50 protein-coding genes are annotated in these 57,671 nt (G+C 72.4%); 43 read left to right on the top strand and 7 right to left on the bottom strand.

Features of this window, described 5'->3' with window-relative positions; translation table 11 throughout:
• Positions 1 to 329: 329 nt before the first annotated feature.
• The 7 genes from nsdA to ftsH all read left to right on the top strand — a co-directional run bounded on the left by nsdA (position 330) and on the right by ftsH (position 10,963).
• Positions 330 to 1,784, top strand: a complete 1,455-nt coding sequence (gene nsdA, locus ACZ5OX_RS35975; RefSeq protein WP_449791306.1) for a transcriptional repressor NsdA — start codon at positions 330 to 332, stop codon at positions 1,782 to 1,784.
• A gap of 317 nt (positions 1,785 to 2,101) precedes the next feature.
• Positions 2,102 to 3,490: an ammonium transporter gene (locus ACZ5OX_RS35970; protein ID WP_465636060.1), complete on the top strand. Its 1,389-nt coding sequence runs from the start codon at positions 2,102 to 2,104 to the stop codon at positions 3,488 to 3,490.
• Positions 3,487 to 3,825, top strand: a complete 339-nt coding sequence (locus ACZ5OX_RS35965) for a P-II family nitrogen regulator (protein ID WP_392883814.1) — start codon at positions 3,487 to 3,489, stop codon at positions 3,823 to 3,825. Before ACZ5OX_RS35970 ends, ACZ5OX_RS35965 begins: the two co-directional genes overlap by 4 nt.
• Before the next feature lie 157 nt (positions 3,826 to 3,982).
• A complete protein-coding gene (locus ACZ5OX_RS35960; protein WP_465636058.1) occupies positions 3,983 to 6,454 on the top strand; it encodes a [protein-PII] uridylyltransferase in 2,472 nt (823 codons plus the stop codon).
• A gap of 189 nt (positions 6,455 to 6,643) precedes the next feature.
• A complete protein-coding gene (gene ffh / locus ACZ5OX_RS35955; RefSeq protein ID WP_449791343.1) occupies positions 6,644 to 8,209 on the top strand; it encodes a signal recognition particle protein in 1,566 nt (521 codons plus the stop codon).
• Positions 8,210 to 8,285: 76 nt separating this feature from the next.
• Positions 8,286 to 8,810, top strand: coding sequence for a GNAT family N-acetyltransferase (locus tag ACZ5OX_RS35950; protein WP_449791310.1), 525 nt, complete (start codon positions 8,286 to 8,288; stop codon positions 8,808 to 8,810).
• Between the two features lie 92 nt (positions 8,811 to 8,902).
• The gene (gene ftsH / locus ACZ5OX_RS35945; protein WP_465636056.1) at positions 8,903 to 10,963 is read left to right on the top strand and encodes an ATP-dependent zinc metalloprotease FtsH; all 2,061 of its coding nucleotides are present in this window, start codon (positions 8,903 to 8,905) and stop codon (positions 10,961 to 10,963) included.
• A 142-nt stretch (positions 10,964 to 11,105) separates the two neighbouring features.
• Here the strand turns inward: ftsH and ACZ5OX_RS35940 are convergent, their stop codons facing one another.
• Positions 11,106 to 11,930: a class I SAM-dependent methyltransferase gene (locus ACZ5OX_RS35940; RefSeq protein WP_465636054.1), complete on the bottom strand. Its 825-nt coding sequence runs from the start codon at positions 11,928 to 11,930 to the stop codon at positions 11,106 to 11,108.
• 189 nt (positions 11,931 to 12,119) lie between these two features.
• Here ACZ5OX_RS35940 and proS point away from each other — a divergent pair, with 189 nt between their 5' ends.
• The 18 genes from proS (at position 12,120) to ACZ5OX_RS35850 (ending at position 28,750) form a co-directional block, all read left to right on the top strand.
• A complete protein-coding gene (proS, locus tag ACZ5OX_RS35935) occupies positions 12,120 to 13,532 on the top strand; it encodes a proline--tRNA ligase (RefSeq protein WP_449791313.1) in 1,413 nt (470 codons plus the stop codon).
• A gap of 535 nt (positions 13,533 to 14,067) precedes the next feature.
• Entirely contained in the window at positions 14,068 to 14,646 is a 579-nt protein-coding gene (locus ACZ5OX_RS35930; RefSeq protein ID WP_359822362.1) for a hypothetical protein, read from the top strand.
• Between the two features lie 354 nt (positions 14,647 to 15,000).
• Positions 15,001 to 15,429 carry a 30S ribosomal protein S16 gene (gene rpsP / locus ACZ5OX_RS35925; protein ID WP_045700219.1) on the top strand — a complete coding sequence of 143 codons (429 nt, stop codon included), beginning with the start codon at positions 15,001 to 15,003 and terminating at the stop codon, positions 15,427 to 15,429.
• Positions 15,430 to 15,431: 2 nt separating this feature from the next.
• Positions 15,432 to 15,671 (top strand): RNA-binding protein, encoded by a 240-nt coding sequence (locus ACZ5OX_RS35920; RefSeq protein ID WP_030056773.1) that lies wholly within the window; start codon positions 15,432 to 15,434, stop codon positions 15,669 to 15,671.
• Positions 15,672 to 15,853: 182 nt separating this feature from the next.
• A complete protein-coding gene (rimM, locus tag ACZ5OX_RS35915; protein ID WP_465636051.1) occupies positions 15,854 to 16,453 on the top strand; it encodes a ribosome maturation factor RimM in 600 nt (199 codons plus the stop codon).
• Positions 16,454 to 16,557: 104 nt separating this feature from the next.
• On the top strand, positions 16,558 to 17,376 hold the full coding sequence (gene trmD / locus ACZ5OX_RS35910; protein ID WP_465636100.1) for a tRNA (guanosine(37)-N1)-methyltransferase TrmD: 819 nt from the start codon (positions 16,558 to 16,560) through the stop codon (positions 17,374 to 17,376).
• Positions 17,377 to 17,530: 154 nt separating this feature from the next.
• Positions 17,531 to 17,881: a 50S ribosomal protein L19 gene (gene rplS / locus ACZ5OX_RS35905; RefSeq protein ID WP_030306736.1), complete on the top strand. Its 351-nt coding sequence runs from the start codon at positions 17,531 to 17,533 to the stop codon at positions 17,879 to 17,881.
• A 78-nt stretch (positions 17,882 to 17,959) separates the two neighbouring features.
• Positions 17,960 to 18,943, top strand: coding sequence for a signal peptidase I (lepB, locus tag ACZ5OX_RS35900; RefSeq protein ID WP_465636049.1), 984 nt, complete (start codon positions 17,960 to 17,962; stop codon positions 18,941 to 18,943).
• 115 nt (positions 18,944 to 19,058) lie between these two features.
• Positions 19,059 to 19,916: a signal peptidase I gene (gene lepB / locus ACZ5OX_RS35895; protein WP_465636047.1), complete on the top strand. Its 858-nt coding sequence runs from the start codon at positions 19,059 to 19,061 to the stop codon at positions 19,914 to 19,916.
• Positions 19,917 to 20,159: 243 nt separating this feature from the next.
• Positions 20,160 to 21,158: a signal peptidase I gene (gene lepB / locus ACZ5OX_RS35890; protein ID WP_465636045.1), complete on the top strand. Its 999-nt coding sequence runs from the start codon at positions 20,160 to 20,162 to the stop codon at positions 21,156 to 21,158.
• Positions 21,159 to 21,318: 160 nt separating this feature from the next.
• Entirely contained in the window at positions 21,319 to 22,071 is a 753-nt protein-coding gene (lepB, locus tag ACZ5OX_RS35885) for a signal peptidase I (protein ID WP_465636043.1), read from the top strand.
• A 112-nt stretch (positions 22,072 to 22,183) separates the two neighbouring features.
• The gene (locus tag ACZ5OX_RS35880; RefSeq protein ID WP_449791320.1) at positions 22,184 to 22,657 is read left to right on the top strand and encodes an NUDIX hydrolase; all 474 of its coding nucleotides are present in this window, start codon (positions 22,184 to 22,186) and stop codon (positions 22,655 to 22,657) included.
• 55 nt (positions 22,658 to 22,712) lie between these two features.
• On the top strand, positions 22,713 to 23,039 hold the full coding sequence (locus tag ACZ5OX_RS35875) for a DUF2469 domain-containing protein (RefSeq protein WP_030056781.1): 327 nt from the start codon (positions 22,713 to 22,715) through the stop codon (positions 23,037 to 23,039).
• A gap of 168 nt (positions 23,040 to 23,207) precedes the next feature.
• Entirely contained in the window at positions 23,208 to 23,738 is a 531-nt protein-coding gene (locus ACZ5OX_RS35870; RefSeq protein WP_465636040.1) for a YraN family protein, read from the top strand.
• Between the two features lies 1 nt (position 23,739).
• A complete protein-coding gene (locus ACZ5OX_RS35865; RefSeq protein ID WP_465636038.1) occupies positions 23,740 to 25,455 on the top strand; it encodes a YifB family Mg chelatase-like AAA ATPase in 1,716 nt (571 codons plus the stop codon).
• A complete protein-coding gene (gene dprA / locus ACZ5OX_RS35860; protein WP_465636036.1) occupies positions 25,452 to 26,648 on the top strand; it encodes a DNA-processing protein DprA in 1,197 nt (398 codons plus the stop codon). The genes ACZ5OX_RS35865 and dprA overlap by 4 nt, the downstream gene beginning before the upstream one ends.
• 569 nt (positions 26,649 to 27,217) lie before the next feature.
• A complete protein-coding gene (gene whiG, locus ACZ5OX_RS35855) occupies positions 27,218 to 28,027 on the top strand; it encodes an RNA polymerase sigma factor WhiG (RefSeq protein WP_465636098.1) in 810 nt (269 codons plus the stop codon).
• 138 nt (positions 28,028 to 28,165) lie between these two features.
• Positions 28,166 to 28,750, top strand: a complete 585-nt coding sequence (locus ACZ5OX_RS35850; protein WP_392883867.1) for a TetR/AcrR family transcriptional regulator — start codon at positions 28,166 to 28,168, stop codon at positions 28,748 to 28,750.
• A gap of 133 nt (positions 28,751 to 28,883) precedes the next feature.
• Here the strand turns inward: ACZ5OX_RS35850 and ACZ5OX_RS35845 are convergent, their stop codons facing one another.
• On the bottom strand, positions 28,884 to 29,528 hold the full coding sequence (locus ACZ5OX_RS35845) for a murein hydrolase activator EnvC family protein (RefSeq protein ID WP_465636035.1): 645 nt from the start codon (positions 29,526 to 29,528) through the stop codon (positions 28,884 to 28,886).
• A 686-nt stretch (positions 29,529 to 30,214) separates the two neighbouring features.
• Here ACZ5OX_RS35845 and rpsB point away from each other — a divergent pair.
• The 6 genes from rpsB (at position 30,215) to rlmN (ending at position 36,419) form a co-directional block, all read left to right on the top strand.
• Positions 30,215 to 31,072 (top strand): 30S ribosomal protein S2, encoded by an 858-nt coding sequence (gene rpsB, locus ACZ5OX_RS35840; RefSeq protein WP_355254733.1) that lies wholly within the window; start codon positions 30,215 to 30,217, stop codon positions 31,070 to 31,072.
• A 129-nt stretch (positions 31,073 to 31,201) separates the two neighbouring features.
• Positions 31,202 to 32,041, top strand: a complete 840-nt coding sequence (gene tsf, locus ACZ5OX_RS35835) for a translation elongation factor Ts (RefSeq protein ID WP_449791326.1) — start codon at positions 31,202 to 31,204, stop codon at positions 32,039 to 32,041.
• A 261-nt stretch (positions 32,042 to 32,302) separates the two neighbouring features.
• Positions 32,303 to 33,067 carry a UMP kinase gene (pyrH, locus tag ACZ5OX_RS35830; RefSeq protein WP_329929692.1) on the top strand — a complete coding sequence of 255 codons (765 nt, stop codon included), beginning with the start codon at positions 32,303 to 32,305 and terminating at the stop codon, positions 33,065 to 33,067.
• A gap of 98 nt (positions 33,068 to 33,165) precedes the next feature.
• Positions 33,166 to 33,723 (top strand): ribosome recycling factor, encoded by a 558-nt coding sequence (frr, locus tag ACZ5OX_RS35825; RefSeq protein WP_360348875.1) that lies wholly within the window; start codon positions 33,166 to 33,168, stop codon positions 33,721 to 33,723.
• A gap of 281 nt (positions 33,724 to 34,004) precedes the next feature.
• Positions 34,005 to 35,228, top strand: coding sequence for a phosphatidate cytidylyltransferase (locus ACZ5OX_RS35820; protein ID WP_465636096.1), 1,224 nt, complete (start codon positions 34,005 to 34,007; stop codon positions 35,226 to 35,228).
• A gap of 90 nt (positions 35,229 to 35,318) precedes the next feature.
• Complete coding sequence (gene rlmN / locus ACZ5OX_RS35815) at positions 35,319 to 36,419, top strand: dual-specificity RNA methyltransferase RlmN (protein WP_392883789.1); 1,101 nt, start codon at positions 35,319 to 35,321, stop codon at positions 36,417 to 36,419.
• Positions 36,420 to 36,452: 33 nt separating this feature from the next.
• Here the strand turns inward: rlmN and ACZ5OX_RS35810 are convergent, their stop codons facing one another.
• From ACZ5OX_RS35810 to ACZ5OX_RS35795, 4 genes are all read right to left on the bottom strand, one after another.
• A complete protein-coding gene (locus ACZ5OX_RS35810) occupies positions 36,453 to 37,604 on the bottom strand; it encodes a hypothetical protein (protein ID WP_465636034.1) in 1,152 nt (383 codons plus the stop codon).
• A 69-nt stretch (positions 37,605 to 37,673) separates the two neighbouring features.
• Positions 37,674 to 38,429: an ABC transporter ATP-binding protein gene (locus ACZ5OX_RS35805; protein ID WP_449791328.1), complete on the bottom strand. Its 756-nt coding sequence runs from the start codon at positions 38,427 to 38,429 to the stop codon at positions 37,674 to 37,676.
• A 225-nt stretch (positions 38,430 to 38,654) separates the two neighbouring features.
• Complete coding sequence (locus ACZ5OX_RS35800; RefSeq protein ID WP_449791329.1) at positions 38,655 to 40,049, bottom strand: aspartate aminotransferase family protein; 1,395 nt, start codon at positions 40,047 to 40,049, stop codon at positions 38,655 to 38,657.
• Entirely contained in the window at positions 40,046 to 40,519 is a 474-nt protein-coding gene (locus ACZ5OX_RS35795; protein WP_030306695.1) for an Lrp/AsnC family transcriptional regulator, read from the bottom strand. Before ACZ5OX_RS35795 ends, ACZ5OX_RS35800 begins: the two co-directional genes overlap by 4 nt.
• A gap of 298 nt (positions 40,520 to 40,817) precedes the next feature.
• Here ACZ5OX_RS35795 and ACZ5OX_RS35790 point away from each other — a divergent pair, with 298 nt between their 5' ends.
• From ACZ5OX_RS35790 to ACZ5OX_RS35780, 3 genes are all read left to right on the top strand, one after another.
• The gene (locus tag ACZ5OX_RS35790; RefSeq protein ID WP_465636033.1) at positions 40,818 to 42,263 is read left to right on the top strand and encodes a gamma-aminobutyraldehyde dehydrogenase; all 1,446 of its coding nucleotides are present in this window, start codon (positions 40,818 to 40,820) and stop codon (positions 42,261 to 42,263) included.
• 135 nt (positions 42,264 to 42,398) lie between these two features.
• Positions 42,399 to 43,757 (top strand): aminotransferase class III-fold pyridoxal phosphate-dependent enzyme, encoded by a 1,359-nt coding sequence (locus ACZ5OX_RS35785; RefSeq protein ID WP_465636031.1) that lies wholly within the window; start codon positions 42,399 to 42,401, stop codon positions 43,755 to 43,757.
• Between the two features lie 77 nt (positions 43,758 to 43,834).
• Complete coding sequence (locus tag ACZ5OX_RS35780) at positions 43,835 to 45,037, top strand: polyamine ABC transporter substrate-binding protein (protein ID WP_465636030.1); 1,203 nt, start codon at positions 43,835 to 43,837, stop codon at positions 45,035 to 45,037.
• A 6-nt stretch (positions 45,038 to 45,043) separates the two neighbouring features.
• Here ACZ5OX_RS35780 and ACZ5OX_RS35775 read toward each other — a convergent pair whose 3' ends face one another.
• Positions 45,044 to 46,696 carry a PucR family transcriptional regulator gene (locus ACZ5OX_RS35775; protein ID WP_449791333.1) on the bottom strand — a complete coding sequence of 551 codons (1,653 nt, stop codon included), beginning with the start codon at positions 46,694 to 46,696 and terminating at the stop codon, positions 45,044 to 45,046.
• A 254-nt stretch (positions 46,697 to 46,950) separates the two neighbouring features.
• On the opposite strand from ACZ5OX_RS35775, the gene ACZ5OX_RS35770 reads away from it, so the two are divergent.
• From ACZ5OX_RS35770 to ACZ5OX_RS35730, 9 genes are all read left to right on the top strand, one after another.
• On the top strand, positions 46,951 to 48,462 hold the full coding sequence (locus tag ACZ5OX_RS35770) for a gamma-aminobutyraldehyde dehydrogenase (protein WP_465636029.1): 1,512 nt from the start codon (positions 46,951 to 46,953) through the stop codon (positions 48,460 to 48,462).
• A gap of 54 nt (positions 48,463 to 48,516) precedes the next feature.
• A complete protein-coding gene (locus tag ACZ5OX_RS35765) occupies positions 48,517 to 49,767 on the top strand; it encodes a polyamine ABC transporter substrate-binding protein (protein WP_449791335.1) in 1,251 nt (416 codons plus the stop codon).
• Between the two features lie 41 nt (positions 49,768 to 49,808).
• Complete coding sequence (locus tag ACZ5OX_RS35760) at positions 49,809 to 50,951, top strand: ABC transporter ATP-binding protein (protein ID WP_449791336.1); 1,143 nt, start codon at positions 49,809 to 49,811, stop codon at positions 50,949 to 50,951.
• Positions 50,948 to 51,892 (top strand): ABC transporter permease, encoded by a 945-nt coding sequence (locus ACZ5OX_RS35755; RefSeq protein WP_449791337.1) that lies wholly within the window; start codon positions 50,948 to 50,950, stop codon positions 51,890 to 51,892. Before ACZ5OX_RS35760 ends, ACZ5OX_RS35755 begins: the two co-directional genes overlap by 4 nt.
• Positions 51,892 to 52,695: an ABC transporter permease gene (locus ACZ5OX_RS35750; protein ID WP_224280157.1), complete on the top strand. Its 804-nt coding sequence runs from the start codon at positions 51,892 to 51,894 to the stop codon at positions 52,693 to 52,695. The genes ACZ5OX_RS35755 and ACZ5OX_RS35750 overlap by 1 nt, the downstream gene beginning before the upstream one ends.
• A 63-nt stretch (positions 52,696 to 52,758) precedes the next feature.
• The gene (locus ACZ5OX_RS35745; protein ID WP_449809676.1) at positions 52,759 to 54,153 is read left to right on the top strand and encodes an NAD(P)/FAD-dependent oxidoreductase; all 1,395 of its coding nucleotides are present in this window, start codon (positions 52,759 to 52,761) and stop codon (positions 54,151 to 54,153) included.
• A 133-nt stretch (positions 54,154 to 54,286) separates the two neighbouring features.
• On the top strand, positions 54,287 to 54,718 hold the full coding sequence (locus tag ACZ5OX_RS35740) for a bifunctional DNA primase/polymerase (protein WP_465636026.1): 432 nt from the start codon (positions 54,287 to 54,289) through the stop codon (positions 54,716 to 54,718).
• A gap of 114 nt (positions 54,719 to 54,832) precedes the next feature.
• The gene (locus ACZ5OX_RS35735; protein ID WP_465636024.1) at positions 54,833 to 55,606 is read left to right on the top strand and encodes a nucleotidyl transferase AbiEii/AbiGii toxin family protein; all 774 of its coding nucleotides are present in this window, start codon (positions 54,833 to 54,835) and stop codon (positions 55,604 to 55,606) included.
• A gap of 217 nt (positions 55,607 to 55,823) precedes the next feature.
• Complete coding sequence (locus ACZ5OX_RS35730; protein WP_449791342.1) at positions 55,824 to 57,347, top strand: CoA-acylating methylmalonate-semialdehyde dehydrogenase; 1,524 nt, start codon at positions 55,824 to 55,826, stop codon at positions 57,345 to 57,347.
• Positions 57,348 to 57,671 lie beyond the last annotated feature (324 nt).

Genomic DNA, 57,671 nt, shown 5'->3' with positions numbered 1-57,671 from the left:
AAGTGAAGCGTGTGCCCCCGGGCTTCGGTTCACTCCTGGGGGTGGCGAAAGGTGGCGTTTCGCCAGGGCCGCTCCCGCGGGCTCGTCGTGGGGCATTACGTTCGGCGTGCGGATGTCGTCGAGGAGTCCGTTCCGGGCCGCCGAGGCGCGGGAGTCGGGGATCTGACGGATCGTCCGCAACGCCGGCACACCAGTGCGAGGGCGTCGCGGTACGGCGGTGCGCGGCACGGCAGCACCTCAGGCACGGCACGTCTGGCAAGAGCCCGCAACCGTCGGGCGGTCACGATCGGGGGCCCCGCTAGGGGCCGGGCGGGATGGGGACGTTACCCATGGCAGAGAAGCAACCGAATGAGAAGTTGACCACGTGGTTCGCCCGCAGTGGCTGGTCCAAGGGCGAGTTGGCCCGCCAGGTCAACCGCCGGGCCCGGCAGATCGGCGCCCACCACGTGTCCACCGACACCTCGCGGGTGCGCCGCTGGCTCGACGGGGAGCAGCCCCGCGAGCCGATCCCCAAGATCATGTCGGAACTCTTCTCCGAGCGGTTCGGCTCGGTGGTCTCGATCGAGGACCTCGGCCTGCGCGCCGCGATCCCGGTCTCGACCGTGGGCGGCGGTGTCGACCTGCCGTGGAGCGGTCCGCAGACCGTCCAGCTGATCAGCGACTACTCCCGCAGCGACCTCATGCTCAACCGCCGGGGCTTCCTCGGCACCTCGCTGGCGCTGACCGCGGGCGCCGCGCTGATCGAGCCGATGCAGCGCTGGCTCACCCCCGGCCCGACCGGCGTCCCCACCCCGATCCTCACCGCGGCCAACGGCGGCGAGGCGTTCACCGGCCGGCTCTCCGAACCCGAGCTCGAACTGCTGGAGCAGACCACGGTCATGTTCCGGCAGTGGGACGCGCAGAACGGCGGCGGGCTGCGCCGCAAGGCCGTCGTCGGCCAGCTGCACGAGGTCACCGACCTGCTCCAGGAGACGTACAGCGAGGACACCACCAAGCGGCTGTTCCGGCTCACCGCCGAACTCGCCCACCTGGCCGGGTGGATGTCGTACGACGTCGGGATGCACCCGAGCGCGCAGAAGTACTACGTGCTCGCCCTGCACGCGGCCAAGGAGGCGGGCGACCGCCCGTTCGGCGCGCTGATCCTCACCGACATGAGCCGCCAGATGATCCACCTCAACCGGGGCGAGGACGCCCTGGAGCTCATCCACCTGGCCCAGTACGGCAGCCGCGACACCGCCACCGCGCGCCAGCAGTCCCTGCTGTACGCGATGGAGGCGCGCGCCTACGCCACCATCGGCGAGGTCAACCGCTGCGCCCGGGCGGTCCGGCTGGCCGAGGACACCTTCACCGACATCCGGGAGGGGGACCAGGAGCCGGACTGGCTGAAGTTCTTCTCGCCGGCCGAGCTGAACGCCGAGAACGCGCACTCCTTCCGCGACCTCGCGTACCACTCGGACAACGCCGAGCTCTACGCCTCGATGTCCGCGCCGGTGATGGAGACCGCGGTCGACCTGTTCCGCCAGGACGCCGACCACGTGCGCTCGTACGCCTTCAACCTGATCGGCATGGCCAGCGTCCACCTGCTGCAGAAGGAGGCCGAGCAGGCGGCGGTGATGGCCGAGCAGGCGGTGGACATCGCCACCAAGGTGCGCTCGGAGCGGCTGAACTCCCGGGTGCGCAAGACCACGGAGGCCGCGGCGGCCCGGTTCAAGGGCGTGGACGCGGTGAGCCGGCTCAAGGAGCGGGTGGTCCAGGACATCCCGGAGTTCGTCTCGGTGGTCTGACCGGTCCCGCCGAGGGCCTTCCGAGGGAAGCTCCACCGACCGTGGCGGCCGCCGCCGTCACGGTCGGTGGCATGTCCGGAGTCCGGCGGTGCGGCCGGCCGCGCGGTGGTGCGGGCCGGGCGGGCGGTGGTTCGGGCCGGGCGGGGCCGCGGTTCACGCAGCCGTAACCCGCGCGTCGCACGTGTCACGGCGGTGAAACAACCGGCCACACCGGCCGAAACCCGCCTTCGACACGCTCGTCCCAACGCCGACGCCCCGGGTGGCACCACGGGACGGATCCCCGGGTACGGATCGGCCTGGACGCAGAGGAGACGCCGATGCCGGACGGCTTCAGTGCGGGCGACACCGCCTTCGTACTCATCAGTGCCGCCCTGGTCATGCTGATGACCCCGGGGCTGGCCTTCTTCTACGGGGGGATGGTCAGGGCCAAGAGCACGCTGAACATGCTGGCGATGAGCTTCCTCTCGCTCGGCATCGTCAGCGTGCTGTGGGTCCTCTACGGCTACTCGCTCAGCTTCGGGTCCGACTCCTTCGCCGGACTGATCGGAAACCTGGACCACCTCGGGATGCGCGGCCTCGGCCTCGACCAGCTGGCCGGCTCCATCCCGGTCACCGCCTTCGCGCTCTTCCAGCTGATGTTCGCGGTCATCACCCCGGCGCTGATCAGCGGCGCCGTGGCGGACCGGGCGAGATTCGCCGCCTGGGGGCTGTTCATCGCGCTCTGGGTGACCGTCGTCTACTTCCCGGTCGCGCACTGGGTGTTCTTCTTCGACGGCGGCCACGGCGGCTGGCTGGGAGACCGCAATGGCGTGATCGACTTCGCCGGCGGGACCGCCGTGCACATCAACGCGGGCGTCGCCGGGCTCGCCCTCTGCCTGGTGCTGGGCAAGCGGATCGGCTTCCGGAAGGACCCGATGCGCCCGCACAGCCTGCCGCTGGTGATGCTCGGCTCCGGACTGCTCTGGTTCGGCTGGTTCGGCTTCAACGCGGGCTCGGCGCTGGCCGCCAACGGCGTCGCCGCGATGGCGATGGTCAACACCCAGGTCGCCACCGGCGCGGCGCTGATCGGCTGGCTGGTCTACGAGAGGTTCAGGCACGGCGCGTTCACCACGTTGGGTGCCGCCTCCGGAGCGGTGGCCGGGCTGGTCGCGATCACCCCGGCCTGCGGCTCGGTCAGCCCGCTCGGGGCGGTGGCGATCGGGCTGGTCGCGGGCGCGGTCTGCTGCGCCGCCGTCTCGCTGAAGTACCGCTGGGGCTTCGACGACTCGCTCGACGTGGTGGGCGTGCACGCGGTCGGCGGCGCGGTCGGCTCGCTGCTGGTCGGGCTGTTCGCCACCGGCGGAGTCGGTCAGGGCGTCAAGGGCCTGTTCTACGGGGGCGGGATCGGGCAACTCGGCAAGCAGGCGATGGGCGTGGCGGTGGTCGCGGCGTACTCCTTCGTGCTGTCCTGGCTGCTGGCCAAGGCGGTGGACCGGCTGATCGGCTTCCGGGTCGCCGCGGACGTCGAGGTGGCCGGCATCGACCGGGCCGAACACGCCGAGTCCGCCTACGATTTCAGCGCCGTGGGGGCGGGCCTGGCCCGGGCCCTGCCGGGCCTGGCCGTCGCTGCCGCGAAGCCCGTCGCCGAACGGTCCGCCGCCGCGGAGCCGGACCCGGAGCCCGCGGCGAAGCCCGCCGAGAAGAAGACCGAGGTCGACGCCCGATGAAGCTCATCACCGCCGTGATCAAGCCGTACCGACTGGACGAGGTGAAGGCCGCCCTGCAGGCCTTCGGGGTGCACGGCCTGACCGTCACCGAGGCCAGCGGCTACGGCCGCCAGCGCGGCCACACCGAGGTGTACCGGGGGGCCGAGTACACCGTGGACCTGGTACCGAAGGTCAGGATCGAGGTCCTGACCGAGGACGAGGACGCCGAGGACCTGATCGAGGTCCTGGTGAACGCCGCCAGGACCGGGAAGATCGGCGACGGCAAGGTGTGGAGCGTCCCGGTCGACACCGCCGTACGGGTCCGCACCGGCGAGCGCGGGCCGGACGCCCTGTAGCCCGACCGCGCACCGGCGGGCCCTTCGCCAGGGGAGGGTCCGCCCGACGGCGCACCGGCGTCCCCCGGCCGGCCGAACGGCTCGTCCTCGGGTCGGAGCGGCGGTACGGGGCTCACCGGTGCGACGGTCCACCAGCACGACGGACGGGACTCCGCGCATGACCACCGAGACCAGCCCCTCCGACCCCGTCGACCCCTGTGACCCGGCGGGGCACGCCGCCGCCCGGGCCGCGCTGCTCGCCGGCCCCGGTCCGGGCGGCCGCCCCCGCCGGCGGGCGCTCGCCCGGCTCACCGACGACTGGCTGGCCGGGCTGCTCGCCGCCGCCGGCGCCCCGCCCGGCGTCGCGCTGGTCGCGGTCGGCGGGTACGGGCGCGGCGAGCTCTCCCCGCGCAGCGACCTGGACGTCCTGCTGCTGCACTCCGGCCCGATCGCCCGGGAGCTGCCCGAGCGGATCTGGTACCCGGTCTGGGACGCGGGCGCCCGGCTCGACCACGCGGTGCGCACGGTGGCCGAGGCCCGCTCGGTCGCCGCCGCCGACCTCAAGGCCCAGCTCGGCCTGCTGGACGCCCGCCACCTCGCCGGGGACCGGGCGCTCACCGACGCGCTGCGCTCCGCGGTGCTCACCGACTGGCGCGCGAGCGCCCCCGCGCGCCTGCCCGAGCTGCGCGAGCTGGCCCGCGCGCGGGCCGAACGGCAGGGTGAGCTGGCCTTCCTGCTGGAACCCGACCTCAAGGAGGCCCGCGGCGGCCTGCGCGACGTCGTGGTGCTGGACGCGATCGCCGCCACCTGGCTCGCCGACGCGCCCCGGGACGGCCTGGACGCCGCCGCGCGGCGGCTGGCCGACGTGCGCGACGCCCTGCACCTGGCCACCGGCCGGGCCACCGACCGGCTGAGCCTCCAGGACCAGGACCAGGTCGCCGAGCGGCTCGGGGTGCTGGACGCCGACACCCTGCTGCGCCGGGTCTACGAGGCGGCCCGCACCATCGCGTACGCGGGCGACGTCACCTGGCGGGCGGTGGACCGGGTGCTGGCGGCCCGCGCCGGCCGCGGTCGGCGGGTGCGCCGTCCGGGCATCCCGTTCGCCGGCCCCGGCCGCGGCGCCGGAGGGCAGGTCCACGGCGCCGGAGGGCGGGCCCGGGGCGCGGTCGAGCGGCGGCCGCTCGCCGAGGGCGTGGTCGAGCAGGACGGAGAGGCGGTGCTCGCCCAGGGCGCCCGGCCGGCCGCCGACCCGGTGCTGCCGCTGCGCGCCGCGGCCGCCGCCGCGCAGAACGGGCTGACCGTCTCGTACGCCACGGTGCGCCGGCTGGCCGCCGAGTGCCGCCCGCTGCCGGTGCCCTGGCCGGACGAGGCGCGCGAGCAGCTGGTCACCCTGCTGGGCGCGGGGGAGGCGGCCGTCCCGGTGTGGGAGGCGCTGGAGGCGGAGGGGCTGGTCCGGCGGCTGCTGCCGGACTGGGAGCGGGTGCGCTGCCGTCCGCAGCGCAACGCCGTGCACCGCTGGACGGTGGACCGGCACCTGGTGGAGACGGCGGTGCGGGCCGCCGCGATGACCCGCCGGGTGGCCAGGCCGGACCTGCTGCTGGTCGCCGCGCTGCTGCACGACATCGGCAAGGGCTGGCCGGGGGACCACAGCGAGGCCGGCGAGGTGATCGTCCGCGACCTCGGCCCCCGGATGGGCTTCGGCCCCGAGGACACCGAGACGCTGGCGGTGCTGGTCCGCCACCACCTGACCCTGGTGGACACCGCGACCCGGCGCGACCCGGACGACCCGGCGACCGTCGAGGCGATCACCAAGGTGGTCACCACCCGGGCCGAACTGGAGCTGCTGCGCGCGCTCACCGAGGCGGACGCGCTGGCCACCGGCCCCGCCGCGTGGAGCGCCTGGCGGGCCTCACTGGTGGACGGCCTGGTGGCCCGGGTGGCGGACCGGCTGGCCGGGTCGGGCGCCCCGCCGGTGGAGCCGGCGCCGACCGCCGAGCAGGAGCGGCTCGTGGTGGAGGCCGCCAGGACGGGGCAGCCCGCGCTGTCGCTGCGGGCCCGGTCCGAGGGGGCGGCGCCGGGCGCCGAGCCGATGGGCGTCGAGCTGGACCTGGCGGTCCCGGACCGTCCCGGGCTGCTCGGCACCGCCGCCGGGGTGCTCGCGCTGCACCGGCTGGCCGTCCGCTCGGCCGGGCTGCGCGAGCTGGACCCGGTGGGCGCCGGGCCGGTGCTGCTGCTGTCCTGGCGGGTGGCGGCCCAGTACGGCGAGCTGCCGGAGGCGGCCCGGCTGCGGGCCGACCTGCGCCGGGCACTGGACGGCTCGCTGGACGTCGCCCGCCGACTCGCCGAGCGGGACGCCGCGGCTCCGCGCCGCCGGGGCATCCCCACCCCGCCGCCGCTGGTCGCGGTGGCGCCCGCGGTGGCCTCGGCGACCGCGACCGTGCTGGAGGTCCGCGCGCACGACGCCCCCGGGCTGCTGCACCGGATCGGCCGGGCACTGGACGGAGCGGGCGTGCGGGTGCGCACCGCGCACGTCTCCACGCTGGGCGCGGAGGCCGTCGACTCGTTCTACCTGACCGACGGGGCCGGCCGGCCGCTGACCGCCCGGCGGGCCGGCGAGGTGGCGGCGGCGGTCCGGGCCGCGCTGGGCTGAGCGCTCGGCGCGGCGTGGCGGGCCCCGCGGGGAAGGCCGGGAGGGAGGCCGGACGGCGGGGTCGGCCGGGGTGCGGGCGGGGTGCGCGCGGGCGTTCCGACCGGGGGTGGAGACCGTACCCGGGGCGGCCGGATACCCTGGGGGGCGACGACCGTACCGATACCGATGCCGCAGAGGACCCGCGACGACGTGTTCGACACCCTTTCCGATCGCCTCGCAGCGACGTTCAAGAACCTCCGGGGCAAGGGCCGCCTGAGCGAGGCGGACATCGACGCCACCGCCCGCGAGATCCGCATCGCGCTGCTGGAGGCGGACGTCGCGCTGCCGGTCGTCCGGGCCTTCATCAAGCAGGTCAAGGAGCGGGCGCTCGGTGCCGAGGTCTCCGGCGCGCTGAACCCGGCGCAGCAGATCATCAAGATCGTCAACGAGGAGCTCATCGCGATCCTCGGCGGCGAGACCCGCCGGGTGCGGTTCGCCAAGAGCGGCCCGACGGTGATCATGCTCGCCGGTCTCCAGGGTGCCGGTAAGACCACCCTCGCGGGCAAGCTCGGCCACTGGCTGAAGAAGCAGAAGCACACCCCGCTGCTGGTCGCCTGCGACCTCCAGCGCCCCAACGCGGTCAACCAGCTCCAGGTGGTCGCCGAGCGCGCCGGCGTGGCCTTCTACGGCCCGCAGCCGGGCAACGGCGTCGGCGACCCGGTGCAGGTGGCCACGGACTCGATCGAGTACGCCAAGCAGAAGCAGTACGACGTCGTCATCGTCGACACCGCCGGCCGCCTGGGCATCGACGCCGAGCTGATGCAGCAGGCCGCCGACATCCGCGCCGCGGTGAACCCGGACGAGGTCCTGTTCGTCGTCGACGCGATGATCGGCCAGGACGCGGTCACCACCGCGCAGGCCTTCCTCGACGGCGTCGACTTCACCGGCGTGGTGCTCTCCAAGCTCGACGGCGACGCCCGCGGCGGTGCCGCCCTGTCGGTCGCGCACGTCACCGGCCGGCAGATCATGTTCGCCTCCAACGGCGAGAAGGTCGACGACTTCGACGCCTTCCACCCGGACCGGATGGCCTCGCGCATCCTCGGCATGGGTGACGTCCTCTCGCTGATCGAGAAGGCCGAGCAGACCTTCTCGCAGGCCGAGGCGGAGAAGATCGCCGCCAAGCTGCGCGGCGGCCCGAAGCAGTTCACCCTGGACGACTTCCTGTCCCAGCTGGAGCAGGTCCAGAAGATGGGCTCGATCTCCAAGCTGCTCGGCATGCTGCCGGGCATGGGCCAGATCCGGGACCAGATCAACAACATCGACGACAAGGACGTCAACCGGGTCGGCGCGATCATCAAGTCGATGACCCCGGCCGAGCGCGCCGAGCCGGAGCTGATCAACGGCTCCCGCCGGGCCCGCATCGCCAAGGGCTCCGGCGTCCAGGTCGGCGAGGTGAAGAACCTGGTCGAGCGGTTCTTCGAGGCCCGCAAGATGATGTCCGCGATGGCCTCCGGCAAGGGGATGCCGGGCATGCCGGGCATCCCCGGCATGGGCGGCGGCGCGAAGAAGTCCGGCAAGAAGGCCCCGCAGGCCAAGGGCAAGCGCAAGAGCGGCAACCCGCTGAAGCGCGCGCAGGAGGAGGCCGCGGCCGCCGAGCGCCGCGCGCTCGGCCCGGGCGCCGGCCAGGGTCCGGCGGACGGCGGCGCGTTCGGCCTCGGCGCGGGCAAGGGCCCGGCCGACTTCGAGCTGCCCAAGGAGTTCAAGGACATGCTGTAGTCCTTGATCGGGTCTGGTCGGCCCGTCGTCCGGTGTTTCCGGGCGGCGGGCCGATCGCGTGTCCGATGATGGGGGCATGCGAGTGATGATCAGGGCCCCGAGGGCCGAGGACACGGCCGTTTACGCCGACGCGGTCCGGCGGTCCGCCGAACACATCGGCCGGTGGAACCCGGTCGAGCCGGACGGACTGCCCGACCTGCTGAAGCGCCAGGGCTCCGGGCTGCGGACCTTCCTGATCCTCGACCGGGAGACCGGCGGACTGGTCGGCAAGGTGAACGTCGCCAACATCGTGATGAGCCGGTTCTGCAACGCCACGCTGGGCTACGACTCGTACCTGCCGTTCAACGGCACCGGGCGGATGACCGAGGGCATGCGGCTGGTCCTGGACCGCTGCTTCGCCCCGCGGTCGTCCGACGGACTGGGCCTGCACCGGCTGGAGATCAACGTCCAGCCGGACAACGAGCGCTCGATCGCGATGGCCAAGCGGCTGGGCTTCCGGCACGAGGGCTTCTCCCCGCGGATGCTGTTCCTCCAGGGGGACTGGCGCGACCACGAGCGGTTCGCGCTGACCGCCGAGGAGTGGCCGGGCGCGACGGCATAACCGCTGGTGGGAGCGGTCGGCGCGGCCGTACGGCGGCTCGGGCGCGGCGTTGCGATTGGCTCGCCCGAGCACCTGTCCGTATTGTCCGATGGGTGACCGAACCCGTGCCGCCACGTCAGACTCCCGACCAGCCCTGGCGCTCGGAGGGCGCCCCGCCCCCGCCGCCCAAGCGCCGGATGCCCGGCGGCTGGGTGGGGCTCGCCCTCACCGCCCTCGTGGTGTTCCTGATCTCCGACCTGCTGTTGTCCTTCTTCGGGCCCGCCGGTTCCACCACGATCTCGTACACCGAGTTCAACAACCAGCTGAACAAGGGCAACATCACCAAGATCTACGCCAAGGGCGACGCGATCGAGGGCACCCTCAAGACCGCCCAGCCCAAGCCGGACGGCGGCAAGGGTGACTACACCGAGTTCGACACCCAACGGCCCTCCTTCGCGGGCGACAACCTCTGGGCCACCCTGCAGCAGCAGGGCGTCGAGGTCACCGCCACCTCGCCGGTCCAGCAACGCAGCTTCCTCACCAACCTGCTGCTCTCGCTCGCCCCGATGCTGCTGCTGATCTTCATCTGGGTGATGCTCGCCCGCCGGATGGCCGGCGGACTCGGCGGCGGACCGCTCGGCCGCAAGGCCCCGCCCAAGCCGGTCACCGCCGAGCAGGGCAAGCGCACCACCTTCGCCGACGTGGCCGGCATCGACGAGGTCGAGGCCGAACTCACGGAGGTCGTCGACTACTTGAAGAACCCCGAGCGGTACCGCAGGCTCGGCGCCAAGATGCCGCGCGGCGTGCTGCTGAGCGGCCCGCCCGGAACCGGCAAGACCCTGCTGGCCCGGGCGGTGGCCGGCGAGGCGAACGTGCCGTTCTTCTCCGCCTCCGCCTCCGAGTTCATCGAGATGATCGTCGGCGTCGGCGCCAGCCGGGTCCGCGAGCTGTTCGCCGAGGCCCGCAAGGTCGCCCCGGCGATCATCTTCATCGACGAGATCGACACCATCGGCCGCCAGCGCGGTGCCGGCGGCGGCATGGGCGGGCACGACGAGCGCGAGCAGACGCTCAACCAGATCCTCACCGAGATGGACGGCTTCACCGGCTCCGAGGGCGTCATCGTGATCGCCGCGACCAACCGGGCGGACGTGCTCGACCCGGCGCTGCTGCGCCCCGGCCGCTTCGACCGGCGGATCACCGTCAGCCCGCCCGACCGGGAGGGCCGGGCGGCGATCCTGCGCATCCACAGCCGCAGCGTCCCGCTGGCCGGCGGCACCGACCTCAACCAGCTGGCCAAGGTCACGCCGGGGATGACCGGCGCCGAGCTCGCCAACCTGGTCAACGAGGCCGCGCTGCTGGCCGTCAAGCGCAAGCAGGACGCGGTCAACGAGCGGGACCTCTCGGACGCCCTGGAGAAGGTCCAGCTCGGTGCGGTGCGGCCGCTGGTGATGCCGCAGGAGGAGCGCGAGCGGACGGCGTACCACGAGAGCGGGCACGCGCTGCTGGGCATGCTCCAGCCCGGCGCGGACCCGGTCCGCAAGATCACCATCGTGCCGCGCGGCCGGGCGCTCGGCGTCACCCTCTCCACCCCGGAGGACGACCGCTACTCGTACACCGAGCCCTACCTGCGCGGCCGGATCATCGGCGCGCTCGGCGGCATGGCGGCCGAGCAGGTGGTCTACGGGGTGATCACCACCGGCGCGGAGAGCGACCTGGAGCAGGTCACCAACATCGCCCGCGGGATGGCCGGGCGCTGGGGGATGAGCGAGCGGGTCGGCCGGCTCACCGCGGTGCCCTCCGACCCGCAGGGCGCGTACGGGCTCTCCGCCGCGCCGACCACCCTGGACGCGGTGGACGAGGAGGCCCGGCGGATCGTCTCCGAGTGCTACGACGACGCGCTGCGGATCCTGACCGAGCAGCGGCACCGGCTGGACGCGCTGGCGGCGGCGCTGCTGGAGGCGGAGACGCTGGACGAGGCGGAGGCCTACCGGGCGGCGGGGGTGCCGCGGGGGGCGTCGGCGGAGGGCTCCGGAGGGGCCGAGGGGCCCGGTGGGGCCGGTGGCTCTGACGGGTCTGGTGGCTCTGACGGGGCCGGTGGCTCCGATGGGTCTGATGGCTCCGATGGGTCCGATGGGTCCGATGGGTCCGACGGGAAGTCGATCGACCGGGCGTGAAGCCGGGAATCGGGGGCGTGCGCCATGGTGGCGGGCGCTCCCGATTTCGTGTTTCCCCGTCCTTTCCCCGCCTCCTGCCCCGCCTCTCGCCCGCTTCCTGCCCTGTCCCAGTACCCGCTCTGCCCGGCGATCCCCGCTCTGGCTAGCGCGGCCGCTCGGCGACCAGGTAGCGGAACAGGTTCTCCATCCGCACCGAGCCGTCCGCGCGCAGGTACGGCTGGAGCACCTCCTCCAGCTCCTTGGCCACCAGCGAGGCGCCGGAGAACTCCTCGGCCGGCTCGAACAGGCCGGTGGAGAGCAGCCCGCGCACCGCGCTGTCGAGGTCGGCGTAGGCGAACGGGCAGCTCACCCGGCCGCTGCCGGCCGGACGCAGACCGGCCGGGGCGAGCAGGTCCTCCAGGGCGCCGGGCGCGCTCAGCTCGAACGGGTCGCGCGCGCTGGTCCGGCCCGCCATCCGCCGGGCCACGTCCAGCACCGGGGCGCTCTCGCAGCGCTCCGGCGGCCCCCAGGCGGCCAGCACCACGTGCCCGCCCGGGAGGGCGAGCCGGGCGGCCTCGGCCACCACCGGGCCGGGCTCGGCGGCGCCGGGCAGCTGCTCGAAAACCGTCACCAGCGAATGGGCCGGGTGGGGGACGGCGGATGGTGTCCGGACCCCCGCGCACACCCGCAGCCGACGGGCACGGGCCAGCTCGCGCAGCTCGTCCCTCGGCTCCTGCCCGGCGACCTGGGCGCCCCGGCCGGCCGCGAGCAGCAGAGCCAGCCCGGACCGGCAGCCCAGGCCCAGCACGCTGCTCGCCGGGCCGACCTCCAACCGGTCGTAGACCGCCTCGTAGAGCGGCACCAGCATGCGCTCCTGGATCTCCGCCCAGTCGCGCGCCCGCGTGGGGCGCGCCGCCCCGGTCCGCGGGTGGTGCGGGCGTGCGCCCGTCGGTCGTGCGGTCGTGCCGGTCGTCCGCGCTGAAGCCATGGCGGCCTCCCATCCGGTCCTTCGGTGTGCTGCTACGGCTCCCCCAAAGTCCCGCCCCACACCAGCGAACAGCGGGTCGGGCCCGGCGTCCAGAGGGGTGCAGGGTGGTGCGCGCGTGTCACGGTGGTGCGCCCCCATCCGGTGATACCGATTCGAAACCGGGGCCCCGGGCCCCGTAACATTCGCCCCATGGCTAAGGCACCCGTTCTCACCCCTCAGGCGGAAGACTTCCCGCGCTGGTACCAGGACCTCATCAACAAGGCCGAGCTGGCCGACAACGGTCCGGTGCGCGGCACCATGGTCATCCGACCGTACGGCTACGGCCTGTGGGAGCGGATGCAGCAGGAGATGGACGCGCGGATCAAGAAGGCCGGCGCGCAGAACGCCTACTTCCCGATGTTCATCCCGCAGTCCTACCTGACCAAGGAGGCCGAGCACGTCGAGGGCTTCGCCCCCGAGCTCGCGGTGGTCACCCACGGCGGCGGCAAGCAGCTGGAGGAGCCGGTCGTCGTCCGGCCGACCTCCGAGACGATCATCAACGAGTACTTCTCGAAGTGGGTGCAGAGCCACCGCGACCTGCCGCTGCTGATCAACCAGTGGGCCAACGTGGTCCGCTGGGAGCTGCGTCCGCGCGTCTTCCTGCGCACCACCGAGTTCCTCTGGCAGGAGGGCCACACCGCCCACGCCACCTACGAGGACGCCCGTGACTACGCGTCGATGATCCACACCCAGGTCTACGGCGACTTCATGACCAACGTGCTCGGCATCGACGTCGTGCTCGGCCGCAAGACCGCCAAGGAGCGCTTCGCCGGCGCCATCAACACCCTCACCCTCGAGGGCATGATGGGCGACGGCAAGGCCCTCCAGATGGGCACCAGCCACGAGCTGGGCCAGAACTTCGCCAAGGCGTTCAACACCACCTACCAGCTGCAGGGCGCCGAGCGCGAGCACGTCTGGCAGACCTCCTGGGGCGTCTCGACCCGCATGGTCGGCGGCCTGATCATGTCCCACGGCGACGACAACGGCCTGCGGGTGCCCCCGCGCCTGGCCGCCGTCCAGGCCGTCGTGCTCGCGATCAAGGGCGACGACGCGGTCATCGCCAAGGTCCGTGAGATCGGCGCCCAGCTGGAGGCCGCCGGCATCCGGGTCGTGGTCGACGACCGCACCGACACCCCGTTCGGCCGCCGCGCCGTCGACTGGGAGCTCAAGGGCGTCCCGCTGCGCATCGAGGTCGGCCCGCGCGACCTGGAGAACGGCACCGCGATGCTGGCCCGCCGCATCCCGGGCGGCAAGGAGCCGGTCTCCATCGACGCCCTGGCCACGCTGCTCCCGGGCGTGCTGGAGGAGGACCAGGCGCTGCTGCTGCGCCAGTCCCGCGAGCGCCGCGAGTCCCGCACGGTCGACGTCAAGACCATCGACGAGGCCATCGAGGCCGCCGCGACCGGCTGGGGCCGGATCTCCTGGGCCGACCTCGGCGCGGAGGGCGAGGCCAAGCTGGCCGAGCAGGGCGTCACGGTCCGCTGCATCGTCGCCGCCGACGGCTCGGTGCCGCAGACGGACGACCAGGAAGGCAACGTCGCGCTCGTCGCCCGGGCGTACTGACATCCGTTCGGTGTCCGGCGGACGGCGTTCGGCGGACGGTGTTCGATGTCCGGTGGGTGACCTTCGGTGGGTGGCCTTCGGTGTTCGGTGGACGGTGTTCGGCGGACGGCGGATGTCGCTTCGGTGTCCGCCGGACGTCCGCCCTCCGCGGGTATTGACCGGCAGCGGCGACATTTGCCCGGAATGCGGATGGGTAAGAATCCGGTAACTGTTCCGGTGTGTCCGCGCGGTGGACATCCCTACTGGCCGGTCAACTCCCGGTATTAACGGAATAGCGGTACGGTGTACGGCCCGTGGCCCTGTCAATCCGGCAGGCCCACGGGCCGTACGTCCTGGGTGGCGACAGCCCGCCCCCCGGACGGAATTCACCAGGCCCGTCGGCGTTGCGACGGGCCGAAACCGGCAGGGGGTTGGTCTTGCGTCAGATCCGGAACGCGCAATTCGCGCGCGGCCTCGCATTCCTGGGAGTTCCCTGTGAATTCCCCGGGAACGGGAACATGCGGAACATCGGCTCGCACTCCATCGTTGGTCTAGCGTGAGCACGACACAGCCCCTCGTTCTCGCGGCCGAACTGGCCGCCGCCTGGAGCGACATCCAGGCCTACCACCAGGACCTTCCCGACCTCGCCTCGCCCGAGGCGCTGATCGGGGAGTCCTCCTCGGCCTGTGGGACGCGGCTCGGTTTCGAGCGCCTCCTCCACGAGGCTGCCCACGGTCTGGCCGCGGCCCGGGACATCCGGGACACCTCGCGGGCCGGCCGCTACCACAACCGGCGCTTCCTGATGCTCGCTTCCGAGCTGGGCCTGGCGCACCCGGTCGAGCCGCACGCGAGCAGCGGCTTCTCCCAGGTGACCATGCTCAAGGAGACCCAGGAGCGGTACGCCGACACCATCGAGCGCCTGGACCGTGCCCTCGGGGCGCACCAGGAGGCGGTGGCCGGCGACGGCGCGACGCGCGCCTTCCGCGGCCCGGCGGCCCGGCACGGCTCCTCCGGGGGCGGCGTGCGGGTCAAGGCGGTCTGCGGCTGCGGGCGCAACGTCCGGGTCGTTCCGTCGGTGCTCGCGCAGGCGTCCATCGTCTGCGGTGCGTGCCAGCAGCCGTTCAAGATCGCCTGAGCGGTCGACGCCCCGGCGGACTGCTGTGCGGGCAGCGGTCCGGCCGGAATGCCGGAGTGCGGCGGCGAGCCGCACTGCGGTGAAGTGAGCACTGCGGAAGTGAGCGGTGCAGCAGGACAGTGGTGATGTCTTCGGGCCGGACCGGGAGCGGGGGCTCCCGGTCGAGCCCTGACCGGGCGCCCGGCCCGCGTACCGGCGGTTCTCGCCGATGTGGCAGAATGGACAGCTGAGTACTCGGCAGCCGGGCAGGACCCCTCTCTCCTACGGCTGGCGTGTCCCTTGAACGGTCCGCCGCGCAACCCCACGCGCTGGCGAGCCCGCTCACCCACGTCAACACCAGGAGAATCCACTCCCGTGGCAGTCAAGATCAAGCTGAAGCGTCTCGGCAAGATTCGCTCCCCGCACTACCGCATCGTCGTCGCCGACGCCCGCACCAAGCGTGACGGCCGCGCGATCGAGGAGATCGGCATCTACCAGCCGACCTACAACCCCTCGAAGATCGAGGTCGACAGCGACCGCGCCCAGTACTGGCTGTCCGTCGGCGCCCAGCCGACCGAGCCGGTGCTCGCCATCCTGAAGCTGACCGGCGACTGGCAGAAGTTCAAGGGCCTGCCGGCTCCGGCGCCGCTGAAGGTCGCCGAGCCGAAGGTCGAGGACTTCTCGCACCTGTTCGCCAAGGCCGTCGCCGGCTTCGAGGACGCCACCACCGGCGTCGCCATCACCCCGAAGGCCAAGAAGTCGGACAAGGCCGAGGCCGAGGCCGACGCCGCCGCCGAGGCCTGATCGTGATCGAGGACGCCCTCGACCACCTGGTGAAGGGCATCGTCGAACACCCCGACGAGGTGCAGGTGCGCTCGCGCAACCTGCGTCGGGGTAACACCATCGAGGTGCGGGTGCACCCCGATGACCTCGGCAAGGTGATCGGCCGGGGCGGCCGTACGGCGCGCGCGCTGCGCACCGTGGTCGGCGCCCTCGGCGGTCGCAACGTCCGGGTCGACCTGGTCGACGTGGACAACATTCGCTGACGCTGCTGCTCGTTCAGCCGTCAGGGCTTGTGAGGCCGACCGGGACGCATGTCGTCCCGGTCGGCCTTTCGCATTTCCATCCGCTTTTCCGTCGCATCGCCGCTTCGCACCATTGCTTCGCGGCACCGCTTCGCAGTCCGTCGCTTTCGTTTCGGCTCAGGAACTCCAGGAGAACGATCACCGTGCAGCTCGTCGTCGGCAGGATCGGCCGTGCCCACGGCATCAGGGGGGACGTCAGTGTCGAGGTCCGCACCGACGAGCCGGAACTCCGGCTCGGCCCCGGTGCCGTCGTGCTCACCGACCCCGCGTCGGTCGGACCGCTGACCGTCGAGTCCGGCCGGGTGCACAGCGGCCGGCTGCTGCTGCGCTTCGCCGGCGTCAAGGACCGCAACGCGGCCGAGGCCCTCCGCGGCACCCTGCTCATCTCCGAGGTCGACCCGGAGGAGAGCCCCGAGGACCCGGAGGAGTACTACGACCACCAGCTGATCGGCCTGGACGTGGTGCTGCTCGACGGCACCCTGGTCGGTGAGTTGACCGAGGTCGTCCACCTGCCCTATCAGGACCTGCTCACGGTGAAGAAGGCCGACGGGACGGAGGTGCTGGTGCCCTTCGTCAGCCAGATCGTGCCGACCATCGACCTGGAGAACCAGCGTGCCGTGATCACCCCGCCGGCCGGGCTGATCGACCCGGAGCAGGCCGAGGTCGCGGGGACCTCCTCGGCCGAGCGCACCGAGGGCTCCGAGCGCACCGAGGGTTCCGAGGACGCGGAGGAGTCGGAGTGACCGTCGAGGAGCGTGCCGGGTCGGGGGCCGAGGCGGCGGTCGACAGTGCCGTGTCCGACGCTGCCGTGTCCGACGCTGCCGTCTCCGGTGCGGTGCAGAGCGGTATGAGGATCGACGTCGTCACGATCTTCCCCGAGTACCTGGAGCCGCTGGACATCTCGCTGGTCGGCAAGGCCCGCGCCCGCGGCCAGCTGGACGTGCACGTCCACGACCTGCGCGGGTGGACCCACGACGTGCACCGCACGGTCGACGACAGTCCGTACGGCGGCGGCCCCGGCATGGTGATGAAGCCCGAGCCGTGGGGCGAGGCGCTGGACGCGGTGGTCGCCGCCGGCCCCGAGGGGCAGGTGCCCACGCTGGTCGTGCCGACCCCGAGCGGGCGCCCGTTCACCCAGGAGCTCGCCCAGGAGCTGGCAGGCCGCCCCTGGCTGGCCTTCACCCCCGCCCGGTACGAGGGCATCGACCGCCGGGTGATCGAGGAGGCGGCCACCCGGATGCCGGTGGTCGAGGCCTCGATCGGCGACTACGTGCTGGCCGGCGGCGAGGTCGCCGTGCTGGTGATGGTCGAGGCGATCGCCCGGCTGCTGCCCGGCGTTCTCGGCAACGCCGAGTCCCACCGCGACGACTCCTTCGCGCCGGGCGCGATGGCCGACCTGCTGGAGGGCCCGGTCTACACCAAGCCCGCCGAGTGGCGCGGTCGGACGGTCCCGGACGTGCTGCTCAGCGGCAACCACGGCAAGATCGCCCGCTGGCGCCGCGAGCAGGCCTTCGCCCGGACCCTGGCGAACCGCCCCGACCTGGTCGAGCGCTGGCAGTACGGCGCCTTCGACAAGAAGGAGCGGGAGGCGCTGAGCATCCTCGGCCTGGTCTGGGACGAGCGGCTCGGCCGATTTCGGTCCGTGGCCGGTGATGTGGAAGAATAGGCGGCTGCTGTCTGTCGCTGGTTCCCTTCCGTAGGGGGCACGTGGACCGGCGCCCCCGCCACGGGGGGATCGTCGTCAGCCGATGCGGCCCGCAGCAGACCCCATTGTGACGATTTTCCGTGGGCGGCCCGTGGCGCCTGCGATGGAGAGCAACATGAGCAACAAGCTCGCTGCTGTCGACGCGGCCTCGCTGCGTAGCGACATTCCGGCCTTCCGCGCCGGTGACACCCTGAAGGTTCACGTCCGGGTCATCGAGGGCAACCGCTCCCGTGTCCAGGTCTTCCAGGGCGTCGTCATCCGCCGCCACGGCGCCGGTATCGGTGAGACCTTCACCGTTCGCAAGGTCAGCTTCAACGTCGGCGTGGAGCGCACCTTCCCGGTGCACACCCCGGTCGTCGAGAAGATCGAGGTCGTGACCCGCGGTGCGGTTCGCCGCGCCAAGCTGTACTACCTGCGTGACCTCCGCGGCAAGGCCGCGAAGATCAAGGAGAAGCGCGACCGCTGATCCACCGGCCCCCGGCCTCGCCGGGGGATCGGAACGCTCCGAGGGGGCCGAACGGCCGCAAGGTAAGCTCACCCCCCGATGAGCACGCACGAACCATCCGCGGACCGCGACGGCAGTCCCGCACCCACCGGTGCGGACTCGCTGTCGCGGTCCGCGGTCGTTTCCGGGGGCGGGCCGGAGCACGTCGAGGTGTCGGAACAGGCCGGGGTGTCGGAACAGGCCGAAGGCCAGGAGCGGGCCGAGGGCTCCGGCGACAGTGACCCCGGCGGCGAGGGCGCCGATGGTGCCGGCAGTGCCGATGCATCCGATGGCAGTGATGGTGGCGACGGGGGTGATGGCGGTGGTGGCTCCGGTGACGACGACTCGGAGCAGGCGCAGGAGCCACGGCACTCGCGCTCGCGGGACCTGCTGCTGTTGGTCGGGATCTGCCTGACGGCCCTGCTGCTGGTGAACGCCTTCGTCGCGCGCCCGTTCTCGGTGCCCTCCGGGTCGATGGAGGAAACCCTGCGCCCGGGCGACCGGCTGGTCGCGAACCAGCTCGCCTACGCCTTCGGCGGCCACCCCCAGCGGGGCGACGTCGTGGTCTTCGACGGGACGGGCTCCTTCCTGCACGGGTCGGCCGAGCCGTCCGGCTTCTGGGACGGCCTGCACTCCCTCGCCCAGGACCTCGGACTGGCCCCGGCCGGGGACACCGTCTACGTCAAGCGCGTGATCGGGGTCGGCGGGGACCGGGTGACCAGCACCGGCCCGGGCGCGCCGATCACCGTCAACGGCGTGCCGATCGACGAGACCTCCTACCTCTCCCCGGGTGACGCCCCGTCGAGCGTGGCCTTCGACGTCATCGTGCCGGCCGGCAAGCTCTGGGTGATGGGTGACCACCGCAGCGCCTCCCGGGACTCGCGCGACCACCTCGGCGAGCCCGGTGGCGGCTTCGTGCCCGAGAAGAAGGTGATCGGGCGTGCGGACTGGGTGGTCTACCCGTTCTCGCGCTGGACCGGCCTGGACCGGCCCGCGGCCTTCGCCGTGACGGTGGGAACGGGCGGTCATGGGGACCAGAGGTAGGGGGCGGCTCGCCGACCGCCCCGCGGCCGGGGGACCGGGGGTCGGAGGGTCGACGGCCGGCGGGTCGACGGCCGGGGGGCCGGGGAAGGACGCGGCGGCGGACCGTGGGCCGATCGTGGCGGCGCCGGCGCGTGGTCGGGCCGAGCGCCGGCGCAGTGCCCGCAAGGCGGCCCGCCGGCGCAGGCGCTCGCTGGTGCGCGAGGCGCCGCTGATCGTCCTGGTCGCCCTGCTGGTGGCGCTGGTGATGAAGACCTTCCTGGTCCAGGTGTTCGTGATCCCCTCCGGCTCGATGGAACAGACCATCCTGATCGGGGACCGGGTACTGGTGGACAAGCTGACCCCCTGGTTCGGCAGTGAGCCGCAACGCGGCGACATCGTGGTGTTCAAGGACCCGGGCGGCTGGCTGGAGCACGACCGCAAGCCGTCCGAGGACGGCCCGGTGCTGGGCGCGGCCAAGCGGGTGCTGACCTTCGTCGGGCTGCTGCCCTCCGACGACGAGCAGGATCTGATCAAGCGGGTGATCGGCGTCGGCGGCGACACCGTCGAGTGCTGCGACGCCCAGGGGCGCCTCACCGTCAACGGCCGTCCGGTGGAGGAGCCCTACCTCGCGCCCGGCAATCCGCCGTCCCGGCAGACCTTCAGGATCCAGGTGCCGGAGGGGCGGTTGTGGGTCATGGGCGACCACCGGGACGTCTCCGCCGACTCCCGTTTCCACATGGGCAATCCGGGACAGGGGACGATCCCGCTGAGCGGCGTGGTCGGTCGCGCGTTCGTGGTCGCCTGGCCGCTGGACCGCTTCCATCAACTCGATACGCCGAATTCACTCTCCTCTCTTGCCCGGATGCCGCAGGCCGTCGGAACTGCCGCGGAATCGGTGGATGTTGGGCCGGTTCCTGTGGAACCCCCGCTCGTTATGGGGGTGTTGGGCATCCTTCCGCTCGTCGTTCGTCGGTCCGGGCGGCCTCCGGAGTGAGCCGCGTCGGCCGCCGACCGGACGGGCCTCGAGTGTGGGACCGCGAGCCGGATGCCTTGGAGTGATAGAGAAGTGCAGGTGCGGCCGGGAGTGGTCCGGGCCGTCGGCCGAGGCTGTGCTGGTGTCAGGGGCGTCCGCCGTGGGCAAGCCCTGAGGCGTTCATGGTCGTGGTGAGCGTGGTGCCCGCTGTGCGGCACTCTGAGCGCGGGCGCACGGGCGTCCGCACAGCAGGGAGGAGACGTTGTGGGGGATTTGGTGATCGGCGCCCGATCAGGCGCCGGAGAGCCCGAGGGCTCGGGCCGTCGGGCGGACCGGTCCGCCGAGTCCGCGGCCTCGGCCGAGGCCGCGGCGGCGCAGACCGCCGACGGTCAGGGCGGCTCCGGGCCGGAGGACGCCCCGGACTCCCCGCACGCGGGTGCCGAGCCTGCGGACGGGTCGGAGTCGGAGGCTCCGGCCAAGCCGCACAAGCAGCGCTCGTTCTGGAAGGAACTGCCGATCCTGATCGGCATCGCGCTGATCCTCGCGCTGGTGATCAAGACCTTCTTCGTCCAGGCGTTCTCCATTCCGTCGGAATCGATGCAGAACACGCTGCAGGTCGGCGACCGTGTCCTGGTGGACAAGCTGACCCCGTGGTTCGGGGCCGAACCCGAGCGCGGCGAGGTCGTGGTGTTCCACGACCCGGGCGGCTGGCTGAACGACGAGCCGACCCAGCAGAGCAGCAACTCCTTCGTCCGCGGCGTCCAGGACGTGCTCAGTTTCGTCGGCCTGATGCCCTCCGCCAACGAGAAGGACCTGATCAAGCGGGTCATCGCGGTCGGCGGTGACACCGTCGAGTGCGAGGCCGACGGGCCGGTGACGGTCAACGGCGTCGCGCTCAACGAGCCGTACGTCTACCCGGGCAACACCCCGTGCGGTGACCACCCCTTCGGCCCGGTCCAGGTGCCCAAGGACCGGATCTGGGTGATGGGCGACCACCGCGCCAACTCGCTGGACTCCCGCTTCCACATGGACCAGCCGGGCGGCGGCACCGTCCCGGTGGACAACGTGATCGGGCGTGCCTTCGTGGTGGCCTGGCCGATCAGCCACTGGTCGACGCTGCCGGTGCCGGACACCTTCGACCAGACGGGCCTGGCGGCGGCCGCGCCGATGGCGCCGCCCGTGGCCGGTGCGGTGGGGGCCGTCGCCCTGCTCCCGTTGGTGCGTCGGGTGCGGAGCCGGGCGGAGCGCCGCCAGGAGTCCTGAGCTCCACCGGATCCCGACCCACCGGGTTGGCCCCGGCTCTTGCGCGGGCCGTGGTACCGACGAGTAATCTGCTCGGACGTGCCACGGCCCGTCGGCTTTTCCGCCCGTGCCTCCGGCGTGCCAGTGGTGTTCTCCGGTCGGCCAGAGGTGGACGGTGTCGATGAGCAGTGTCGTGGAGCAGACGGCCGACCACCCGACGGCGCCCGCCCGTGCGCGCCGCCGGCCCGCCGCAGTGCTGCAGGGCGTCGCGCTGGCGCTCGGACTGGTGCTGATGGTCGGCGGTTTCGCCCTGATCGCGATCGACTACCGGCCGTACAACATCCCCACCGCCTCGATGCACCCGACGCTGCGCGCCGGTGACACCGTGCTCGCCCGCAAGGTCGGCGGCGGCGACATCGGGCGGGGCGACGTGGTGGTGTTCAGGGACCAGGCCTGGGGCGGCGAGCTCATGGTCAAGCGGGTGGTCGCGGTCGGCGGGGACACCGTCGCCACCACCGGAGCCGACTACCGGCTGACGGTCAACGGGCAGCCGGTGGACGAGCCCTACCTCGCGACCCAGGGTCACCAGGGCGCCACGTTCAGCGTGACGGTGCCCCAGGGCCGGCTGTTCCTGCTCGGCGACAACCGGGTGGGCTCGCTCGACTCCCGTACCCACCTGGAGGTCGACGGCGGGACCGTCCCGGCCGACGCCGTCGAAGCCAGGGTCGAGGCCACCGCGCTGCCGTTCGGCCGGATGGGCCTGCTCGGCAGGGTCACCGACTTCGACGGCTTCACGGGCCCGAAGGCCGCGCGGCCCGGCCCGCTGGAACCCCTCGTCTACGCGACCCTCGCGGGCGCGGCGCTGATCCTCGTGACCTCGGCGGTGGGCGGGGTGGCCGGCCTGGCCCGCCGGTTCCGGGGGCGCAGCTCCTGAGCGGGGCCGTCGCCCGGTGGGCCGCTCTGCCGAACATCGCCCCGGATGGCCGCGTCGGGTGGCAGGATCGGTAGCGCCACCGATGCGAACGGAAGGAGCGTGGAGCGCCGCCATGACAGCACGGCGTCGCAGGGCGGCGCGGATCCTGCTGCTCGACGGGCAGGACCGCATCCTCCTCTTCCTGGGGGCCGACCCGGCCGCCCCGGAGGAGACGTGGTGGTTCACGCCCGGGGGCGGCTTGGAGGCGGGCGAGGGCGTGCGCGAGGCCGCCGAGCGGGAGCTCGCCGAGGAGACCGGCCTGCGGGGTGTGGACCTGGGGCCCTTGGTGGCGTACGGCACGGTGTCGTTCTCCTTTCGGGGACAGCGTTACGAGCAGGAACAGTGGTTCCACCTGGCCCGGACCGCGGAGACGGGGCTGGACCACTCGGGCACGGGCGCGGACGAGCACGCCCAGCTGCTCGCGGCCCGCTGGTGGACGGTCGAGGAACTGAGGGGAACCGCCGAGACGGTCTATCCGGTCGGTCTGGCGGACTTCCTGGAGCGGCTGCTGGCCGAGGGCCCGCCGGTGGAACCGGTACGGCTCTGACCGTGGGTGCGGTGGTCCACAATGGGTGGACGCGACAAGTTGAGGGGACGCCTGGATGAGTGCCGAAGATCTCGAGAAGTACGAGACCGAGATGGAGCTCAAGCTCTACCGGGAGTACCGGGACGTCGTCGGCCTGTTCAAGTACGTGATCGAGACCGAGCGACGGTTCTACCTCACCAACGACTACGAGTTGCAGGTGCACTCGGTCCAGGGCGAGGTGTTCTTCGAGGTGTCGATGGCGGATGCGTGGGTCTGGGACATGTACCGGCCGGCCCGGTTCGTCCGCAAGGTCCGGGTGCTGACCTTCAAGGACGTGAACATCGAGGAACTCGCGAAGAGCGATCTGGAGCTGCCCTCGGACGAGTCCGGCTTCGGGAACTGACGTTGAACGACTCCGTCCCGCGTTGTCCAGCCGAATTTCGCGGGAACGGGGCTTCTCACCCCTGCGGGTGACAAAAGTTGTCCACAGGCCCGAGTTATCCACAGGGAACGGGAATTCCCGGGCCTCGTCGTGCGTGTTGGTGCAGCCTCCTCGGCGGAGGTGGTCACCATGCAGCACACCGTCGTGCAGGACCAGCAGGACCAGCAGGAGCAGCAGGACCAGGCCGTACCGGACACGGCCGAAGCCGGGAAGGCCGCACGGGCGGTCCCGGACCGCACCACCAAGAACGGGCTCGGCCGCTACGGGGAGCGGGTCGCCGCCCGCCGGCTCGCGGAGGCCGGGCTCCGCATCCTGGACCTCAACTGGCGCTGCGTCGAGGGCGAGCTGGACATCGTCGCGCTCGACGGCGACACCGTGGCGGTCTGCGAGGTGAAGACCCGCTCCGAGCGGGGTTTCCAGCAGCCCACCGAGGCCATCGACCGGACCAAGGCCGCCCGGCTGCAACGCCTGGCCGAGCGCTGGATGGCCGAGCGCTGGCCCGGTCACTTCGCCGAGCTGGCCGGGCCCGGCTACGACCCGGGGCCCACCGATCCGCAGTGGCCGCCCGCCCCACCGGGCGGGGTGCGGATCGACCTGGTCGCAGTGGTCAACCGGGCGCGGGGTGCGGCCCTGGTCGACCACCTGCGGGGGGTGGTCTGAGATGGCCTTCGCCCGCACCTGTTCCGTCGCGCTGGTCGGTGTCGACGGAGTGATCGTCGAGGTCCAGGCCGATCTGGAGCCCGGGGTGGCCGCGTTCACCCTGGTCGGCCTGCCCGACAAGGCGCTCACCGAAGCCCGCGACCGGGTCCGAGCCGCGGTCGTGAACAGCGGCGAGGCCTGGCCGCAGCGCAAACTGACGGTCGGACTCAGCCCCGCCTCGGTGCCCAAGAGCGGCAGCGGCTTCGACCTCGCGGTGGCCTGCGCCGTGCTGGCCGCCGCCGAACGGCTCGACCCCTCCGTCATCGCCGACCTGCTGATCATCGGCGAGCTGGGGCTGGACGGCCGGGTGCGGCCGGTCAGAGGGGTGCTGCCCTCGGTGCTGGCCGCCGCCGACGCCGGGTACGAGCGGGTCGTGGTCGCCGAGCAGACCGCGCCCGAGGCCTCGCTCGTCCCCGGGGTGACGGTGATCGGCGTCCGCAGTCTGCGCCAGCTCATCGCCAACCTGACCGGCGTGGCGGCACCGGAGGAGCCGCCCGATCCGATCGGAGGCCGGCCGGATCCGCTGATGGCCGGCCTGATGCTGCCCTGCGCGGCGGTGCGGGGCCTGCCCGACGACCGGGCGGCCCGGCTCGACATGGCCGACGTGGCCGGCCAGTACGAGGCCCGGCGGGCCCTGGAGATCGCCGCCGCCGGAGGACACCACCTCTACTTGAAGGGCCCACCGGGCGCGGGCAAGACGATGCTGGCGGAGCGGTTGCCCGCGCTGCTCCCGCCGCTGACCCAGAAGGAGGCGTTGGAGGTCACCGCCGTCCACTCGGTGGCGGGGCTCCTCCCGGCCGGGCGTCCGCTGATCGACACCGCGCCCTACTGCGCCCCGCACCACTCCACGACGATGCCGGCCATCGTCGGCGGCGGGAGCGGTCTGCCGAGACCCGGCGCGGTCTCGCTGGCCCACCGGGGCGTGCTCTTCCTGGACGAGGCGCCGGAGTTCCCGGTCCGGGTGCTCGACGCGCTGCGCCAGCCGCTGGAGTCGGGCGAGGTGGTGATCGCCCGCTCGGCCGGATCGCTGCGGCTCCCGGCGCGCTTCCTGCTCTGCCTGGCGGCCAACCCCTGTCCGTGCGGTCGGTACTCACGGCGGGGCGAGGGCTGCGAGTGCACCCCTGCCATGGTCAGCCGCTACCAGGGGCGGCTGTCCGGGCCGCTGCTGGACCGGGTCGACCTCCAGGTCCAGGTGGCCCCGGTGACGCGGGTCGAGCTGATGGAGCGGGACGCCACGGCGGAGACCACCGAGACCGTCGCGGCCCGGGTGCTGGCCGCGCGGGAGCGGGCGGCGGCCCGGCTGGCGAACACCCCGTGGCGGACGAACGCGGAGGTGCCGGGCCACGAGCTGCGCACCCGCTGGCAGCTCGCGGGCGGCGCGCTCAACGACGCCGCGCGGCAGTTGGAGCGGGGGCTGCTGACCGCCCGGGGCCTGGACCGGGTGCTCCGGGTCGCCTGGACGGTCGCCGACCTCGCCGGACGCGACCGGCCGGACCAGCGGGACGTGCGTACCGCCCTCGTCCTGCGCACCGGGGTGGAGCACGGACTGCCGCTGACCGAGCGGGTCTTCGACCGGCGCGGCGGGATCCCGGCGCGGCGCGGCAGCCCGGAAGAGGGCCGGCCCGCGAAGCCGGGGGCGCCTGACGGACATCCGCGGAACCAGGAGGGTGAGGCATGAACCAGTTGCTCAGGCAACCGCGAATTCCCGGCGCGGCCGAGGCCGAGGCCGGTGCCGCGGCCAACGTCGAGCCGGAGCCCGAGCGCCTCGCCCGGGTGCTGCTGGGCCGGCTCAGTGAACCGGGCGACGCGGTGGTCGGCCGGTGGCTCGGCCAACTCCCCGCCGTCGACGTGGTGAAGGCGATCCGGGACGGGACGGTGCCCGACCACCCCGCGCTGGACGCCACCCGGCTGGCCGGGTACCAGGCGCGGCTCCCCGGCCTGGATCCGCAGATGGACCTGAAACGGGTACGCGACGTCGGCGGACGGTTCATCATTCCGGGGGACACGGAGTGGCCCAGCCAGCTCGACGACCTGGGTGACGGACGTCCGATCGGACTCTGGGTGACGGGCACCGGCTCGCTGCGGCTGCTCGCACTCCGGTCCGTCGCGCTGGTGGGCTCCCGCGCCTGCACCGCCTACGGCGCCCACGTCGCGGGGGAGCTGTCGGCCCAACTGGCCGAACGAGGCTGGGTGGTGGTCTCCGGAGCCGCCTACGGGATCGACGCCGCCGCGCACCGAGGGGCACTCGCGGTCGGCGGGATGACCGCCGCCGTGCTCGCCTGCGGTGTCGACGTCGCCTATCCCAAGGGCAATGCCGAACTGATCCGGCGGATCGGCGTCCAGGGTCTGCTGGTCAGCGAACTGCCCCCCGGGGAGCATCCGAACCGCTTCCGCTTCGTCCTCCGCAACAGGGTCATCGCGGCGCTCACCCGGGGAACGGTGGTGGTCGAAGCGGCGGTACGCAGCGGCGCCCTGAGCACGGCCAGACGCGCGCGGGACCTCAACCGTCACACCATGGGCGTCGCGGGCCCGGTGACTTCGGAGCTCTCCGCCGGGGTGCACGCCCTGATCCGCAGCGGCGCCGCCACCCTGGTCACCGACGCGGCCGAGATCACGGAGCTGATCGGGGCGATCGGGGAGGACCTGGCGCCGCAGCGCAGCGGCCCGGTGCTCCCGCGCGACCTGCTGGAACCGGCGGTGGCCCGGGTGCTGGAAGCCGTACCCGCGACGGCGGAAGGGGCGCCGGTCGAGCGGCTGGCCCGGCAGTCCGGCCTCCCGCCGGACGAAGTCCTCCAACGGCTCTACGAGTTGGGCTCGCTCGGCTACGTGGAGCGGCACGGCGCGCACTGGCGCGTGGTGCGGAGGAGGTGAGCGTCGGAACGGAGAACACACCCGCGCCGAGGGAACGCACGTCGGCCGTCCGGCTGCCTGGCACTCCGGTTCCTCTGTTCGCAGTCTCGATCCGGTGTGCGACGGCCACCGGATCGGGGGACGACCGAGTGGCGGTAGCGCTTCGCAGTGAGTCGGTCACGCTACGCTCCACATGCCTTCCCTATCAGCACATGACTCGGCAGAACGGCGCAGACCAACGCATGCCCACACACATTCCCGGACACAGAGTGACCGGTGGCGCTCGGTCCTCGGGGGGGCCGCGGACCGAGCGGCGCCCCGTGCCCGACTTCCCGTCCAAGTCGGCGGGGACGATGGGAGGCCTGTCGCGCCAGGTCGGCCGGCCGACGGTGGCGCCCCAGCCTACGGATGCGGCCCGGGGTGCAGAGCCGGTCCAAGGCGCCGACGCGACCGGTCCCGCCGGCGCGCCCGCCGGTGCACCCCCCGGCGCGGCCGTGGCCGGTGCGCCCTGGCCGCCCGACAGTGCGCCGGTTCGGTCCGCTGCCGTTCAGGTGTTCGCCTCTCCGGTGTCCCCGCTCCGCCGGGAGCGGGTGGAGGGCGGCGATCAGGGGCCGGACGCCAGGGAGGCCGCGGCCCAGGGCCGCACCGCGCTCGAAGAGCTCTGGCGCTCCTACAAGGAGACCGGTGACCAGCGGCTGCGCGAGCAGCTGATCCTGCACTACTCACCGCTCGTCAAGTACGTGGCCGGCCGGGTCGGGGTCGGGTTGCCCTCCAACGTCGAACAGGCGGACTTCGTCTCCTCCGGGGTCTTCGGGCTGATCGACGCGATCGAGAAGTTCGACATCGATCGCGCCATCAAGTTCGAGACCTACGCGATCAGCCGCATCCGCGGCGCGATCATCGACGAGCTGCGGGCCCTGGACTGGATCCCGCGTTCGGTGCGGCAGAAGGCGAAGGCGGTCGAGCGGACGTACGCGACGCTGGAGGCCCGGCTGCGCCGGACGCCGCACGATCCCGAGGTCGCGGCCGAGATGGGCATCGCGATCGAGGACCTCCACGCCATCTTCAGCCAGCTGTCGTTGGCCAACGTGGTGGCGCTGGACGAGCTGCTCCACCCGGTGGGGGAGGGCGGCGACCGGCTGAGCCTGATGGACACCCTGGAGGACCACGGCGCCGACAACCCGGTCGAGGTGGCCGAGGACCGCGAACTGCGTCGGCTGCTGGCCCAGGCGGTCAACACCCTCCCCGAGCGGGAGAAGACGGTGGTGACGCTCTACTACTACGAGGGCCTCACCCTCGCCGAGATCGGACAGGTGCTGGGGGTGACGGAGAGTCGGGTGAGCCAGATCCACACCAAGTCCGTCCTCCAGCTGCGCGCCAAGCTGTCGGACATCCGATAGGGCGTCGGCAGTCGGGCGTCCGCCGTCGGCACGGGTGGCCGGTCGCCGGGCCCGGGCGTCCTCCTGATGCGCGGCGCCGTATCGGTCGGAGGTAGGGCTCCGTAGAGTGGGAGCGTGCCGAAGATCCGAGCGGCCACGGTGGCCGAGCATCGCCAGCTCCAGCGGGCAGCCCTCCTCGATGCTGCCCGCGTCCTGCTTGCCGAGGGTGGCATGGAGGCCCTGACCTTCCCCGCGCTCGCGGCGCGCACCGGGCTGGCGCGCTCCTCGGTCTACGAGTACTTCCGGTCCCGCGCCGCCGTGGTCGAGGCGCTCTGCGAGGTGGACCTCCCGCTCTGGGCGGCCGAGATCGAGGCCGGGATGGAGAGCTGCGACACCGCCGTCGAGCGGATCGAGGCCTACGTCCGGGGCCAGCTGGCGCTCGCCGCCGACCCCCGGCACCGGGCGGTGGTGGCGATCTCGGCGCTGGAGCTCGACGAGGCCGCGCGGGAGCGGATCAGGTCGGCGCACGGCAGGCTGGCCGGCCTGGTCGGCCGGACCCTGGAGGACCTCGGCCACGAGCAGCCCCGGCTCGCCGCGGCCCTGGTGCAGGGCGTGGTGGAGGCGGCGACCCGCAGGGCCGAGCAGGCCGCGGCAGGGGGCCGCACCGGCTGTGCCGTCGAGAGCCCCGAGGAGATCGCCGATGCCGCGGTCGCGATGGTGCTGCACGGGCTCGCCCGGCCCTGAGTCGACCCGGCCGGCTCCGACCGTGGCCCGGCTTCCGGCTCCGCCCGCGGTCCCGGGCTCCGCCCTCGTCCTTGCCCCACCCTCGCCGTCGCCCCACACTCGATCCTTCGCCGACGGGCGTGCGGCGGGACGCCTACCCGTCCCCGCCCTTCAGTGGCAGCAGCCGCGCCGTGCCCGCGCCGAACAGGGCCAGCGGGTCGAGGTAGCGGTCTCCGCGCAGCAGTCCCCAGTGCAGGCAGTCGTGCTCGGCGCAGTGCCGCCCGTCCGGAGCGAGCAGTCCGATCGTCTGTCCGGCGGCCACCGTGGTGCCGACCGGGACCGTGCCGGTGACGGGCAGGTAGGTGGTCCGGAGCGCGGGAGAGCCCGAGCCGGGATGGGAGACGGTCATCACCGGCCGTCCCGCCACCAGCCCGGAGAAGGCGACCACTCCGGGAGCCGCCGCCCGGACCTCCGCCCCCGGTGCCGCGGCGAGGTCGACTCCCCGGTGTCCGGCGGCCCAGACCTTCGCCGGCGGCTCGAACCGGCCCAGCACCGCGCCAGGCCCGCCCACCGGCCAGGCGCGCGCACCACTCCGCCCGCTCCCACCCCCGTCCGCGCCCGAGCGCGTGACGCCCGAGCGCGGGACACCGACGGCCTCGGGCCCCCTCGAAACCCCGGTGGCCCGCACAGCCCCCGCGACCCCGGTAGCCCCCGCCGCCCCTGACACCCCCGGCAGCGCGAGCACGAGCACGAGCACCACCGCCACCACCACCCCGCCGAACCACCCGCGACCAGTCATGCCCGCAGGCTCGCCGTCGTGCCGCTCCCGCGCCACTCACATCCGGATTCCTGTGGACAAACCCCCCTCATGCCCGCACGCCATCACTCCCACGGGTGCACGGACTCCGCCATCCGGTGTACAAACGGCATACCGGCGACGGACCGGGGCAGGCGGCCGGCCGGCCCGCACCCACCCCCGCGTCCGCCCCCACACCCCCCGCGTCCGCCCTCGCGCCCGCGCCCCGACGTCCGCCCGAGCGTCCGCTCCCGAGTCCGTCACACAGCCCTCCCCGCCCCCGTCCCAGCCCCACGGGAACGCGACCGCAGCCCCATCGGAACCCGCCCTCCCCGGCCGTCCCCCGGACTCCTCCCAGGTCCTCGGCGGGCCCCCGGCCACGCGTGGAGTCGCTCGCGCCTCGGCGCTTCCCGTACACTTCACACGCGACCCGGTCCGCCGGGTCGACTTCGCACGCCCCGCCACCGGCGGTCGGACGCGGTTCGTCCGCAGCCCCGCCAGGTGCGAGTGCCGCTCGGTCCGCCGAGCCCGACCGGCCCCTGGGCCGCCAGGGTGGAGCGGCTCGGCACGTTCGGGGCGTCAGGCGTGGCTGTCACCTGGCCGCCACGGACAAACCGAGCCTGACCCGGCTGTGGGCGATCGCTGCGAGGCAGTGCCGCCGCCGGGCCGTAACACCAAGGAGTACGGCAATGGCCGTCGTCACGATGCGGGAGCTGCTGGAGAGCGGCGTCCACTTCGGTCACCAGACCCGCCGCTGGAACCCGAAGATGAAGCGCTTCATCATCACCGAGCGCAACGGCATCTACATCATCGACCTCCTGCAGTCGCTGAACTACATCGACCGCGCCTTCGAGTTCATCAAGGAGACCGTTGCCCACGGCGGCAGCGTCCTCTTCGTCGGCACGAAGAAGCAGGCCCAGGAGGCCATCGCCGAGCAGGCCACCCGCGTGGGCATGCCCTACGTGAACCAGCGCTGGCTCGGCGGCATGCTGACCAACTTCTCGACCGTCTACAAGCGCCTCCAGCGCCTGAAGGAGCTCGGCGAGCTGGACTTCTCGGACGTGGCCGGCTCCGGCCTCACCAAGAAGGAGCTCCTGGTCCTCCAGCGCGAGCACGACAAGCTGGAGAAGACCCTCGGCGGTATCCGCGACATGCAGCGCGTTCCCAGCGCCGTCTGGATCGTGGACACCAAGAAGGAGCACATCGCGGTCGGCGAGGCCCGGAAGCTCAACATCCCGGTCGTCGCCATCCTCGACACCAACTGTGACCCGGACGAGGTCGACTACAAGATCCCGGGCAACGACGACGCGATCCGCTCCGTCACCCTGCTGACCCGCGTGATCGCCGACGCCGTGGCCGAGGGCCTGAAGTCCCGCGCCGGTGTCGCCAAGGGCGACGCCAAGGCCGAGCCGGGTGCCGACCAGCCGCTGGCCGCCTGGGAGAAGGACCTCCTCGAGGGCGAGAAGAAGGCCGAGGAGGCCCCCGCCGCCGCCGAGGCCCCCGCTGCCGAGGCCCCCGCCGCCGAGGCTCCGGCCGAGCAGGCCTGACGTACCAAGGGTGAGGGGCACCCGCCGGTACGAAGCCGGCAGGTGCCCCTCTCTCCCGCGCCGGGACCGAACCGCCGGTCCCGGCGCCACTCCACGCAGACACGCGAGACGCGAGAAGAGATTCACACCATGGCGAACTTCACCGCCGCGGACGTCAAGAAGCTCCGTGAGCTCACCGGCGCCGGCATGATGGACTGCAAGAAGGCCCTGGACGAGGCCGAGGGCAACGTCGAGAAGGCCGTCGAGCTTCTGCGCATCAAGGGCCAGAAGGGCGTTGCCAAGCGCGAGGGCCGTGACGCCTCCAACGGCGCCGTCGCCGCGCTGATCGCCGAGGACAAGAAGTCCGGCGTTCTGGTCGAGCTGAACTGCGAGACCGACTTCGTCGCCAAGGGTGACAAGTTCGTCGAGGTCGCCGACGCGATCGCCGCCCACGTCGCCAAGACCGCCCCGGCCGACCTGGACGCCGCCCTGGCTTCCGAGATCGAGGCCGGCAAGACCGTCCAGCAGTTCGTGGACGAGGCCAACGCGACCCTGGGCGAGAAGATCGTCTTCCGTCGCTTCGCCCAGTTCGACGGTGACGGCTTCGTCGCGGTCTACCTGCACAAGACCAGCCCCGACCTGCCGCCGGCCGTCGGCGTCCTGGTCGAGCTGGACAAGGAGAACGCCGAGGTCGCCAAGGACGTCGCGCAGCACATCGCCGCCTTCGCCCCGAAGTACCTGTCCCGCGAGGAGATCCCGGCCGAGGCGCTCGAGAACGAGCGTCGCGTCGCCGAGGCCACCGCCCGCGAGGAGGGCAAGCCCGAGGCCGCCCTGCCGAAGATCGTCGAGGGTCGCGTCACCGGCTTCGTGAAGGAGAACTCCGTCCTGGAGCAGGCCTTCGCGAAGGACAACAAGAAGTCCGTCGCCAAGGTCCTCGAGGAGAACGGCGTCGCCCTGAAGCGCTTCGCCCGCTTCCGCGTCGGCGCCTGAGCCACGTTCCACCTGGTCCCCGGCCCCCTTAGGCTGGGAACCGCCCCCGCCCGCTGACCGGGGCGGGAGGAACGCCGAACGGGCTCACCCCGCGCCTACCGCCAACGGGCGGGCTCGCGTCGGCACCATGAACGACGAGGAGGCCATTGCCGTGCAGGACACCGAACCGGTTCCCGCGGCAGTGGCCTCCTCGCGTGTACGCGCAGGCCGGGCATCCGCACACCCGCGCCTGTGACCAGTAGGTGCAAAAAGGAGAAGTCCATGCAGGAGACGCAGGAGACCGCGCAGGACCCCAGGGACGGCTCGCGCCGCCGGGTGCTGCTCAAGCTGTCCGGTGAAGCCTTCGCCGGTGGCGGCGGGCTCGGCGTCGACCCGGACGTCGTGCACGCGATCGCCCGCGAGATCGCCACGGTCGTCCGCGCCGGTACCGAGGTCGCGGTGGTCATCGGCGGCGGCAACTTCTTCCGGGGTGCCGAGCTCCAGGTCCGCGGCATGGACCGGGCGCGCTCCGACTACATGGGCATGCTCGGCACCGTGATGAACTGCCTCGCGCTGCAGGACTTCCTGGTCAAGGAGGGCATCGAGACCCGGGTCCAGACCGCCATCACCATGGGCCAGGTCGCCGAGCCGTACCTGCCGCTGCGGGCCGTCCGGCACCTGGAGAAGGGCCGTGTGGTGATCTTCGGCGCCGGTATGGGCATGCCGTACTTCTCGACCGACACCACGGCCGTCCAGCGCGCCCTGGAGATCCACGCCGACGTCCTGCTGATGGGCAAGAACGGCGTGGACGGCGTCTACGACTCCGACCCGCGGACCAACCCGGACGCGGTCAAGTTCGACGCGCTGGAGTACTCCGAGGTCATCGCGCGCGACCTCAAGGTCGCCGACCTCACCGCGATCACGCTGTGCAAGGACAACAACCTTCCGATGCTGGTCTTCGAACTGCTGGCGGAGGGCAATATCGCGCGCGCGGTGAAGAGTGAGAAGATCGGCACACTCATCAGCCAGGATTCTGTCCGGGCCTGAGCAGCAACCAGCCGTACCGGTCGGCGCCGACACCGTGACCGGTCGGCGCGCCGACACCGGTCGGAACAACAGCAGATGAACCGGACAGGGAGACCACAGTGATCGAAGAGACCCTCCTCGAGGCCGAGGAGAAGATGGAGAAGGCCGTCCTGCACGCCAAGGACGACTTCGCGGCCATCCGCACCGGCCGTGCGCACCCGGCGATGTTCGCCAAGATCGTCGCGGAGTACTACGGCGCCAAGACCCCGATCAACCAGCTGGCGTCGTTCTCGGTGCCGGAGCCGCGGATGGCGGTCGTCTCGCCGTTCGACAAGACCGCGCTGAAGGCCATCGAGCAGGCGATCCGCGACTCCGACCTGGGCGTCAACCCGTCCAACGACGGCTCGATCATCCGCGTGGTGCTGCCCGAGCTGACCGAGGAGCGCCGCCGGGAGTTCATCAAGATCGCCCGTACCAAGGGCGAGGACGCCAAGGTCTCGATCCGTTCGGTGCGCCGCAAGGCCAAGGACGCCATCGACAAGCTGGTGAAGGACGGCGAGGTCGGCGAGGACGACGGCCGCCGTTCCGAGAAGGAGCTCGACGACACGACGGCCAAGTACGTGGCCCAGATCGACGAGCTGCTGAAGCACAAGGAAGCCGAGCTGCTCGAGGTCTGATGAACGACGCCCCTGACGCCCCCGGCTACTGGGGCCCGTCCGACCAGCAGTTCCAGCCCTACCGCCCGGCGCCGCACCCGCAGGACGCCCGTACCCCGGCCCACCCGGTGCCGGGGTACGGCGTGCAGCCGCCGCCGGTCCAGGGACACCCCGGCCACCCGGGCGGCCACGCCGTGCCCCCGGGTGCGACGGGTGCCGCCCACGGGGCCCCGGGCCTCCGTTCGGATCAGCCGCAGCAGCCTCCGGTGTACTGGGGCGGCGACGCGGAGGAGACTCAGGTCATGCCTCCCGTACCGGCCGAGCCCGGCCCGCCGCCGGGCACGCCCGACCCCGGTCGGGCGGCCGCCCACGGCAGGCCCGCGGCCCACGGTCGGCCCGCCCCCGGCGGACCGGCCGAGGCCGGCGAGGGGCAGGCCCGGGAGTCCGGCCGGCTGAGCGGCCCGCTGTTCCGGGACGAGCAGTCCGAGCCGGCGCCGCCCGGCGTGACCGAGACGGTCGTGCTGCGCGCGATATCCGGCGACGCCATCCCCGCCCCCGGTCACGGCACCCCGCCGCACCCGGGGGCACCGGTGCATCCCGCGCCGCCGGCGAACCACCTGGCGGCCGGGCAGCCCCACTACGTGCCGTCGTCCCACCCAGGGCAGGAGACACCCGTGGCCGCCCAGCCCGCCCCGCAGCCGCAGCCGCGCAAGCAGCGCGGCGGCCGTAACCTCCAGGCCGCCATAGGCGTGGGCGTCGGCCTCGGTGCGGTGATCGTCGCCTCGCTGTTCGTGGTGAAGGCGCTGTTCCTGGTCGTCGTGATGGCCGCGGTCGCGGTCGGCGTCTGGGAGCTGACCAGCCGGCTCGCCGAGCGCAAGCAGATCAAGGCGCCGCTGGTCCCGCTGGTCGTGGGTGGCCTCGCCATGGTCGCCACCGGCTACTGGGCCGGCATCCAGTGGGCCGCCGCCTCGCTCGCGCTGACCGGGCTGGCGGTGATGGTCTGGCGGATGGCCGAGCCGCCGGAGGACTACCTGCGGGACATAACGGCAGGTGTGTTCACGGCCTTCTACGTGCCGTTCCTGGCCACCTTCGTGGCGATGATGCTGGCGGCCGACGACGGCCCCCAGCGGATCGTGCTCTTCCTGATCGTGACGATCTGCAGCGACACCGGCGCCTACGCGGTGGGCTACAAGTTCGGGAAGACCAAGCTGGCCCCGACGATCAGCCCGGGCAAGACCCGCGAGGGCCTGGCCGGCGGCATCGCCCTGTCGATGCTGGCGGGCGCGCTGCTGATGGAACTGATCATCGACGGTGGCAGCTGGTGGCAGGGCCTGATCCTGGGCGGCTGCGCGGCGGTCACCGCGACCCTGGGCGACCTGGGCGAGTCGATGATCAAGCGCGACCTCGGGATCAAGGACATGGGCACGCTGCTGCCCGGCCACGGCGGCATCATGGACCGGCTGGACTCGCTCCTGCCGACCGCCCCGGTGGTCTGGCTGCTGCTGGCGGCCTTCGTCGGCAGCTGACCCGCGCCGTCGAGCCGTACGAGACGTAGGAGCAGGGCCCCGGACGCCTGGCGTCCGGGGCCCTCGCGCGTCTGCGACACTGGAACAACCATGCCTAAGCCCGGAGAACTCACCTTTGTCGCGCCGCGCGGCGCCAAGCCCCCGCGACACCTCGCCGACCTGAGCCCCGCCGAGCGCAAGGAGGCCGTCGCCGAGCTGGGCGAGCAGCCGTTCCGCGCCAAGCAGCTCTCCAACCACTACTTCGGCCGGATGTCGAACGACCCGGCGAGCTGGACGGACATCCCCGCCGCCAGCCGGGAGAAGCTGACCGGGAGCCTGCTGCCCGAGCTGATGTCGGTGGTCCGGCACGTCTCCTGCGACGACGACGCCACCCGCAAGACGCTCTGGAAGCTCTTCGACGGCACGCTCGTGGAGTCCGTGCTGATGCGCTACCCGGACCGGGTCACCATGTGCATCAGCTCGCAGGCCGGCTGCGGCATGAACTGCCCGTTCTGCGCCACCGGCCAGGCGGGGCTGACCCGCAACCTGTCCACCGCCGAGATCGTCGAGCAGATCGCGGCCGGGATGCGCGCGCTCAAGTCGGGGGAGATCCCCGGCGGCGAGGCGCGGCTGTCCAACGTGGTCTTCATGGGCATGGGCGAGCCGCTGGCCAACTACAACCGGGTGCTGGCCTCGATCCGCCGGCTGACCGACCCGGCGCCGGACGGCTTCGGCCTGTCCCAGCGCGGCATCACGGTCTCCACCGTCGGCCTCGTCCCGGCGATGCACCGGTTCGCGGACGAGGGCCTCAGCTGCCGTCTGGCGCTGTCGCTGCACGCCCCGGACGACGAGCTGCGCGACGAGCTGGTGCCGGTGAACACCCGCTGGAAGGTCGCCGAGGTGCTGGACGCGGCCTGGAACTACGCGGAGAAGTCCGGTCGCCGGATTTCCATCGAGTACGCGCTGATCAAGGACATCAACGACCAGGCGTGGCGGGCCGACCTGCTTGGCCGGCTGATCAAGAACCGTCGGGTGCACGTCAACCTGATCCCGCTGAATCCGACCCCCGGATCCAAGTGGACGGCCTCCCGGCCCGAGGACGAGCGCGAGTTCGTCCGTCGGCTCCAGTCGCACGGCGTGCCGACGACCGTCCGCGACACCCGCGGCCAGGAGATCGACGGCGCCTGCGGTCAGCTCGCCGCGGCGGGCTGAGCCCCGCTCCGCGGGAACGACCGGGGCAGGCCCCTACCGGAGCCCGGCGGCCGCCAGCGCGGCGGTCGCCCCGCCGGTCAGCAGCAAGGTGCTGCCCACCGCGAGGGTGCGCAGCGCGACCGCGCCGAACAGCAGCCGGGGCGAGGTGCCGAGGCGCAGCAGCGCGTCGGTGACCTCCCGGCGGTCGGCGCGGACCTCGGCGAGCCGGGTGACCACCGCGGCGGCCGCGCAGCCGAGCACCAGGCAGGCCTCGACCGCGGGCAGCGCGTCGGCGCTGTCCGGGGTGCCGATCCAGTAGCGGATGGTGGTGAGCACCAGCGCCACGGCGAGGGTGAGCACGGCCAGCGGCGCACCGAGCCGGCGGGCCTGGGCGGTGAGGCCGCGCCCGGCCAGCAGCCGCAGCGGGGTGGGCCGTCCGACCGCGAGCAGCCGCCCGGCCCAGGCCAGCAGCGGACCGGTGAGCAGGGCGAGGCCGAGCGCGCTGGCCGCCCAGCCGCCGAGGGCGGCGGTGCTGGTGGTGCCGAGTCCGGCGGGCAGGTGGATCGGGCGGCCGTCGACGGCGGCGCCGGGCCGCAGGGCGATGAGTTCGAGTGCGGCGCCGATCACGCCCAGCCCGGTCGCCAGGGCGATCCGCCAGACGCCGAAGCCGGTCGGGGCCTGGGTGCGGCCGCCGGGCAGGGTCTCGGTGACGGGCACCGCGAGGGCGGCGGCGGTGCCGGCGGTGAGCGGGACCAGGGCGAGCAGGACGACCGGCGCGGCGGCCGGCAGCGGTACGCCCATGCCGAGGTCGAGGGCGAGCCCGGGGCCGGCGATGTCGTTGCGCAGCACCAGGAAGAGCAGCAGGGTGAGCACGCTGCCGAGGGTGCAGGCGAGCGCGACCTCGCCGGCGATCAGCGTCCGGATCCGGCGGGAGCCGGCCCCGGCGGCGGTGAGGCCGGCGATCCGCTCGGGCCGTCGGGCGGGCACCGCGCGGGCGGCGACGGCCGCGAACCAGGCGACGGCGGCGAGCGGGGGCAGGCACCACAGCAGCCGGGCCAGCGGGTCGCCGCCGTCGATCGGGTCGCTCATCGCCCGGCCGAGGGAGCGCAGCAGGAAGGCGGCGACCACGGCGGCGGCCAGGGCGGTGAGCAGCCAGCGGCCGAGGTCGGGCACCCGGTAGCCCCGGGCCAGACGGAGATAGAACACGTCGACTCTTTCAGCGGCTCGGCTTCGGCAGCTCGGTTTCAGCGGCTCGGTTTCAGCGGCTCGGCGTCGTCAGCGGCGGGTGGCCGTGACGGCGGGCGCTCCGGCGGCTCCGGGGGCGGCGGAGCCGCGGGGGACGGGGGCGACGGGGGCGGTGAGCCGTCCGTCGACCAGGGCGACGGCGCGGTCCGCGAACCGGACGAGCTCGGGGTCGTGGGTGGCCAGGACGAGGGTGAGCTGGTGGGACCTGGCCGCGCTGGTCAGTATCCGCATGACCTGCTCGGCGGCCTCGCGGTGCAGCGGGGCGGTCGGGTCGTCGGCGAAGACGACGGGTGGCAGCGGGGCCAGGGCGCGGGCGACGGCGACCCGCTGGCGGCGGCTCTGGATCAGCCGCTCGGGGCGCAGCCGGGCGCAGTCGCCGACGTCGAGGCGCTCCAGCCACTCGTCGGCGGCGGTGTAGGCGGCCTTGTTGCCGGCCCCGGCGAGCAGCAGCGGCAGGGCGACGTTCTCCCGGGCGGTCAGTTCGGGCACCAGGTGGGGCTCGGAGCCGACGAAGCCGAAGCGGTCGCGGCGCAGCCGTTCGCGGCCGGCCCGCTGGAGGGTGTGCACGGGGGCGCTGTTGAACCAGACCTCGCCCTCGTCGACCGGGAGTTGGGCGGAGAGGCAGCCGAGCAGGGTGCTCTTGCCGGAGCCGCGCGGGCCGGTGACGGCGAGCACCTCGCCCTCGCGGACGCCGATCGAGATGCCGCGCAGGGCGGGGGTGCCGTCATGGGACTTGACGATCCCTCGGGCCCACAGCACGTCGTTGTCAGGCGGTGCCGCTGACATGAGGATCCATCCTGGGTGGCCGCAGGGATATGACAGTCGTCAGATTAGAACGACCGGGGCGTGTCGCGGTTGCGGCGCACTGGTCCATCACGGGCATATCACCCGCATTCAGGCATGTTTGGTCGTACGACTGTGATGTTGCACCGGCGGGGGAGACGCCGAAGGGCGGCCTCGCGGGGAGCGGGGCCGCCCTTCGGCGGAGGGTGGGGAAGAAGGCTCAGGGGATCAGATCTTCGCCCACGCGTCGGTGAGGCTGGTCCGCAGGATCTGCTCGATCTCGTCGAAGGTCGACTGGTCGGAGATCAGCGGCGGGGCCAGCTGGATGACCGGGTCGCCACGGTCGTCGGCGCGGCAGTACAGGCCGTTGTCGAAGAGGGCCTTCGACAGGAAGCCGTAGAGGACGCGCTCGACCTCTTCGTCGTTGAACGACTCCTTGGTGACCTTGTCCTTCACGAGCTCGATGCCGTAGAAGTACCCGTTGCCGCGGACGTCGCCGACGATCGGCAGGTCGCGCAGCTTGTTCAGGGTGCCCAGGAACGCGGCCTCGTTGTCGAGCACGTGCTGGTTCAGGCCCTCGCGCTCGAAGATGTCGAGGTTGGCCAGCGCCACCGCGGAGGAGACCGGGTGGCCACCGAAGGTGTAGCCGTGCAGGAAGGTGTTGTCGCCCTTGTAGAACGGCTCGGCGAGGCGGTCCGAGATGATCGTGGCGCCGATCGGGGAGTAGCCCGAGGTCATGCCCTTGGCGCAGGTGATCATGTCGGGCTGGTAGCCGAACTTGTCGGCGCCGAACATGGTGCCCAGGCGGCCGAAGGCGCAGATGACCTCGTCCGAGACCAGCAGCACGTCGTGGCGGTCGCAGATCTCGCGCAGGCGCTGGAAGTACCCGGGCGGCGGCGGGAAGCAGCCACCGGCGTTCTGCACCGGCTCGACGAAGACGGCGGCGACGGTCTCGGCGCCCTCGTTGAGGATGGCCACCTCGATCTCGTCGGCGCACCAGCGGCCGTAGGCCTCGGGGTCGACCGTGCCGTCGGGGCCCTCGAGGAAGGCCGGGGCGCGGTAGATGTTGGTGTTCGGGGCCTTGTGGGTGCCCGGCACCAGCGGCTCGAACGGGGCCTTCAGGCCCGGCAGGCCGGTGATGGACAGGGCGCCCTGCGGGGTGCCGTGGTAGGCGACGGCGCGCGAGATGACCTTGTACTTGGTCGGCTTGCCGGTCAGCTTGAAGTACTGCTTGGCGAGCTTCCAGGCGGTCTCGACGGCCTCGCCGCCACCGGTGGAGAAGAAGACCTTGTTCAGGTCGCCCGGGGCGTAGTTGGCCAGGCGCTCGGCCAGCTCGACGGCCTTCGGGTGGGCGTAGCTCCACACCGGGAAGAAGGCGAGCTCCTTGGCCTGCTTGGCGGCGGCCTCGGCGAGCTCCTCACGGCCGTGGCCGGCCTGGACGACGAACAGGCCGGCGAGGCCGTCGAGGTACTTGCGTCCCTTGTCGTCCCAGACGTAGGTGCCCTCGCCCTTGACGATCGTCGGCACGGGGGAGTTCTCGTACGACGACATGCGGGTGAAGTGCATCCACAGGTGGTCGTAGGCGGTCTTGGAAAGGTCCTTCTGCGCCGGGTCGGCTGTCATCGGGTGCCCCAGGTGTAGGTCTGTTTCCGGAGCTTCAGGTAAACGAAGCTCTCGGTGCTCCGCACGCCGGGAAGGGCGCGGATGCGCTTGTTGATCATTTCGAGCAGGTGCTCGTCGTCCTCGCAGACCAGTTCGGCCAGGAGGTCGAACGAGCCTGCGGTGCAGACCACGTAGTCGACCTCGTCGAGGGCGGCCAACGCGTCGGCGACGGGCTCGATGTCACCCTCGACCCGGATGCCGACCATCGCCTGGCGGGTGAAGCCGACGGTGAGCGGGTCCGTGACGGCGACGATCTGCATCACGCCCTGGTCGAGCAGCTTCTGGACGCGCTGCCGCACGGCAGCCTCGGACAGGCCGACGGCCTTGCCGATGGCGGCGTACGGGCGGCGCCCGTCCTCCTGGAGCTGCTCGATGATCGCCTTGGAGGCGGCGTCGAGGGGAACGCTGGCGTTCCGGTCGCGGTTGGCCACGCGGCCACTGTGCCTGATCGCCCGCGTGTTCGCAAGCGTGGAAGCTGCTGATTTCGTCGTGATCTTGGAAAAGGGGTGCGGATTTCATCGCTGAAGCGCACTCGGTCTGTCGATACCGGCAGTCGTGCGGCTACCCTGGCACGGTACGCGCGCGACCCGAGGGCCGGCGCACGTACCGCCACCCAGTGGACCGCGCCGCTCCTGGCACGGCCACTCGGGACCCTTCGTACGCCGGATCCGCCGACGTACCATTGCGCCGGAATCTGCAACGCCGCAGGCCCAGACCGAGGAGAGATCCGTGAGCGACCTTCGCACGCTGCGCAACTACATCAACGGTGAGTTCGTCGACGCGGCCGACGGCCGCACGCTCGACATCGTCGACCCGACCACCGGCGAGGTGTACGCGACGTCGCCGCTGTCCGGTGCCGCTGACGTCGACGCGGCCATGGCCTCCGCCGACGCCGCCTTCCCGATCTGGCGCGACGCCACCCCGAGCACCCGGCAGAAGCTGCTGCTGAAGATCGCCGACGCGGTCGAGGCCCGGGCCGACGAGATCGTCGACACCGAGGTGCGCAACACCGGCAAGCCCCGCGCGCTGACCCTCTCCGAGGAGATCGGCCCGATGGTGGACCAGATCCGGTTCTTCGCCGGTGCCGCCCGCATGCTGGAGGGCAAGGCCGCGGGCGAGTACATGGACGGGATGACCTCGATCATCCGCCGCGAGCCGGTCGGCGTCTGTGCCCAGGTCGCGCCGTGGAACTACCCGATGATGATGGCCGTCTGGAAGTTCGCCCCGGCCATCGCCGCGGGCAACACCGTCGTGCTGAAGCCCTCCGACACCACCCCGGCCTCCACCGTGCTGCTGGCCGAGATCATCGGCGGCGTGCTCAAGGAGCTGGAGCTGCCGGCCGGCGTCTTCAACGTCATCTGCGGTGACCGCGAGACCGGCAAGCTGATGGTCGAGCACAAGACCCCGGCGATGGCCTCCATCACCGGTTCGGTGCGCGCCGGCATCTCGGTCGCCGAGTCCGCCTCCAAGGACGTCAAGCGCGTCCACCTGGAGCTGGGCGGCAAGGCCCCGGTCGTGGTCTTCGAGGACGCCGACATCGCCGAGGCCGTCGAGGGCATCTCGGTGGCGGGCTACTTCAACGCCGGCCAGGACTGCACCGCCGCCACCCGCGTGCTGGTGCACGAGTCGATCCACGACGCCTTCGTCGAGGCGCTGGCCAAGGCCGCGGCCGAGACCAAGACCGGCGGCGTGGACGACGAGGACGTGCTGTACGGCCCGCTGAACAACGCCAACCAGCTGAAGCAGGTCTCCGGCTTCATCGAGCGGCTGCCCGCCCACGCCAAGGTCGAGGCCGGTGGCCACCGGGTCGGCGACCAGGGCTACTTCTACGCCCCGACCGTCGTCTCCGGTCTGAACCAGGACGACGAGATCATCCAGAACGAGGTCTTCGGCCCGGTCATCACCGTGCAGAAGTTCACCGACGAGGACCAGGCCGTCGCGTACGCCAACGGCGTCGAGTACGCGCTGGCCTCCTCGGTGTGGACCAAGGACCACGCCCGCGCCATGCGGATGTCGCGCCGGCTGGACTTCGGCTGCGTCTGGATCAACACCCACATCCCGCTGGTCGCCGAGATGCCGCACGGTGGCTTCAAGAAGTCCGGCTACGGCAAGGACCTGTCGGCGTACGGCTTCGAGGACTACACCCGCGTGAAGCACGTCATGACCGCGATCTGATGGTCGGCTGATGTGACGGTGGGCCCGGGTCTTCTCGACCCGGGCCCACCGCCTTTGCATCCTGTCGACGGTTGGCGCGACCGGCTGACACGATGGAACTGCCCTTCGGGGACGGGCCGCCCTAGCCTTACCGGCATGAGCATCCCCACCGCTGACTCAGCCGCCGGCCAGGCCGTCAAGGCCGCCGACCGCGCGCACGTCTTCCACTCGTGGTCCGCCCAGGCGCTGATCGACCCCCTCGCGGTGGCCGGCGCCGAGGGCTCGTACTTCTGGGACTACGACGGCAACCGCTACCTCGACTTCTCCTCGCAGCTGGTCAACACCAACATCGGCCACCAGCACCCCAAGGTGGTCGCCGCGATCCAGGAGCAGGCGGCGAAGCTCTGCACCATCGCCCCCGGCTTCGCGGTCGAGTCGCGCAGCGAGGCCGCCCGGCTGATCGCCGAGCGCACCCCCGGCGACCTGGACAAGATCTTCTTCACCAACGGCGGTGCCGAGGCCAACGAGAACGCCATCCGGCTGGCCCGGCTGCACACCGGCCGGCAGAAGGTGCTGTCCACCTACCGCTCGTACCACGGCGCCACCGCCAACGCGATCGCCCTGACCGGCGACCCGCGGCGCTGGCCCAACGAGAGCGGCGTCTCCGGGGTGGTGCACTTCTGGGGGCCGTACCCCTACCGCTCCAACTTCCACGCCGAGAACGAGGCGCAGGAGTGCGAGCGCGCGCTGGAGCACCTGGAGCAGGTGATCGCGTTCGAGGGGCCCGGCACCGTCGCGGCGGTCATCCTGGAGACGGTGGTCGGCACCGCGGGCATCCTGGTCCCGCCGGCGGGCTACCTGGCCGGGGTGCGGGAGATCTGCGACCGCTACGGGATCGTGTTCATCCTGGACGAGGTGATGGCCGGCTTCGGCCGCACCGGCGAGTGGTTCGCCGCCGACCACTGGGGCGTCACCCCGGACCTGCTCACCTTCGCCAAGGGCGTCAACTCGGGCTACGTGCCGCTGGGCGGCGTGGCGATCAGCGCCGAGATCGCGGCCACCTTCGCCGAGCGGGCCTTCCCCGGCGGGCTCACCTACTCCGGCCACCCGCTGGCCTGCGCCTCCGCGGTGGCGACCATCACCACCATGGCGGAGGAGGGCATCGTCGAGAACGCCAGGCACATCGGCGAGACGGTCCTCGGCCCCGGCCTGCGCGAGCTGGCCGAGCGGCACCCGTCGGTCGGCGAGGTCCGCGGCCTCGGCGTGTTCTGGGCGCTCGACCTGGTGAAGGACCGGGAGACCCGTGAGCCGCTGGTGCCCTACAACGCGGCCGGCGCCGACAACGCGCCGATGGCCGAGCTGGCCGCCGCCTGCAAGCAGCGCGGGCTCTGGCCGTTCGTCAACATGAACCGCTTCCACGTCGTCCCGCCGTGCACCGTCACCGAGGAGGAGGCCAAGACCGGCCTCGCGGTCCTGGACGAGGTGCTGTCGCTCACCGACGCGCACACTGTCTGACGTACCCAGACGTACCTACCAGGACGGCCCCGAGCACGCGCGTGCCCGGGGCCGTCCCACGCTCCGGAAGGCCGCTCATGCCCAGCCGCACCACCCTGACCCGCCGTCCCGTCGACTCCCGTGCCGTCCGCCGGCGTTTTGTGCTCGGCGGCGCCGCGCTGCTCGGCGCCGGCACGCTGACCGGCTGCGGCATCCCGTCCGCGTACGTGGCCGAGGACCGCCGCTCGGCCCCCGACCGCTCGGAGAGCGACAAGCGGCTCGCCTTCTCCAACTGGACGCAGTACATCGACACCGACGACGCGGGCGGCCGCCCGACCCTGGACGCGTTCAGTGAGAAGTCCGGGATCGAGGTCACCTACACCGAGGACATCAACGACAACGACGAGTTCTTCGGCAAGATCAGCCCGGTGCTCACCCAGGGCGCCGCCCCCGGCCGGGACCTGATGGTGATCAGCGACTGGATGGCCGGGCGGTACGTCTCGCTGGGCTGGGTGCAGGCCATGGACCGGGACAACCTGCCCAACGTCACGGCCAACCTGGACCCCCAGCTCGCCGACCCGGCCTTCGACCCCGGGCGCAGGCGCAGCGTGCCGTGGCAGTCCGGGATCACCGGCATCGCCTACAACCGCAAGGCGCTCGGCCGCGAGATCAGGTCCACCGCGGACCTGTGGGCGCCCGACCTCAAGGGCCGGGTCACGCTGTTCGCCGGACTGGACGAGGCGCTCGGGCTGCTGATGCTCTCCCAGGGCGCGGACATCGCGAAGTTCAGCGACGACGACGCGCGCAGGGCGATGGACCTGGTGCAGAAGGCGGTCGACAGCGGCCACGTCCGGCGCTTCACCGGCAACGACTACACCAGCGACCTCGCCTCCGGCGCGGCGCTCGCCTGCCAGGCGTACTCGGGCGACGCCGTCCAGCTCACCGCCGAGAACCCGGACATCGAGTTCGTGGTGCCGGAGGAGGGCGGCGAGCTGTGGGCGGAGAGCCTGATGATCCCCAACCGGGCCGCCCACAAGCGCAACGCCGAGCTGCTGATCGACTACTACTACCAGCCCGAGGTGGCGGCCGAACTCGCCGCGTTCGTCCAGTACATCTGCCCGGTGCCGGCCGCCCGCGAGGTGCTGGCGGACAGCGGCGACAAGGAGAAGGCCGAACTCGCCGAGAACCCGCTGGTCTTCCCGACCGAGGAGATGCGCGCCCGGCTGCACACCATGCGCGACGTCGCCTCGGCCGAGCGGCCCGAGCTGCACAAGGTCTGGGGCCGCATCACCGGGGTGTGATCCGTCCTACCGGCGCACCGCGTCCAGGGCGAGCAGGGCCACGTGCAGGGAGAGGCAGGACTCCACCTGGTCGAGGTCCACGCCGAGGATCCGCTCGACCTTGTGCAGCCGGTCGTAGAAGGACGGCCGGGACAGGTGCGCGGCGTCCGCCGCGGCGGACTTGTTCCGGCCCTGCTCCAGGTAGATCCGCAGCATCTGCACCAACTGGCCGTTGTGCTCCGCGTCGTGGGCCAGCAGCGGGCCCAACTCCCGTTCCACGTACGTCTGCAGCCGGGCGTCGTCGCGCAGCAGGTGGAGCAGGCCGCGCAGCCGGACGTCCGGCAGGCGGTAGTAGGAGGAGCTGCGGCCGCCGGGCGCGTCGTGCAGGGCGGCGTCGGCGACCTGGGTGGCCTCCAGCAGGGTGCGCCGGGCGTCACGCACCGAGCCGACCGAGGAGCCGACCGCGACCACCGGGCCGGCCGGGTCGCCGCCCTCCCGTCCGGCCTCGGCCGACATCCGGCGCAGCGTGGCCGAGAGGGAGTCCAGCGCGGCGTGCTCGTCCTGCTGGGTGCCGAGGGCGATCAGCAGGCCCACGGCCTCGTCGTCGAGCGCGCCGACCAGCGCGGTCAGCCGGCAGGCCCGGACCGCGCCGGCGGCCAGCTCGGTGAAGTCGCGCAGCCGGGCCTGGGCCTCCAGCGCGGCCGGGATCGGCCCGCGCCGCTGTCGCAGCACCACGCCGACCAGCCGGCGGCCCTCCAGCGGGACGCCGAGGGCCTGGGCGCGCAGGGCCGCCTCGGAGACGGTCAGCGCGTGGGTGAGGATGCCGGACAGCAGGGTGCGGTGGGTCTGCCGCTCCAGGCTCTCCCGGTCGCGCACCACCAGCCGGTTGAGCGCCAGCGCGGAGGCGCCGCGTTCCAGCAGCATGGTGTGCGGGTGGGGCTCGCCCCCGGGCAGCGGGCCGGGCTCCTGCACCAGCACCAGGCGGCCCCAGTCCTGGCCGCGGGCGCCGACGGTGGTGACCAGCCAGCCGCTGCGCGGGTCGTGGCCGGTGCGCCCGGCCGGGCGGACCCCGCGCGAGCGGCGCTCCCAGTCCTCCAGCACCTCGGCCTCGGGGCGTCCGGCGGCGTCGTGGGCGAGCACCTGGTGGGCCAGGTTCTCCAGGACGACCGGGGCGCCGGCCATCCGGGCCACCTGGCGGATCACCTCGGGCGGCTCGGCTCCCTCCACCACCAGCTCGTTGAAGACCTGGTGGACCGACTCGGAGACCCTCAGCTGCTCCAGCTGGGCGTTGACCACCAGGGCGTGCACGGCCTCCGTGACGGCGACGAAGCGCAGTTCGCGGCGGAGCGTGACCAGCGGCAGCCCGCGCTGCTCGGCGGCGTTGACCAGGGCGCGGGGGAGCGAGTCGAAGTAGCGCCGCCCGAACTCGACGACCAGGCCGGCCACCCCGACCTCGTCCAGCTCGCGGACGTAGCGGGCCAGGCCCTCGCGGTCCTCCGGCAGGGCGATGCCGGTGGTCAGCACCAGCTCGCCACCACGGAGCATCCCGGCGACGTCGGGCAGCTCGCTGACGTGGACCCAGCGGACCGGCCGTTCCAGGTGGTCGGCGCCGGCCACCACCTGGGGCAGGCCGCGCCGCATCACGTCCAGGTCGAGGATTCGGGCGACGGTGGGGAGCATCGCGGGCCTCCGGAGGCCGTGTGGGGACCGGAGCGGGGGCTCCGGGTGATCAGGGTGTCAGGTAAATCATCCATCCCCCAGACGACCTGTCGCCCTGTCTGCACCCTTGCACCCTGTAAGGCCCTTCGCGCCGAGGCTGTCGAAGTGACCCTTGTCACGTCAGCCTCCCAGCAGGCAAGGTCAGCGGGACCGCAGACCCCCAGCGCGGACGCGTGACCCCGCAGCGGTCGAACCACGGCACTTGGAGGAACCAGATGGACCTGACCGACTTCGGCCCGGGCGCGCAGTACATTGCGGGCCGCCAGACCCGGGGGAGCGGGGAACCCTTCCAGGTCGTCAACCCCGCCGACGGCAGCGTGGTCGAGCAGGTCGCGCTGGCCACCACCGAGGACGTGGACACCGCCGTCGCCGCCGCGAAGGCCGCCCTGCCCGGCTGGTCCTCGGCCAGCCCCGGCGCGCGGTCCGAGGCGCTCACCAGGCTGGCCGCCGTCCTGGCGGGGGCGGCCGACGACCTGGCCCGGGTGGAGACGGGGCAGACCGGTAAGCCGGTCAAGCTGGCCACCGAGTTCGACGTGCCCGGCACGATCGACAACGCCGCCTTCTTCGCCGGCGCCGCCCGCAACCTGGAGGGCAAGGCGGCCGGCGAGTACTCCGGCGACCACACCTCGTACGTGCGGCGCGAGGCGGTCGGCGTGGTCGGCTCGATCTCGCCGTGGAACTACCCGCTGCAGATGGCCGCCTGGAAGATCCTCCCGGCGATCGCCGCGGGCAACACCATCGTGCTCAAGCCGGCCGAGCTGACCCCGCTGACCTCGGTGATGTTCGCCCGGGCCTGCACCGCCGCGGGCATCCCGGACGGCGTGGTCAACGTGGTCACCGGCGCCGGGCGCACCGCCGGCGAGCACCTGGTCGGGCACCCGGACGTCGCGATGGTCTCCTTCACCGGCTCCACCGGCGTCGGAAGGCGGGTCGCCGAGATCGCCACCGCGAGCGTCAAGCGCACCCACCTGGAACTCGGCGGCAAGGCCCCGTTCGTGGTCTTCGACGACGCCGACCTGGACGCCGCCGTGCACGGAGCGGTCGCCGCCTCGCTGATCAACGGCGGCCAGGACTGCACCGCCGCCACCCGCGCCTACGTCCAGCGCCCGCTGTACGACGCCTTCGTGGCCGGGGTCGCCGAGCTGTACGCCGCGATCCGGGTCGGCGACCCGCTGAACCCGCACACCGACCTCGGCCCGCTGGTCTCGTACGCCCACCGGGACCGGGTGGCCGGCTTCGTGGAGCGCGCCCGCTCGTACGCCACCGTGGTCACCGGCGGCCGGCCCGCGGAGAAGGGCCACGACGGCACCGACCTCACCCGCGGCGCGTACCACCTGCCCACCCTGATCACCGGCGCGGCCCAGGACAGCGAGGTCGTGCAGGGCGAGATCTTCGGCCCGGTGCTGGTCGTGCTGCCCTTCGACGGCGACGACGAGGGCCTGCGGCTGGCCAACGACACCCCGTACGGCCTGGCCGCCTCCGCCTGGACGAGCAACGTGCACCGCTCGCTGCGCGCCACCCGGGAGATCGCGGCCGGCTGCGTCTGGGTCAACGACCACATCCCGATCATCAGCGAGATGCCGCACGGCGGCTACAAGGCGTCCGGCTACGGCAAGGACATGTCCCAGTACTCGCTGGACGAGTACACCCAGGTGAAGCACGTCATGTTCGACACCACCGCGGTGGCCCGCAAGGACTGGCACCGCACCGTCTTCGGAGACAGATAACCCCCGGCCCAAGCGGGTGCCCCCACACCCCATCTCCCCCAGGAGGCCCGTTCCATGGCGTTCAACGAGCTCACCGACGGTCTGCCCGAACCGGTCCGAAGGGCCTGGGAACGCAGCCTGACCAGCGGCCGGGCCGCGCTCGGCCGCCGCACCTTGCTGCGCGCCGCCGCGCTGACCGCCGGAGCGGGCACCCTGGCCGCCTGCGGCATCCCGGCGGCCCCGCGGGCGACCGGCGACTCGACCGCGAACGCCGCCAAGGACCTCTCCGAGACGCAGAAGGAGGTCGACTTCTCCAACTGGCCGCTGTACATCGACACGGACGAGAAGGACAAGGAGAAGCACGGCACCCTGGACGCCTTCACCGAGGCCACCGGAATCAGGGTCAAGTACAACGAGGACGTCAACGACAACGTCGAGTTCTTCGGGAAGGTCAAGCCGCAGCTCGCCTCCGGCCAGGACACCGGCCGTGACCTGATGGTGCTCACCGACTGGATGGCCGCCCGGCTGATCCGGCTGGGCTGGGCGCAGAAGCTCGACCCGGCGAACGTCACCACCGCGATCACCAACATCGACGCGCGCTTCCGCGCCCCCGACTGGGACCCGGGTCGGCTCTACTCCTACCCGTGGGCCGGCATCCAGACCGTCGTCGCGTACAACCGGAAGGCGACCAAGGGGAAGCCGGTCACCAGCGTCTCCCAGTTGCTGGACGACCCCGACCTCAAGGGCCGGGTCACCTTCCTCTCCGAGATGCGCGACAGCATCGGGATGGTCCTGCTGGACCAGGGCAAGGACAGCGCGAAGTTCACCGCCGACGACTACGACGGCGCGGTCGCCCGGCTGCAGAAGGCCGTCGACAGCAAGCAGATCCGCCGGTTCACCGGCAACGACTACGGCCAGGAGCTGTCGGCCGGCGACATCGCGGCCTGCATCGCCTGGGGCGGCGACCTGATCCAACTGCGGGCCGACAACCCGGACATCGAGTTCGTCATCCCGGAGAAGGGCTACATCGCCTCGACCGACAACATGCTGGTCCCGGCCAAGGCCCGGCACAAGACGAACGCGGAAAAGCTGATCGACTTCTACTATCAGCCGAAGATCGCGGCGCAGCTGGTCGCGGGCATCGGCTTCGTATCCGCCGTCACCGGGATGAAGGACGAGCTCGCCGGCATCGCCCCGGAGACCGCGGCCAACCCGCTGGTCGTACCCACCCCCGAGATGGCGGTCAAGGCCCACGTGTTCCGCACGCTCTCCGAGAGCGAGGAGAGCGACTTCGAGCAGAAGTTCTCCAAGCTCATCGGCGCCTGACCCCCGACTCCCGGCAGAGAAACCCAGGAAGACACCACCCCATGACAGACCAGCAGCGCGACGCGGCCGCCGGCGGCGACGTCCGGCTCACCGGCATCGGCAAGACCTACGGCTCCTTCACCGCCGTCCACCCGCTCGACCTGACCGTCCCGCAGGGCTCCTTCTTCGCCCTGCTCGGCGCCTCCGGCTGCGGCAAGACCACCACCCTGCGCATGATCGCCGGCCTGGAGGAGCCGACCACCGGCACCGTCCTGATCGGCGGCCAGGACGTCACCGCCCTGCCCCCGTACAAGCGGCCGGTGAACACCGTCTTCCAGAGCTACGCGCTCTTCCCGCACCTGGACATCTTCGAGAACGTCGCCTTCGGCCTGCGCCGGCGCGGCCGGAAGGACGTCAAGAAGCAGGTCGACGAGATGCTGGAGCTGGTCGAACTCGGCCAGTACGCCCGGCGCAAGCCGCACCAGCTCTCCGGCGGCCAGCAGCAGCGCGTCGCGGTCGCCCGCGCGCTGATCAACCACCCCCAGGTGCTGCTCCTGGACGAGCCGCTCGGCGCGCTCGACCTCAAGCTCCGCCGCCAGATGCAGCTGGAGCTCAAGCGGATCCAGACCGAGGTCGGCATCACCTTCGTGCACGTCACCCACGACCAGGAGGAGGCCATGACCATGGCCGACACCATCGCGGTGATGAACGGCGGCCGGGTCGAGCAACTGGGCGCCCCCGCCGAGCTGTACGAGAACCCCGCCACCACCTTCGTGGCCAACTTCCTCGGCCAGTCCAACCTGCTGCCCGCCGAGGTCACCGGCGCAGACGGCGGCGACCTGCTGCTCAGCGCGGCCGGCGCCCGCCTCACGGTGCCGAAGGCGCGCTGCGCCACCGACGCCAAGCGCGTCCACCTGGGCGTGCGCCCGGAGAAGATCACCATCACCCACGCCTCCGAGCAGGTCGCCGACGGCCGCAACCGGCTGACCGGCACCGTGCTCGACTCCAGCTTCATCGGCGTCTCCACCCAGTACGTGGTGCGCACCGACGGCGGCCAGGAGGTCACCGTCTTCGAGCAGAACATGGAGCGCGACGCCCGGATCGTCCCCGGCGCCGCCGTCCGACTGCACTGGAACCCGGCCCACTCCTTCGCCCTGGACGCCGCGCAGGCGATCGACGCGGGCACCGCGGAGGAGGCCGCATGACCGCCACCGCCCCGGCCGCGCCGCCCCAGGCGATACCCCCCGACGGCGGCCCCCGCACGGAACCGGGGGCGAAGCCCAGGCGCAAGCTCACCCCGTACTGGCTGCTGCTGCCCGGCATCGCCTGGCTGTTGATCTTCTTCGCCGTCCCGATGCTCTACCAGGGCTCGACCTCGCTGCAGACCGGCTCGCTCGAAGAGGGCTTCAAGGTCACCTGGCACTTCTCGACCTACTGGGACGCCCTGGTCGAGTACAAGTGGCACTTCCTGCGCTCGTTCTCCTACGCGGCCGTCGCCACCGTGCTCTGCCTGGTCGTCGGCTACCCGCTCGCGTACACGATCGCGTTCAAGGCGAGCAAGCGCTGGCGCAACGTCATCCTGATCCTGGTCATCGCGCCGTTCTTCACCAGCTTCCTGATCCGCACCCTGGCCTGGAAGACCATCCTGTCCGACGGCGGCCCGGTGGTCGGCGCGCTGAACGCGCTGCACGTCCTGGACGTCACCAACCTGCTCGGCCTCACCGACGGCGACCGGGTGCTGGCCACGCCGCTCGCGGTGGTCTGCGGCCTCACCTACAACTTCCTGCCGTTCATGATCCTTCCGCTGTACACCTCGCTGGAGCGGATCGACCCGCGCCTGCACGAGGCGGCCGGCGACCTCTACGCCCGGCCGTTCACCACCTTCCGCAAGGTCACCTTCCCGATCTCGCTGCCGGGCGTGGTCGCGGGCACCCTGCTGACCTTCATCCCGGCCTCCGGCGACTACATCAACGCCCAGCTGCTGGGCTCGCCGAGCGAGCAGATGGTCGGCAACGGCATCCAGAAGCAGTTCCTGAACGTGCTCGACTACCCCACGGCGGCCGCGCTGAGCTTCATCCTGATGGCCCTGATCCTGGGCATGGTGACGGTCTACATGCGCAAGGCCGGGACGGAGGATCTGGTCTGATGTCCCGGATGTTCAAGTGGATCCGCGCCCACCTGGTGGTGCTGGCCGGCCTGCTGGCCCTCGCCTACCTGGTGCTGCCCAACCTGGTCGTGCTGGCCTTCTCGTTCAACAAGCCGGTGGGCAAGTTCAACTACGAGTGGAACGAGTTCTCCACCGACGCCTGGACCAACCCCTGCGGCGTCGCCGACATGTGCCAGTCGCTCTCGCTCAGCCTGCAGATCGCGGTGCTCGCCACCATCGGCGCCACCGTGCTCGGCACCATGGTCGCCTTCGCGCTGGCCCGCTACCGCTTCCGCGGCCGCTCGGCCACCACCGCGATGATCTTCCTGCCGATGGCCATGCCCGAGGTGGTCATGGCCGCCTCGCTCGGGACGCTCTTCCTCAACATGCGCATCCCGTTCGGCTTCACCACCATCCTCATCGCGCACATCATGTTCTGCCTCAGTTTCGTGGTGACGGCGGTCAAGGCGCGCGTGATGAGCATGGACCCGAGGCTCGAACAGGCCGCCCAGGACCTCTACGCGACCCCCACCCAGACCTTCCTGAGGGTCACCCTGCCGCTGGCGGCGCCCGGCATCGCGGCGGGCGCGCTGCTCAGCTTCGCGCTCTCCTTCGACGACTTCATCATCACCCAGTTCAACTCGGGGCCGACCACGGTCACCTTCCCGATGTTCGTCTGGGGCGCCTCGCAGCGCGGCATCCCGGTGCAGGTGAACGTCATCGGCACCGCGATGTTCCTCGCCGCCGTCGTGCTGACCGTCGTCGGCCAGTGGCTGGGCAACCGTCGGAAGGCCACCGCCTGACGTACGGTCGACAGCGGTGGCACGTACAACCATCACCTATCCGTAGAAAGTGGCTGATAATGCATGGACTCCGCCCGCGCACTCAGTGACGCCAGGCCCACCCCCTTCTGGCTGGAGGATCCCGGCCGGCCGGCGGCGCTGCCCGCCCTGGTCGGCGACACCACCTGCGACCTGCTGGTCGTCGGCGGCGGCTACTCCGGCCTGTGGACCGCCCTCATCGCCAAGGAGCGCGACCCCTCGCTGGACGTCGTGCTGGTCGAGGGCAACGAGGTCGGGTGGGCCGCGTCCGGGCGCAACGGCGGATTCTGCGCGGCCAGCCTCACCCACGGCTTCGGCAACGGCCTGGACCGCTGGCCGTCCGAACTGGCCCAGCTGGAACGCCTCGGTGCCGCCAACCTCGACGGCATCGAGGCCACCCTCAAGCGCTACGGCATCGACGCCGAGTGGGAGCGCACCGGTGAGATCGACGTCGCCACCCAGCCCCACCAGGTCGAGGAGCTCCACGAGGTCGCCGAGGCGGTCGCCCGGTACGGCCTCGACATCACCGTCCTGGACGCCGACCAGGTGCGCGCCGAGGTGAACTCGCCGACCTTCCTCGGCGGGCTCTGGGACAAGGAGGGCGTGGCGATGGTCCACCCCGCCAAGCTCGCCTGGGGCCTCAAGGACGCCTGCCTCGGCCAGGGCGTGCGGATCTTCGAGCACACCCGGGCCACCGACCTGCGGGAGCACGGCAGCGGCATGGCCGTCCGCACCCCGTACGGCCGGGTCTTCGCCCGCAAGGTCGCGCTCGGCACCAACGTCTTCCCGTCGCTGCTCAAGCGGGTCCGCCCGTACGTCGTCCCGGTGTACGACTACGCGCTGATGACCGAGCCGCTCAGCGACGAGCAACTCGCCTCGATCGGCTGGCGCGGGCGGCAGGGCCTCGGCGACAGCGCCAACAAGTTCCACTACTTCCGGCTCTCCGCCGACAACCGGATCCTCTGGGGCGGCTACGACGCGGTCTACCACTTCGGCGGCCACGTCCGGCACGAGTACGACCAGCGGCCGGAGACCTTCCGCACCCTGGCCAACCACTTCTTCCGCTGCTTCCCGCAGCTGGAGGGCCTGCGCTTCACCAACGCCTGGGGCGGCGCGATCGACACCTGCAGCCGGTTCTCGGCGTTCTTCGACACCGGCTACCGGGGCAAGGTCGCGTACGCGGTCGGCTACACCGGGCTCGGCGTCGGCGCGACCCGCTTCGGCGCCGAGGTGATGCTCGACCTGCTCGCCGGCGAGCGCACCGAGCGCACCTCGCTGGACATGGTGCGCAGCAAGCCGCTGCCGTTCCCGCCCGAGCCGGTGCGCTGGGCCGGGATCGAGATCACCACCCGGTCGCTGGAGCGGGCGGACCGCAACGGCGGCCACCGCAACCTCTGGCTGCGCACCCTCGACCGGATGGGGCTGGGCTTCGACAGCTGAAGCGCCCGCACCCGCAGTCGGGTGCCCCCAGTCGTGTAATCGGGACCCGCCGTCCGCCTCTCCCTGGTGACGGCGGGTCTCGCTCCTCCCGCCGTCTCCGAACAGTACGAACGGCGAGAAGCGGGGACACGACATGGAGACCACCGGACTGCACTGGCTCGCCCAGGTGGCACCGGACCCGGAAACCTTCCGGGAGCAGTGGGAGCGCACCGGGCTCGGCTTGGTGCTGCTGCCGGCCGGCCGGCGCTGGGACGTCCTCTCCGTCCCCGGGCGGCTCGGCCGCCCGGCCCTGGAGGTCCTGGACCCGCGCACCCGCGGCCCGGTCCTCACCGACTTCGGGGGTGAACACCTCAGCTTCCTGGTGCCCGTCGGCACCGCGGCCCACTGGATCGGCACCGGCGTGCGCGGCGCCGGGGAGGGCACCTGGATCGTCGTCCCGCACCCCGAGCGCAGCAGCCCGGGCGTGCGCTGGCTGGTCCCGCCCGACGGCTCCGGGCGGCTCAACGACCCGGTGCTGCTGGAGCTCGCCCTGCACGAGGCGGCGGCGAGGCTCGGCGGCTGGTGAGCCGCGGGGCGTCCGGGGCATCCCTGGGCGCTCGACGGTGGCGGCGCGTGGGGGAACCCCGGGGCGCGAGCCGGTGGCGGCGCGCGGAGTGGGCGGCCGCGTCAGACTGGAGGCGTGACCACCGCCCCGCACGCCGTCGACGCGCCCCTCCGCCCGGGCGCCGCCCAGCTGCGCCTGGCCGCGGCGGCCGCACCCGTCTGCGACCGGTACGGCCTCGCCCTGGCCGGTGGGCACGCGCTGCGCGCCCACGGTGTCGCGGCCTGCCCGCAGGACGGGCTGACCCTGGCGACCGGCGGCGCCGACCTGCCGGAGGCGGCCGCCGCGCTGGGCGAGGCGTACCGGGCGGCGGGCGGCGGGGCCGTCGACCGGCCGGGCACGCCGCGGCTGGAGCAGCTCACCGTCCGGCTGGCGCTCGGCGGACGGTCGCACTCGGTGGAGCTGCGCAAGGAGCCGCTGGGCCACCGCCCGGTCCGGCTCGACTTCGGTGCGCCCGGACCGGACGAGCCGCCGCTGGTGCTGCCGGTCGTCGCCCTGGAGGACGCGGCCGCGCTGACCACCGTGCTGCTCGCGGACCGGGGCATGCCGCGCGACCTGATCGACGTGCACGCCCTCACCCGCTGCTACCGGGAGGGTGAACTGCTCGCGTTGGCGGGGGAGTTGGACCCGGACTTCCAGCCCACGGCGCTCGCCGAACGGCTGGAGACGCTCGCCGAGGCGGCGGACGGGCGGTTCCGCGCCCGGGGCGTCCCGGCCGGGGAGGTGGACGAGCTCAAGCGATGGGCGCTGGCCTGGGCGCAGGACCTGCGGCTGGACCTGCTGGAGACCCAGGAGGCGGCGGACGGGCTGCACGACCCGTACCTGGAGGAGCCGGAGGACGGGGAGTCCTGAGGTCCCGCCGGGCCACTCGTTCGGCCGAGCGACCGGACGACCTGTAAGGCTGAATCCACGATCCCCGTCAGCCTGTTCGTTGAGCCGGGCCGGAGCGCCCACCAGACTGGGAGACGAGCGCGGTAGCCCCGTGATTTCCGTCGCCCGGCCCACCCGCGGCGGCGCCAGACCGGACCGGTGGCAGGACGCCGCCCGGGACTTCGGAGGCAGACGGACCTTGAGCAAGCACATCATTCACTGGATCGGCGGCAAGCCGGTCGCCACCGCCGGTGCGGCCCCCCGTCGCGGTGAGATCTTCGACCCGGCCACCGGCCAGGTCGCCGGACAGGTCGACTTCGCCGAGATCGCCGAGGTCGACCAGGCGGTGGCCGCCGCCGCCGCGGCCTTCACCGAGTGGCGCACCGCCTCGATCGCGAAGCGGACGACGGTGCTCTTCGCCTTCCGCGAGCTGCTGAACGCCCGCCGCGACGAGCTGGCCTCGATCATCGTGGCGGAGCACGGCAAGGTGCACTCCGACGCGCTGGGCGAGATCGCCCGCGGCCTGGAGGTCGTGGAGTACGCCTGCGGCATCCCGCAGCTGGTCAAGGGCGGGTTCACCGAGCAGGCCTCGACCGGCGTCGACGTCTACTCGATCCGCCAGCCGCTCGGTCCGGTCGCGATCATCTCGCCGTTCAACTTCCCCGCCATGGTGCCGATGTGGTTCTTCCCGATCGCCATCGCGGCCGGCAACACCGTCGTGGTGAAGCCCTCGGAGAAGGACCCGTCCGCCGCCAACTTCCTCGCCGAGCTGTGGAAGGAGGCCGGCCTGCCGGACGGCGTCTTCAACGTCGTGCACGGCGACAAGGTGGCCGTCGACCGCCTGCTGGAGCACCCGGACGTCAAGTCCGTCAGCTTCGTCGGCTCCACCCCGATCGCCCGCTACGTCTACGAGACCGGCACCCGCTACGGCAAGCGCGTGCAGGCCCTGGGCGGCGCCAAGAACCACATGCTGGTCCTGCCGGACGCGGACCTCGACCTCGCCGCCGACGCCGCCGTCAACGCCGGCTTCGGCGCGGCCGGCGAGCGCTGCATGGCGGTGTCCGTGCTGGTCGCGGTCGACCCGATCGGCGACGAGCTGGTCGACAAGATCAAGCAGCGGATCGCCACCCTGAAGGTCGGCCCGGGCTGCAACGGCGACTCCGAGATGGGCCCGCTGGTCACCGGCCAGCACCGGGACAAGGTCACCTCCTACGTGGAGTCCGGGGTCGCCGACGGCGCCGAGCTCGCCGTGGACGGCCGCAAGCACCCGGTCACCGCCGAGGACAGGAACGGCTCCCCGACGGCCGACGGCTTCTGGCTCGGCCCCACGCTGTTCGACCACGTGAAGCCCGGCATGTCCGTCTACAACGACGAGATCTTCGGCCCGGTCCTCTCGGTCGTGCGCGTCGCCTCGTACGAGGAGGGCCTGGCGCTGATCAACGCCAACCCGTACGGCAACGGCACCGCCCTCTTCACCAACGACGGCGGCGCGGCCCGGCGCTTCCAGTTCGAGGTGGAGGTCGGCATGGTCGGCATCAACGTGCCGATCCCGGTCCCGGTCGCCTACTACTCCTTCGGCGGCTGGAAGGCCTCCCTGTTCGGCGACGCCCACGCGTACGGCCAGGACGGCGTCCAGTTCTTCACCCGGGGCAAGGCCGTGACCCAGCGCTGGCTGGACCCGTCGCACGGCGGCATCAACCTGGGCTTCCCCACCAACAGCTGATCCGCACGGCTCCACCGGCCGGACCCCTCTCCCCGGGGTCCGGCCGGCCGTCTTTGCACGACGTTTGCATCCGGGCGCGGAAGCGCGTACAGTTCTTCGAGCTGCCTGGCAGGGAGCACCGGACACGCACTGCGCGGACGGTCCCGGGGCAGCCAATCCTCTGAAACACCACTTCCGGTTCGTGCCGGTCGTTTCGCTTTTCGGCGTGACGGCTCGGTGCTTATTCGGTGTGCTCGTTTTATCGGGTTGCGGCCGGATTCGCTTTTCGGAGCGGAGATCGGCTAGAGTTTGAAACGTCGGACAGGGCGTCAAGCCCCGGAAGAC

The sequence above is a fragment of the Kitasatospora sp. NPDC032121 genome (assembly GCF_055580145.1).
Note: the sequence above shows the minus strand (reverse complement) of the source record. Positions and strands in the feature narration are given on the sequence as shown.

Coding starts and splice junctions, on each gene's coding strand:
- ACZ5OX_RS35745 (WP_449809676.1), top strand. CDS start 52,759: ATGGACTCCGCCCGCGCACTCAGTGACGCCAGGCCCACCCCCTTCTGG.
- ACZ5OX_RS35965 (WP_392883814.1), top strand. CDS start 3,487: ATGAAGCTCATCACCGCCGTGATCAAGCCGTACCGACTGGACGAGGTG.
- ACZ5OX_RS35820 (WP_465636096.1), top strand. CDS start 34,005: ATGCCTCCCGTACCGGCCGAGCCCGGCCCGCCGCCGGGCACGCCCGAC.
- ACZ5OX_RS35760 (WP_449791336.1), top strand. CDS start 49,809: ATGACAGACCAGCAGCGCGACGCGGCCGCCGGCGGCGACGTCCGGCTC.
- rpsB (WP_355254733.1), top strand. CDS start 30,215: ATGGCCGTCGTCACGATGCGGGAGCTGCTGGAGAGCGGCGTCCACTTC.
- ACZ5OX_RS35950 (WP_449791310.1), top strand. CDS start 8,286: ATGCGAGTGATGATCAGGGCCCCGAGGGCCGAGGACACGGCCGTTTAC.
- proS (WP_449791313.1), top strand. CDS start 12,120: ATGGCTAAGGCACCCGTTCTCACCCCTCAGGCGGAAGACTTCCCGCGC.
- ACZ5OX_RS35765 (WP_449791335.1), top strand. CDS start 48,517: ATGGCGTTCAACGAGCTCACCGACGGTCTGCCCGAACCGGTCCGAAGG.
- ACZ5OX_RS35775 (WP_449791333.1), bottom strand. CDS start 46,696: ATGCTCCCCACCGTCGCCCGAATCCTCGACCTGGACGTGATGCGGCGC.
- ACZ5OX_RS35800 (WP_449791329.1), bottom strand. CDS start 40,049: ATGACAGCCGACCCGGCGCAGAAGGACCTTTCCAAGACCGCCTACGAC.
- ACZ5OX_RS35845 (WP_465636035.1), bottom strand. CDS start 29,528: ATGACTGGTCGCGGGTGGTTCGGCGGGGTGGTGGTGGCGGTGGTGCTC.
- tsf (WP_449791326.1), top strand. CDS start 31,202: ATGGCGAACTTCACCGCCGCGGACGTCAAGAAGCTCCGTGAGCTCACC.
- ACZ5OX_RS35875 (WP_030056781.1), top strand. CDS start 22,713: ATGAGTGCCGAAGATCTCGAGAAGTACGAGACCGAGATGGAGCTCAAG.
- rplS (WP_030306736.1), top strand. CDS start 17,531: ATGAGCAACAAGCTCGCTGCTGTCGACGCGGCCTCGCTGCGTAGCGAC.
- ACZ5OX_RS35780 (WP_465636030.1), top strand. CDS start 43,835: ATGCCCAGCCGCACCACCCTGACCCGCCGTCCCGTCGACTCCCGTGCC.
- ACZ5OX_RS35940 (WP_465636054.1), bottom strand. CDS start 11,930: ATGGCTTCAGCGCGGACGACCGGCACGACCGCACGACCGACGGGCGCA.
- ACZ5OX_RS35970 (WP_465636060.1), top strand. CDS start 2,102: ATGCCGGACGGCTTCAGTGCGGGCGACACCGCCTTCGTACTCATCAGT.
- ACZ5OX_RS35805 (WP_449791328.1), bottom strand. CDS start 38,429: ATGTCAGCGGCACCGCCTGACAACGACGTGCTGTGGGCCCGAGGGATC.
- rlmN (WP_392883789.1), top strand. CDS start 35,319: ATGCCTAAGCCCGGAGAACTCACCTTTGTCGCGCCGCGCGGCGCCAAG.
- ACZ5OX_RS35750 (WP_224280157.1), top strand. CDS start 51,892: ATGTCCCGGATGTTCAAGTGGATCCGCGCCCACCTGGTGGTGCTGGCC.
- lepB (WP_465636049.1), top strand. CDS start 17,960: ATGAGCACGCACGAACCATCCGCGGACCGCGACGGCAGTCCCGCACCC.
- ACZ5OX_RS35870 (WP_465636040.1), top strand. CDS start 23,208: ATGCAGCACACCGTCGTGCAGGACCAGCAGGACCAGCAGGAGCAGCAG.
- pyrH (WP_329929692.1), top strand. CDS start 32,303: ATGCAGGAGACGCAGGAGACCGCGCAGGACCCCAGGGACGGCTCGCGC.
- ACZ5OX_RS35865 (WP_465636038.1), top strand. CDS start 23,740: ATGGCCTTCGCCCGCACCTGTTCCGTCGCGCTGGTCGGTGTCGACGGA.
- dprA (WP_465636036.1), top strand. CDS start 25,452: ATGAACCAGTTGCTCAGGCAACCGCGAATTCCCGGCGCGGCCGAGGCC.
- ACZ5OX_RS35960 (WP_465636058.1), top strand. CDS start 3,983: ATGACCACCGAGACCAGCCCCTCCGACCCCGTCGACCCCTGTGACCCG.
- ACZ5OX_RS35785 (WP_465636031.1), top strand. CDS start 42,399: ATGAGCATCCCCACCGCTGACTCAGCCGCCGGCCAGGCCGTCAAGGCC.
- nsdA (WP_449791306.1), top strand. CDS start 330: ATGGCAGAGAAGCAACCGAATGAGAAGTTGACCACGTGGTTCGCCCGC.
- ACZ5OX_RS35770 (WP_465636029.1), top strand. CDS start 46,951: ATGGACCTGACCGACTTCGGCCCGGGCGCGCAGTACATTGCGGGCCGC.
- ACZ5OX_RS35740 (WP_465636026.1), top strand. CDS start 54,287: ATGGAGACCACCGGACTGCACTGGCTCGCCCAGGTGGCACCGGACCCG.
- ACZ5OX_RS35880 (WP_449791320.1), top strand. CDS start 22,184: ATGACAGCACGGCGTCGCAGGGCGGCGCGGATCCTGCTGCTCGACGGG.
- ACZ5OX_RS35755 (WP_449791337.1), top strand. CDS start 50,948: ATGACCGCCACCGCCCCGGCCGCGCCGCCCCAGGCGATACCCCCCGAC.
- lepB (WP_465636043.1), top strand. CDS start 21,319: ATGAGCAGTGTCGTGGAGCAGACGGCCGACCACCCGACGGCGCCCGCC.
- trmD (WP_465636100.1), top strand. CDS start 16,558: ATGAGGATCGACGTCGTCACGATCTTCCCCGAGTACCTGGAGCCGCTG.